This window comes from Streptomyces sp. NPDC058985 (assembly GCF_042740985.1).
Taxonomy (GTDB): Bacteria; Actinomycetota; Actinomycetes; order Streptomycetales; family Streptomycetaceae; genus Streptomyces.
The window spans coordinates 1-54,202 of record NZ_JBHYJX010000037.1 but is presented as its reverse complement, the minus strand read 5'-3'; the positions used below and the strand labels follow the sequence as shown (position 1 = coordinate 54,202).

63 protein-coding genes (1 of these 63 cut by a window edge) are annotated in these 54,202 nt (G+C 69.0%); 54 read left to right on the top strand and 9 right to left on the bottom strand.

What is annotated here, in order from left to right; genetic code table 11:
* The 40 genes from ACFW01_RS27675 to ACFW01_RS27480 form a co-directional block, all read left to right on the top strand.
* On the top strand, positions 1–60 hold the 3' end of the coding sequence (locus ACFW01_RS27675; protein ID WP_384507792.1) for a hypothetical protein. The gene continues 234 nt to the left of window position 1, outside the view; the window shows 60 of its 294 coding nt (coding positions 235–294); the start codon falls outside the window, past its left edge; it ends in the stop codon at positions 58–60.
* Entirely contained in the window at positions 57–263 is a 207-nt protein-coding gene (locus ACFW01_RS27670) for a hypothetical protein (protein ID WP_384507789.1), read from the top strand. The genes ACFW01_RS27675 and ACFW01_RS27670 overlap by 4 nt, the downstream gene beginning before the upstream one ends.
* Positions 263–652 carry a hypothetical protein gene (locus ACFW01_RS27665; RefSeq protein ID WP_384507786.1) on the top strand — a complete coding sequence of 130 codons (390 nt, stop codon included), beginning with the start codon at positions 263–265 and terminating at the stop codon, positions 650–652. The genes ACFW01_RS27670 and ACFW01_RS27665 overlap by 1 nt, the downstream gene beginning before the upstream one ends.
* A gap of 12 nt (positions 653–664) precedes the next feature.
* Positions 665–973, top strand: a complete 309-nt coding sequence (locus ACFW01_RS27660) for a hypothetical protein (protein WP_384507782.1) — start codon at positions 665–667, stop codon at positions 971–973.
* A 46-nt stretch (positions 974–1,019) separates the two neighbouring features.
* Positions 1,020–1,199 (top strand): hypothetical protein, encoded by a 180-nt coding sequence (locus ACFW01_RS27655; protein ID WP_384507779.1) that lies wholly within the window; start codon positions 1,020–1,022, stop codon positions 1,197–1,199.
* A gap of 149 nt (positions 1,200–1,348) precedes the next feature.
* Positions 1,349–1,714, top strand: a complete 366-nt coding sequence (locus ACFW01_RS27650) for a hypothetical protein (protein WP_384507776.1) — start codon at positions 1,349–1,351, stop codon at positions 1,712–1,714.
* Entirely contained in the window at positions 1,711–1,854 is a 144-nt protein-coding gene (locus tag ACFW01_RS27645) for a hypothetical protein (protein WP_384507773.1), read from the top strand. Before ACFW01_RS27650 ends, ACFW01_RS27645 begins: the two co-directional genes overlap by 4 nt.
* 27 nt (positions 1,855–1,881) lie before the next feature.
* A complete protein-coding gene (locus tag ACFW01_RS27640; protein ID WP_384507770.1) occupies positions 1,882–2,100 on the top strand; it encodes a hypothetical protein in 219 nt (72 codons plus the stop codon).
* Positions 2,101–2,255: 155 nt separating this feature from the next.
* A complete protein-coding gene (locus tag ACFW01_RS27635; protein WP_384507767.1) occupies positions 2,256–2,468 on the top strand; it encodes a hypothetical protein in 213 nt (70 codons plus the stop codon).
* A gap of 42 nt (positions 2,469–2,510) precedes the next feature.
* A complete protein-coding gene (locus ACFW01_RS27630; protein ID WP_384507764.1) occupies positions 2,511–4,163 on the top strand; it encodes a DUF2637 domain-containing protein in 1,653 nt (550 codons plus the stop codon).
* A 363-nt stretch (positions 4,164–4,526) separates the two neighbouring features.
* The gene (locus tag ACFW01_RS27625) at positions 4,527–6,500 is read left to right on the top strand and encodes a hypothetical protein (protein WP_384507762.1); all 1,974 of its coding nucleotides are present in this window, start codon (positions 4,527–4,529) and stop codon (positions 6,498–6,500) included.
* 27 nt (positions 6,501–6,527) lie between these two features.
* Positions 6,528–8,708, top strand: a complete 2,181-nt coding sequence (locus tag ACFW01_RS27620) for a hypothetical protein (RefSeq protein ID WP_384507759.1) — start codon at positions 6,528–6,530, stop codon at positions 8,706–8,708.
* Positions 8,709–8,913: 205 nt separating this feature from the next.
* A complete protein-coding gene (locus ACFW01_RS27615; protein ID WP_384507757.1) occupies positions 8,914–9,456 on the top strand; it encodes a hypothetical protein in 543 nt (180 codons plus the stop codon).
* A gap of 289 nt (positions 9,457–9,745) precedes the next feature.
* Positions 9,746–10,279: a sigma factor-like helix-turn-helix DNA-binding protein gene (locus ACFW01_RS27610; protein WP_384507754.1), complete on the top strand. Its 534-nt coding sequence runs from the start codon at positions 9,746–9,748 to the stop codon at positions 10,277–10,279.
* Positions 10,263–12,830 carry a terminase large subunit domain-containing protein gene (locus ACFW01_RS27605; RefSeq protein WP_384507751.1) on the top strand — a complete coding sequence of 856 codons (2,568 nt, stop codon included), beginning with the start codon at positions 10,263–10,265 and terminating at the stop codon, positions 12,828–12,830. Before ACFW01_RS27610 ends, ACFW01_RS27605 begins: the two co-directional genes overlap by 17 nt.
* Positions 12,831–13,435: 605 nt before the next feature.
* Complete coding sequence (locus ACFW01_RS27600) at positions 13,436–15,352, top strand: hypothetical protein (protein WP_384507748.1); 1,917 nt, start codon at positions 13,436–13,438, stop codon at positions 15,350–15,352.
* A 62-nt stretch (positions 15,353–15,414) separates the two neighbouring features.
* Entirely contained in the window at positions 15,415–16,176 is a 762-nt protein-coding gene (locus tag ACFW01_RS27595; RefSeq protein WP_384507745.1) for a hypothetical protein, read from the top strand.
* A 117-nt stretch (positions 16,177–16,293) separates the two neighbouring features.
* Positions 16,294–17,046: a hypothetical protein gene (locus ACFW01_RS27590; RefSeq protein WP_384507742.1), complete on the top strand. Its 753-nt coding sequence runs from the start codon at positions 16,294–16,296 to the stop codon at positions 17,044–17,046.
* A 15-nt stretch (positions 17,047–17,061) separates the two neighbouring features.
* Positions 17,062–18,111 carry a major capsid protein gene (locus ACFW01_RS27585; protein ID WP_384507739.1) on the top strand — a complete coding sequence of 350 codons (1,050 nt, stop codon included), beginning with the start codon at positions 17,062–17,064 and terminating at the stop codon, positions 18,109–18,111.
* Positions 18,112–18,116: 5 nt separating this feature from the next.
* A complete protein-coding gene (locus ACFW01_RS27580; RefSeq protein WP_384507736.1) occupies positions 18,117–18,428 on the top strand; it encodes a hypothetical protein in 312 nt (103 codons plus the stop codon).
* Positions 18,429–18,518: 90 nt separating this feature from the next.
* Entirely contained in the window at positions 18,519–18,848 is a 330-nt protein-coding gene (locus ACFW01_RS27575; protein WP_384507733.1) for a hypothetical protein, read from the top strand.
* Positions 18,845–19,687 (top strand): hypothetical protein, encoded by an 843-nt coding sequence (locus ACFW01_RS27570; protein WP_384507730.1) that lies wholly within the window; start codon positions 18,845–18,847, stop codon positions 19,685–19,687. The genes ACFW01_RS27575 and ACFW01_RS27570 overlap by 4 nt, the downstream gene beginning before the upstream one ends.
* Positions 19,684–20,076, top strand: coding sequence for a hypothetical protein (locus ACFW01_RS27565; RefSeq protein ID WP_384507727.1), 393 nt, complete (start codon positions 19,684–19,686; stop codon positions 20,074–20,076). The genes ACFW01_RS27570 and ACFW01_RS27565 overlap by 4 nt, the downstream gene beginning before the upstream one ends.
* Entirely contained in the window at positions 20,076–20,522 is a 447-nt protein-coding gene (locus ACFW01_RS27560; protein WP_384507724.1) for a DUF6093 family protein, read from the top strand. The genes ACFW01_RS27565 and ACFW01_RS27560 overlap by 1 nt, the downstream gene beginning before the upstream one ends.
* Positions 20,522–20,917, top strand: a complete 396-nt coding sequence (locus tag ACFW01_RS27555; RefSeq protein ID WP_384507720.1) for an HK97 gp10 family phage protein — start codon at positions 20,522–20,524, stop codon at positions 20,915–20,917. The genes ACFW01_RS27560 and ACFW01_RS27555 overlap by 1 nt, the downstream gene beginning before the upstream one ends.
* The gene (locus tag ACFW01_RS27550) at positions 20,917–21,384 is read left to right on the top strand and encodes a hypothetical protein (protein WP_384507717.1); all 468 of its coding nucleotides are present in this window, start codon (positions 20,917–20,919) and stop codon (positions 21,382–21,384) included. The genes ACFW01_RS27555 and ACFW01_RS27550 overlap by 1 nt, the downstream gene beginning before the upstream one ends.
* Positions 21,385–21,516: 132 nt before the next feature.
* On the top strand, positions 21,517–21,987 hold the full coding sequence (locus tag ACFW01_RS27545) for a hypothetical protein (RefSeq protein ID WP_384507714.1): 471 nt from the start codon (positions 21,517–21,519) through the stop codon (positions 21,985–21,987).
* 92 nt (positions 21,988–22,079) lie between these two features.
* Positions 22,080–22,619 carry a hypothetical protein gene (locus ACFW01_RS27540; protein WP_384507711.1) on the top strand — a complete coding sequence of 180 codons (540 nt, stop codon included), beginning with the start codon at positions 22,080–22,082 and terminating at the stop codon, positions 22,617–22,619.
* Between the two features lie 26 nt (positions 22,620–22,645).
* Positions 22,646–22,987 carry a hypothetical protein gene (locus ACFW01_RS27535; RefSeq protein WP_384507708.1) on the top strand — a complete coding sequence of 114 codons (342 nt, stop codon included), beginning with the start codon at positions 22,646–22,648 and terminating at the stop codon, positions 22,985–22,987.
* 15 nt (positions 22,988–23,002) lie between these two features.
* Positions 23,003–27,454: a hypothetical protein gene (locus tag ACFW01_RS27530; protein ID WP_384507706.1), complete on the top strand. Its 4,452-nt coding sequence runs from the start codon at positions 23,003–23,005 to the stop codon at positions 27,452–27,454.
* Positions 27,451–28,344: a phage distal tail protein gene (locus tag ACFW01_RS27525; protein WP_384507704.1), complete on the top strand. Its 894-nt coding sequence runs from the start codon at positions 27,451–27,453 to the stop codon at positions 28,342–28,344. Before ACFW01_RS27530 ends, ACFW01_RS27525 begins: the two co-directional genes overlap by 4 nt.
* A gap of 11 nt (positions 28,345–28,355) precedes the next feature.
* The gene (locus ACFW01_RS27520; protein WP_384507701.1) at positions 28,356–29,309 is read left to right on the top strand and encodes a hypothetical protein; all 954 of its coding nucleotides are present in this window, start codon (positions 28,356–28,358) and stop codon (positions 29,307–29,309) included.
* 41 nt (positions 29,310–29,350) lie between these two features.
* Positions 29,351–30,406 (top strand): hypothetical protein, encoded by a 1,056-nt coding sequence (locus tag ACFW01_RS27515; RefSeq protein ID WP_384507698.1) that lies wholly within the window; start codon positions 29,351–29,353, stop codon positions 30,404–30,406.
* Between the two features lie 2 nt (positions 30,407–30,408).
* A complete protein-coding gene (locus ACFW01_RS27510; RefSeq protein WP_384507695.1) occupies positions 30,409–32,865 on the top strand; it encodes a hypothetical protein in 2,457 nt (818 codons plus the stop codon).
* On the top strand, positions 32,862–33,254 hold the full coding sequence (locus tag ACFW01_RS27505; RefSeq protein WP_384507692.1) for a hypothetical protein: 393 nt from the start codon (positions 32,862–32,864) through the stop codon (positions 33,252–33,254). Before ACFW01_RS27510 ends, ACFW01_RS27505 begins: the two co-directional genes overlap by 4 nt.
* A gap of 159 nt (positions 33,255–33,413) precedes the next feature.
* Entirely contained in the window at positions 33,414–33,812 is a 399-nt protein-coding gene (locus ACFW01_RS27500; protein WP_384507689.1) for a hypothetical protein, read from the top strand.
* Positions 33,812–34,873, top strand: a complete 1,062-nt coding sequence (locus ACFW01_RS27495; RefSeq protein ID WP_384507686.1) for an N-acetylmuramoyl-L-alanine amidase — start codon at positions 33,812–33,814, stop codon at positions 34,871–34,873. The genes ACFW01_RS27500 and ACFW01_RS27495 overlap by 1 nt, the downstream gene beginning before the upstream one ends.
* An 11-nt stretch (positions 34,874–34,884) precedes the next feature.
* Positions 34,885–35,205 carry a hypothetical protein gene (locus ACFW01_RS27490; RefSeq protein ID WP_384507683.1) on the top strand — a complete coding sequence of 107 codons (321 nt, stop codon included), beginning with the start codon at positions 34,885–34,887 and terminating at the stop codon, positions 35,203–35,205.
* A gap of 75 nt (positions 35,206–35,280) precedes the next feature.
* Positions 35,281–35,616, top strand: coding sequence for a hypothetical protein (locus tag ACFW01_RS27485; RefSeq protein ID WP_384507680.1), 336 nt, complete (start codon positions 35,281–35,283; stop codon positions 35,614–35,616).
* A 207-nt stretch (positions 35,617–35,823) separates the two neighbouring features.
* Positions 35,824–36,168 carry a hypothetical protein gene (locus tag ACFW01_RS27480; RefSeq protein WP_384507678.1) on the top strand — a complete coding sequence of 115 codons (345 nt, stop codon included), beginning with the start codon at positions 35,824–35,826 and terminating at the stop codon, positions 36,166–36,168.
* An 18-nt stretch (positions 36,169–36,186) separates the two neighbouring features.
* Here the strand turns inward: ACFW01_RS27480 and thyX are convergent, their stop codons facing one another.
* A complete protein-coding gene (gene thyX, locus ACFW01_RS27475) occupies positions 36,187–36,915 on the bottom strand; it encodes an FAD-dependent thymidylate synthase (protein WP_384507675.1) in 729 nt (242 codons plus the stop codon).
* Positions 36,916–37,216: 301 nt separating this feature from the next.
* Here thyX and dcd point away from each other — a divergent pair, with 301 nt between their 5' ends.
* Positions 37,217–37,801 carry a dCTP deaminase gene (gene dcd, locus ACFW01_RS27470; RefSeq protein ID WP_384507672.1) on the top strand — a complete coding sequence of 195 codons (585 nt, stop codon included), beginning with the start codon at positions 37,217–37,219 and terminating at the stop codon, positions 37,799–37,801.
* A gap of 92 nt (positions 37,802–37,893) precedes the next feature.
* A complete protein-coding gene (locus ACFW01_RS27465; protein ID WP_384507669.1) occupies positions 37,894–38,307 on the top strand; it encodes a hypothetical protein in 414 nt (137 codons plus the stop codon).
* Between the two features lie 73 nt (positions 38,308–38,380).
* On the opposite strand, the gene ACFW01_RS27460 is transcribed toward ACFW01_RS27465, so the two are convergent.
* From ACFW01_RS27460 to ACFW01_RS27450, 3 genes are read right to left on the bottom strand one after another with little or no spacing between them, the layout of a single operon-like run.
* A complete protein-coding gene (locus ACFW01_RS27460) occupies positions 38,381–38,728 on the bottom strand; it encodes a hypothetical protein (protein WP_384507666.1) in 348 nt (115 codons plus the stop codon).
* Positions 38,729–38,739: 11 nt separating this feature from the next.
* Positions 38,740–38,943 carry a hypothetical protein gene (locus ACFW01_RS27455; protein ID WP_384507664.1) on the bottom strand — a complete coding sequence of 68 codons (204 nt, stop codon included), beginning with the start codon at positions 38,941–38,943 and terminating at the stop codon, positions 38,740–38,742.
* Between the two features lie 7 nt (positions 38,944–38,950).
* On the bottom strand, positions 38,951–39,514 hold the full coding sequence (locus ACFW01_RS27450) for a hypothetical protein (RefSeq protein ID WP_384507661.1): 564 nt from the start codon (positions 39,512–39,514) through the stop codon (positions 38,951–38,953).
* Positions 39,515–39,721: 207 nt separating this feature from the next.
* Here ACFW01_RS27450 and ACFW01_RS27445 point away from each other — a divergent pair, with 207 nt between their 5' ends.
* Together ACFW01_RS27445 and ACFW01_RS27440 are read left to right on the top strand one after the other, a co-directional pair.
* The gene (locus ACFW01_RS27445; RefSeq protein WP_384507658.1) at positions 39,722–40,426 is read left to right on the top strand and encodes a hypothetical protein; all 705 of its coding nucleotides are present in this window, start codon (positions 39,722–39,724) and stop codon (positions 40,424–40,426) included.
* 119 nt (positions 40,427–40,545) lie between these two features.
* Positions 40,546–41,376, top strand: a complete 831-nt coding sequence (locus tag ACFW01_RS27440) for a recombinase family protein (RefSeq protein WP_384507655.1) — start codon at positions 40,546–40,548, stop codon at positions 41,374–41,376.
* Here ACFW01_RS27440 and ACFW01_RS27435 read toward each other — a convergent pair whose 3' ends face one another.
* The 4 genes from ACFW01_RS27435 to ACFW01_RS27420 all read right to left on the bottom strand — a co-directional run bounded on the left by ACFW01_RS27435 (position 41,377) and on the right by ACFW01_RS27420 (position 44,391).
* Positions 41,377–42,264 carry a hypothetical protein gene (locus tag ACFW01_RS27435; RefSeq protein ID WP_384507652.1) on the bottom strand — a complete coding sequence of 296 codons (888 nt, stop codon included), beginning with the start codon at positions 42,262–42,264 and terminating at the stop codon, positions 41,377–41,379.
* 574 nt (positions 42,265–42,838) lie between these two features.
* Positions 42,839–43,360, bottom strand: a complete 522-nt coding sequence (locus tag ACFW01_RS27430; RefSeq protein ID WP_384507649.1) for a hypothetical protein — start codon at positions 43,358–43,360, stop codon at positions 42,839–42,841.
* Between the two features lie 137 nt (positions 43,361–43,497).
* Positions 43,498–43,932, bottom strand: coding sequence for a DNA translocase FtsK (locus ACFW01_RS27425; protein WP_384507646.1), 435 nt, complete (start codon positions 43,930–43,932; stop codon positions 43,498–43,500).
* Between the two features lie 9 nt (positions 43,933–43,941).
* Positions 43,942–44,391, bottom strand: a complete 450-nt coding sequence (locus ACFW01_RS27420) for a hypothetical protein (RefSeq protein ID WP_384507643.1) — start codon at positions 44,389–44,391, stop codon at positions 43,942–43,944.
* Between the two features lie 161 nt (positions 44,392–44,552).
* Here ACFW01_RS27420 and ACFW01_RS27415 point away from each other — a divergent pair, with 161 nt between their 5' ends.
* The 7 genes from ACFW01_RS27415 (at position 44,553) to ACFW01_RS27385 (ending at position 50,323) form a co-directional block, all read left to right on the top strand.
* Positions 44,553–45,149: a hypothetical protein gene (locus tag ACFW01_RS27415; protein WP_384507640.1), complete on the top strand. Its 597-nt coding sequence runs from the start codon at positions 44,553–44,555 to the stop codon at positions 45,147–45,149.
* A gap of 86 nt (positions 45,150–45,235) precedes the next feature.
* Complete coding sequence (locus ACFW01_RS27410; RefSeq protein ID WP_384507637.1) at positions 45,236–46,201, top strand: ATP-binding protein; 966 nt, start codon at positions 45,236–45,238, stop codon at positions 46,199–46,201.
* Complete coding sequence (locus ACFW01_RS27405; protein ID WP_384507634.1) at positions 46,201–47,547, top strand: DNA cytosine methyltransferase; 1,347 nt, start codon at positions 46,201–46,203, stop codon at positions 47,545–47,547. Before ACFW01_RS27410 ends, ACFW01_RS27405 begins: the two co-directional genes overlap by 1 nt.
* Positions 47,544–48,344, top strand: coding sequence for a hypothetical protein (locus ACFW01_RS27400; RefSeq protein ID WP_384507631.1), 801 nt, complete (start codon positions 47,544–47,546; stop codon positions 48,342–48,344). Before ACFW01_RS27405 ends, ACFW01_RS27400 begins: the two co-directional genes overlap by 4 nt.
* Before the next feature lie 111 nt (positions 48,345–48,455).
* Positions 48,456–48,707, top strand: a complete 252-nt coding sequence (locus ACFW01_RS27395) for a hypothetical protein (protein ID WP_384507628.1) — start codon at positions 48,456–48,458, stop codon at positions 48,705–48,707.
* Between the two features lie 339 nt (positions 48,708–49,046).
* Positions 49,047–49,886 (top strand): hypothetical protein, encoded by an 840-nt coding sequence (locus ACFW01_RS27390; RefSeq protein WP_384507625.1) that lies wholly within the window; start codon positions 49,047–49,049, stop codon positions 49,884–49,886.
* Complete coding sequence (locus tag ACFW01_RS27385) at positions 49,883–50,323, top strand: hypothetical protein (RefSeq protein WP_384507622.1); 441 nt, start codon at positions 49,883–49,885, stop codon at positions 50,321–50,323. Before ACFW01_RS27390 ends, ACFW01_RS27385 begins: the two co-directional genes overlap by 4 nt.
* A 71-nt stretch (positions 50,324–50,394) precedes the next feature.
* Here ACFW01_RS27385 and ACFW01_RS27380 read toward each other — a convergent pair whose 3' ends face one another.
* Positions 50,395–51,636, bottom strand: coding sequence for an RNA-guided endonuclease InsQ/TnpB family protein (locus ACFW01_RS27380; protein ID WP_384507619.1), 1,242 nt, complete (start codon positions 51,634–51,636; stop codon positions 50,395–50,397).
* 44 nt (positions 51,637–51,680) lie between these two features.
* Between ACFW01_RS27380 and ACFW01_RS27375 the strand changes: the two genes are divergently transcribed.
* The 3 genes from ACFW01_RS27375 to ACFW01_RS27365 all read left to right on the top strand — a co-directional run bounded on the left by ACFW01_RS27375 (position 51,681) and on the right by ACFW01_RS27365 (position 53,468).
* Entirely contained in the window at positions 51,681–51,875 is a 195-nt protein-coding gene (locus tag ACFW01_RS27375) for a type II toxin-antitoxin system prevent-host-death family antitoxin (RefSeq protein WP_384507616.1), read from the top strand.
* A 277-nt stretch (positions 51,876–52,152) separates the two neighbouring features.
* Positions 52,153–52,995, top strand: coding sequence for a DNA adenine methylase (locus tag ACFW01_RS27370; RefSeq protein WP_384507613.1), 843 nt, complete (start codon positions 52,153–52,155; stop codon positions 52,993–52,995).
* Positions 52,995–53,468: a DUF6221 family protein gene (locus ACFW01_RS27365; RefSeq protein ID WP_384507610.1), complete on the top strand. Its 474-nt coding sequence runs from the start codon at positions 52,995–52,997 to the stop codon at positions 53,466–53,468. Before ACFW01_RS27370 ends, ACFW01_RS27365 begins: the two co-directional genes overlap by 1 nt.
* Positions 53,469–54,202: the final 734 nt, after the last annotated feature.

The window sequence follows — 54,202 nt, the reverse complement described above, 5'->3', positions numbered from 1 at the left end:
AAGCACGCCCGCCTCACCGGCCGCCCGGCCCTGCGCCTGATCGGAGGTGGCGAGCGATGAACCACGAGCAGATCCCCTCAGGGGAGTTCTCCGCCGCCGCGGTTGCCCAGTGCTACCCCGACCTGTACGCCGACGTCACCGACCTGTTCCTCGTCATCGACCCGCAGGACTACCTGGCCGACGTCTTCTCCAGCCCGGACCCGCACGAGTCCATGAACGCCTACGAGCAGCTGGTCACCGGCGAGTGGGACGGGGAGCTGTGATGCACGTTCACACCGCCGACAACGCCGTCCCCGCCCTCGACCACGACCTCGCCGGCCTCCTGGAGGACCTGGCCACCGTCCAGGACGCGGGCATCGACCAGATCCTCGCCGGGATCCGACTCCTCGCCCTTTCCCGGCACACCGCCGACCGCACTCAAACCCTGATCGCCACGCTGGCCGGAGCCTCCGACGGCACCAACGTCATCTCCGCGATCGGCCTCCTCATCGCCCGCCTCGCCGACGCCGAGTCGAACCCCGGCCTCCGCGGACTGCCCCTCGACCGGCAGAAGGAAGCCCGCCTCGCCGGCGAACGCGCCTGCTACGCCCTCACCGACCCCAAGTTGCATCAGACCGCCTCCGACACCAGCGCAGCCATCGACGGCAGCTGAAAGGACCACACCATGGCCACCGCCACGATCACGATCGACAGCCTCATCTGCAAGCACGCCAGCAACATCGCCTACGTCGCCGAGATGACCACCCCCGCCACCGGCCTCGCCGAGTTCACCCGACACCTGACCTACGCCGCCGAGAACTTCAACATGGCCGAGGTCAACGGATCCGACGACCTCCACTCCGCGAGCACCCTCCTCGGCCAGGCCGCCGAGGTCAACGGCGCCGACAAGGAGCCGTTCCTGCTCCGCGCGGCTGCCCTCCTGCGGATCGTCCCCGAGATGACCGACGAGTACCGCGACATGGTCGGCGACTGACCAACACCAACCCCAACCCGATACTCACCCGAAAGGACCACCGCCCATGGGATCCGCTGACCGCTGGCCCAACCTGACCGGCAAGAGCTGGGCGAACAAGACCTCCACCCAGATGACCGACGACGAGGTCAACGACGCCCGCGCCACCTTCCAAGCCGTCGGCCGCAACGACTACGAGGGCGAATGGCTGCGCCGCCACGGCCTCCCCGAGAACTACGGCGACTGACCACCACGACCGGGGCCCGGTCCGAGCCGACACGGCCGGGCCCCACCCCTCTGGCCCTGCCGGAAGCCGATCGCCGACCACCCCCACGGCGATCGGCGCCCAGCACGACCAGCGACCACCCGACCCGCCCAGCACCGGAAGGACAGGACATGGACCAGCACACCGGCGAGCGCCACACCGCCCGCTGCTACGCCCTCTGGGCCGCCGCAACCAACTTCCGCCGCCACAACACCCCGGAAGTCGACAAGACCAGCCGCCGCACCAGGATCAAGACCAACGCCATCAAGACCCTCGCCAACATCACCTACTACGGCGGAACCCTCGGCGCCGGCGTCGGCCTCTACGAACTCCTCGGCCAGCCCACCGCCCTCGGCATCGTCGTCGTACTCGTCTTCACCCTCACCGTCGAAGGCATCCTCAGCACCCTCATCGGCGAGGCCGCCACCGCCCTCCTGCCCGCCGAGCAGGACACCGCGGCCGTCAAGGTCTCGCCGGCGAAGGAGGCCATCCGATGACCGGACCCGAGTTCGCCCAGGCCCACGGCAACGACAGCACCGACTGGACGGCCGCCGACTTCGAAACCGAGATCAACCTCGCCGAAATCGACGCCTACACCCCGCCCACCGACCCGTCCAACCTCACCACCGCCGCCTGACCCCGACCCGCAACCAGGAGAGCCCCGATGACCAACATCCCTGAAGCCGAATGGCTCAAGAAGGCGCTCCTCGCCCAAGAGATCGGCCAGCGCATAGCGGACCTCCTCAACGAACTCGCCCGCATCGACCGCAACGCTCAAGCCCAGGTGTACGCCACCGGCTTCTCGATCAACGGCATCGGGCCTGGATTCCACATCAACTCACTGATCACCCCCAACGACGTGCGCGCCTCCCTCAGCGACTGACCGTCACCCGCCCCCCCCGGCGACCCCCCAGCCCGCCCACGACCTCCTCGCCCGCCTCAAGACGCAGCGCACCAAGAACGACCACACCACCGCCGCCTGAACCGGAAGGACCCGACCCGATGCTCACCTTCCTCACCCGCCGAAAGGACACCCCGATGCCCGAGACCGCACCCGAGGGCGCGTCCGACATCCTCATGCGCTTTCAGACCCACGGCGGCGCCGAAGTCCACGTCCTCCGCGACCGCCTCGGCATCCTCTGCCAGGGCTGCGACTACAACCGCGCCTCCCATTCCGCGATCTCCTACGCCCGCGGCAACGCCAACGAGCACGCGGCCGCCTGCCGGGCCATGCCCAAGCCCACCGCCTGAACCGCCGTCGCCCCCACCGACACCCGGAAGGAACCCGATCCCATGACCACCGAGCAGCAGCAGAAAGGAGAGGCCATGAACACCAACCCCACCTGGTCCCGCGGCGAGAAGTGGCTGCTGCGCGCCGGCATCGCCTCAGGCATCGGAGTCGGCTCCCTCGGCCTCGCCTCCTCCTACCGCGCCCTCGAACAGAAAGCCGCCGCCCCCATCACCCGCGGCGGCTGGAATTGGGGCAGCCAAGCCTGGATGCTCCCCGTCGGAGTCGACCTCGGCATCCTCACCTTCTCCGTCGTCAACCTCCTCCTCGTCAAAGCCGAACGACCCCTCGCCTGGGTCAAGTGGGTCCCCCGCGTCCTCACCATCGTCACCATCGTCCTGAACTGGCAGACCGGAGCCACCCTCGAAGGCAAGCTCGGACACGCCGCGCTCGCCGCCCTCTGGGTCGTCCTCTCCGAAATCGCCGCCCACCTGTACGCCGCCCACATCGGCCGGCTCAAGGGACGCCGCGAAATGGACCGCATCCGCCTCGCACGCTGGATCCACCACCCCATCTCCTCCGCCCGCATCAACCGGCTCATGAAGACGTGGGAGATCCCCTCCTACACCGACGCCCTCGAACGCGACCGGCAGCGCATGGTCTACAGGTCCACCCTCCGCCAGGTTCACGGCCGGCTGTGGCGTTTCAAGTCCCCCGAAGAGAAGCTTCAGCCGCTGCGGCTCCTCGGCTACGGCATGACCCTTGAAGAGGCCCTCGGCGAGCCCGCCCGGCAGGAGACCGCGGACGAGCTTCGAGCCCAGCAGAGGGACCTTCAGCGCGCCGAGAACCGCCTTCAGAAGATTGAAGCGGAATCCAAGGTTCGTACCGCAGAGCTTCAGGCCGAAGCCGCGCAGGTACGTGCCGCCGGAGACCTCAAGGCAGCCAAGGCCGAAGCCGACGCCACCGCTTCAGTAGCCGTTCAGCAGGCCGAAGCAGGCCTTCAGGTCCGCCAAGCCGAAGCCGAAGCCGAGATCAAGCGCCTCGCCGCCGAAGCCGAAGCCCGCGTCAAGGAACTCGAAGCCGAGGAACAGGCACGCGAGGACGAGCGAGCCCGCCAGCGAGAGAAGGACCAGCTCACCTGGGTCGCCGAGAAGCAGCGACTGGAGCAGCAGCAGGCCGTTGAAGCCCGCGCCACCGCCATTGAAACCCGCCGCGAAGAGATTGAAGCCGCCGCCCGCCAGGCAGCCGACACCGCCGAGGAGCAGCGCCGCAAGCAGGAAGCCGAAGCAGCCGCAGCCAAGGCGTCCAGGGCCGCCGCTGAAGACCAGGCGAAGAAGGCCGAAGCCGACCTGAAGGCTACTGAAGCCCGCACGAAGAAGGTACAAGCGGAAGCCGACGCGAAGGCCCTGGAGAAGCAGGCCGCCCTCGCCGCCGCCGCCGCCGAAGCGGCTCGCCTGAAGGCCGCACAGGACCAGCTGAAGGCCGCCGAAGTCGAGGCTGAAGCCCGCTTGAGCCCGGTTGAAAGGGAGGCCCGGAAGGTCGCCGAAATGATCCGCGAGGAGGGCGTGGACGTCATCACCCTCGCCCGGATTGAGGAGGCCTTCGGAGTGTCCACCGCCACGGCATCCGGCCGTCGGAAGCGGGCCATGCAGATCCTCCGTGAGACCGGTGACGTTCCTGTCCAGCGCCTCAACGGCCACGACCTGAGCCACGCCTGAGGAGATTGACGTGCCGACGACTTGCCCCCGCGTGCAGCAGGCGGCCACCCCGCCCGCGGCCCCGGCCCGAACCAGCCGACCCGTTCAGACCGCCCCCGACGCCAGCGAAAGGAAGTGAAGGAGGTGAGCGCAGACACCACGTTCTCCCTCGATCCGACCCCTCCGAACCACACCAACGCCGCTACGCTCAGTGACGCCAGTGGCGGCGGGGCGGGGCGGGGCGGAAGCGGAAACACCAGCCAGGGCCCCCTCGTGGTCGTCCAGCAGCCCCGCAACCCTTCCCCGCCCCGCCCCGCCCCCCGAACAAACCAGAACAAGAACGACAACACGCTCCGAAATGGATACGCCGCGATCTCACACAGCGTGAGCGGCGAAACCGCGGCGATCGGCATCGGATTCCTCGTCGCCGGCCCCTTCGGAGCGGTCGTCGGAGGCACCGCACTGCCCGTCCTCATCGCCGCCTCCATGTGGCGGGCCCGCCGCCGCGAGCACGACGACAACACCAACGAAAGCGGGTCCGACAGCAACTCCAACGGCGGCAAGTCCGGCAAGGACCGCAGCGGATCAGGGGGCAGTGGCGGCGGCCGCGGGCGTGGCAACGGCTCCGGTGGTGGCCAGGGCGGCCGGCACAAGTCCCCCAGCAGCGGCGGGGGCGGCGCCGGCCGTCACAAGACCCCCCGCGGCCCCGGCCGCGGAAAGGGTCACGGCAACGGAGCAGGCGGCGGCACCGGCCTCGGTAACGGAGGGAAGAACCGCAAGCCCAAGGTCAAGGACCCCGTCGCCGACAAGCTGTCCAAGGCCGGCAAGAGCATCGCCGACAAGCTCAAGAACCGCAGCACCAAGGACAAGACGCCGAAGCCGGGCAAGGACCAGCACGGCACCGACCGCACCGGGAAGACGGCCAAGGACCAGAGGACGCCGAAGAACCGCAAGGACCACCGCAGGGACTACCCCGACGACCGGCGCTGGCGCGGACGCGGCCACAAGGACAAGACCCCCAAGACGAACACCGACCGCAAGGGGCGGCACCAGAAGAACCGTGGCGGCGACACCACCACGTCCACCGCCCGCGACGGACTTGCCCCCATCACCCCCAACACCGGCGGTCACACCGGAGAGGAGATCTTCGACGCCGAACTGGTCGACGACGACTTCCCCCCGAAGCCCGACCGGGCCCCGGACGACGTCATCGACGGCGAAGTCATCGACGAGGACCGCATCGCCCTCGTCAAAGCCAAGCGGGAGAAGAAGCGCCGCCAGCAGGCCATCGCAGCCGGCAAGCAGGCCGAACGAGACGCAGCCCGCGACGGCACCATGGGCGACCCCATCAAGGTCAAGGCCGAACGGATCCGCTACGAGAACCAGCGGATCGACTACGAACTCGGTCGGCAGGAACAGATGCTCGCGCTCGCGGCATCCACAGAGCAGCGAAGGAGCACCCCCGTGACCTACCCCGTCGCCACCACCCAGCCCGCAGGAACCACCACCACCGGCGCCGCAGTCGCACGCCAGATCGACGTACGAGGCGCCCTCTCCTACCGGCTCCTCGTCGCCATGGCCGAGCAGCTCGCGAACGGCCTCCACCACGACGCGGACGCCGACATGGCCGACCACGTCATCGAACTCGCCGGAATCCCCGACATGTGCCGCAACCTAGCCCTCGCCGTCCGCGAAGCCGCGAACGCCCTCCAGAAGACCGCCCCCCTCCACCCGTCCGTCATCAAGCATCTCAACGCCGCCGCCGTGTCCGCGATCACCGCCGCCCGCATGGCCGACACCATCCTCGTCGTCTTCGTCCAGGCCCACCGCGAGGACATCGCCCGCGTGATGGCGCCCCGCCTCGGCGAGGAGCGGTGGAACATCCGCAACGCCGCCGGCACCCTCGATGCCGCGAAGCTCCGCGCCGCCATCACCTCCTCTGGGCAGAAGCGTCTCGCCCTGCCCGCCGGCGCCAGCAGCAACGGCGGCGGGGGCAAGCTCGTCCCCGCGTCCGGCGCCTCCACCAAGAAGCTCGTCAACCTCATGAAGGGATTCGACCGCGGCCACATGGTCAACTGCCTGTCCGAGGTCGCCGGAGCCGCCCAGGGAGTCGAGGTCGTCGCCGACTCCGTCACCAAGCTGTACCGGCGGATGACCCGTTCCTGGCCCACCGAGACCGTCGTCGACGACACCGTCCTCGCGACCGCGGGCAAGGTGAAGAACATTTCCGCCGAACTCCGCAAGGCCATCAAGGCAGCCCAGCGGGCCCACGCCCGCGAACTCAAGCTCAACGCCAAGCCCCGAAAGGGAGCGCTCTCGGAGCGCAAATGGGACGTCAACACCGGCCACAACGGCTAAACCCTCACCCCCAGGAAGGAGAGACCCATGCCCAAGACCAGCACCGACACCCCCACCACCCTCGAAACGATCACCCCCGCAGAGAAGCGCTGGGACTTCAGCCGCGACGCCGTCACCCCCGGCCGCCTCACCTCCTGGGGCGCCGAACTCGCCTGCGCCAGCGCCCTCGTCGCCCCCCTCGCCGACATCCCCTGGCAGGCCGGAGCCGCCACCGGCGTCCTCTGCACCGGCGCAGCCGTCCTCTACGAGAAGGCCCGCGGCTCCTGGCGGCGCGTCCTCGTCGCCCGCGCCACGACCTGGCTGGCCACCACCGGCTGGCTGTCCTACGCCCTCGCTACCCAGCCCACCCTCACCACCATGGCAATCGGCACCACCATCTGGGGGACCGGCGCCGCCGTGAACATCGGCATGGACAAGTGGGGCGAAGAAACCCGCGAAGCCGAAGCCGAACTCGACCGGCGTCTCGCCGACGGCGAACAGATCGCCAAAGCGCAGCAGGGCTGGGCGCAGCTCCTCTACGACATCTGCGGCATCGAAAACGCCGTCGCAGACCCCATCGTCGACCGCTGGCCGTCCGGAGCCGGCGAAACCGTCAAGGTCACCCTCCCCGCCCACCTCAACATCGACGCCCTCCGCGGCTACGAAGCCGAACTCGCCGGCGCCCTCCACCTCCCCAAGGGCGGAGGCGTCTCCTTCTCCGCCGGCGGCCCCGAAATCCCCCGCAACGTCGTGTTCATCGCCATCACCCGCAAGAACATGATGGCCGGCGCCATCCCCTACCCCAGCCTCGCCCCCACCAGCATCAACAAGCCCGTCGGGTTCGGCGTCATCGGCACCGGTCAGGAAGCAGCCCTCAACCTCAAGGACGAAGGGTTCATCGCGATCGGCGCCCAGGGCTCCGGCAAAACCGCCCTCATGAAGACTCTCGGTCTCGGCCTGACCCGCTGCATCGACGCCCTCGTCTGGGACATGGACACCTCCGCGAAAATGTCCGCCGTCTTCATCAACCCCTACCTGCGGCACGGCATCGGCGTCCCCCTCATCGACTGGCCCGCCACCACCGAAGACGAATGCCGCCTCATGGTCCGCGCCGCCCGCCAGATCATCGCCGCCCGGAAGACCGAATACTCCGACCTCCTCGAAGACGAGGACATCGACAACCTGCCCGCCCGCCCCGAAATCCCCGCCATCCACATCCGCATCGACGAGACCAAGTCCATGCCCGACGACGTCCTCGACGGCATCGACTTCATCATCGAAGAAGGCCGCTCCGTCAACGTCCGCGTCTCCAACACCGGCCTGCGCGCCACCCGCGACTACATCACCGCCGCCATGGACGAACTCACCCCCGGCCGTATCGGGCTCCGCACCAACAACGCATCCGAGCTCGACATGCTGTTCCCCGGCTACGGCGCCCCCGACATGGCGATCTTCACCGACCCCGGCACCGTCGTCTACATGAGCGCCACCAAGGGCCCCTTCCAGCCCGCCCCCGCCAAGGCCTACGCCACCATGGCCGAAGCCTTCAACACGGACAGCAGCGACCACCAGCGCATGCAGACCCTGTTCATGGACGCCGCCCGCCAGCTGTCCAGCAGCCGCCCCACCCTCGACGAAGTCTCCGCCCGCGCCGCCGGCCTCGCCTACGGCCAGCGCTGGGCCCGCTGCATCCCCAACCTCCGCGGCGACGCCTACGGCAACGTCGGACCCGACCGCATGCACGAAGCCGTGTGGGAGCTCTACCAGTCCTGGCCCAAGCCCACACCGGTCGACGTCCTCCTCGGCAACGCAGTCGACGACGACGGCTACCCCGTCGAAGCCCGCGGCGCCGCCACCGAAATCCCCCGCCTCACCGAGGCCATGCTCGACGAAGAGGAACTCGAGCGGGTCGCCGCCCAGGACGCCGCGATCGAACTCGCCAAGACCCGCGTCACCCCCAAGACCCACGACCAGCTCGCCGTCGAACTGTTCACCTCCCTCGGGAAGCCCGCCAAGCCCTCCGAGGTGTACCCCCTCATGGTCAAGGCCGGCTACGACAAGTCCGACCGCACCTTCCGTGACCTCTGCGCCCGCCTGGGGCTGCAAGACAAGCTCGTGAAGGGCGATGATGGAACCTACGCGGCAACCAACAGCGGTGAGGTTCCCAATGGACGAGTTCCCGGATCTGAAGATGACGCCGATGGACGAGGCGATGGCCCACATGGCTGAGCTGATCACCAGCCTGCAAAAGGCCGGACTCAGCGAGAACGCAGCCGTGCGCTTCGCGGCGATCTACTTCGCCGAGAACCAGAAGAACGTCTCGGACACCGACGACGACTGAACCACCAGCGACCAGGAACGCCCCCGGGTCGTACCCGGGGGCGTTCTGCATCTCCACCCACGCCGCCCGCCGCCCCCAAAGGAACTCCACCCCATGAACGCCAGCCTTCCCGACCCGGATCAGATCCCCGCCCTCAAGACCGGGCAGCCCACCCCCACGCCGGCCGCCGTCGCCTTCCTCGCCGACATCGAGGACGCCCTCGCCGCTGCCAAACGCCCCGCGCTTCCCGCCCCCACCCGCTTCCGAGACGAGACGCCCGTGCCCGCCATCGGCAACGCGCTCCCCATCGCCCAGCCCGGCCGCACCCCCATGTCCCAGCGGGCCACCGACGCCAGCGCCCTCATCCTCTCCGCCGGCGTCGCCTCAATCCCCCTCGGCGGCGCCACCGCCCTCGTCATCTACGTCCTCGGCAACGCAGACCCCGTAGCCCTCGCCGTCGGAGCCTGCGCCCCCATCGGCCTCGCCGTCCCGATCTTCGCCCTGACCCGCCTCGTCCGCCGCGCCAAGGAAGCCGTCCAGGCCGCCCCGCCCGTCATCCACCAGCACTACAGCGGCACCGTCATCCAGGACCAGCGGACCGTGAACACCACCACCCGCGGCGTGTGGGCCCACACCCGCAACCAACTCCCCAGGTAGGCCCAGCGACCGAAGCGACCAGCCCCCGGACCCACCGCCGGGGGCTCACGCACACCAGGGGGGAAGGCAGCCTCAGACAAACCGCGAAATGTACGGCAGCATCAAAGGTGTCGGCCTGGACCGGTGTCCCCGCGCCCAACCAGGCCGACACGCACACCCCCGGCCCCACAGCCCACCCCCCGGCTGTGGGGCCCACCCACACCCAAGGGGCAACACCCGCCCCGAAATCCGCGATCATCCATACAAGGCGCGGGGCCGACAACCACACACGAGCGGGAGCCCCACCGCCATGCCACCCTCCAGAGCAAAACGAGCACTCGTCGCCCAACGGCGCAGCGAGATGCTCATCATGAAGATCCAGGGCCGTACCGCAGCCCAGATCGCCGAGCACTTCAACATCAGCCCCGCCACAGCACGGTCAGACCTCTCCCGCGGCATCAAGAAGGCCCGCGAGATGGAGGTAGAAGACGCCGAGCTGTACCGCTTCGTCCAGGGCGCCCGGCTCGAGCAGCTCCTGCGCGGCGTGTGGGACGACGCCAGCAACGGAGACCTCAAGGCCGGCGAGCAAGCCCGGAAGTACATCGCCGACATCACTGAACTGTTCGGCCTCAAGATCCCGGTCCGCACCGAGATCAGCGGACCCGACGGCGGAGCGATCCCGTTCTCCAGCGGTGAAGCAGCCGAAGTCATGGCCCTCATCGACATCTCCGACCGGGACAACGCCGAGATCCCCGCCATCGACCCCGACGCCGACCTCGACGAAGACGACGAAGACGAAGAGGAGGACCTGGACGACGAGGACGACGATGACGACAGCACCTGACCGTCAGGCCGCAGCAGAAGCCCGCTACCGCAGCCTCCCCGCGGACCAGCGGCGCCGCGTCATCGCCCGAGCCCGCCCAGAAACCCGCGCCAAGCTCGCCGGCATCGAACGCCAGATGGCCATGGACCGGTCCCCGGGCGCCCTGGCCGCGGTCCTCACGGAGCGCCGGGAGAAGCAGGCCGCTCACCTGGACATGATTGACAGCGCTTTCCGGCGCATCGCCGCAGGTGAACGCCTCCAGGTGATGCTGACCTGCCCGCCAAGGCACGGGAAGCAGGTCGCGGACTCAGAGCCGGTGCTGACCACCGAAGGATGGAAGCGTCACGGTGACCTCCAGGTCGGCGACTATGTGTATGCCCCCACCGGGAAGCCGGTAGCGGTCGAATGGGTCTCCGAGCCGTCCAACGAGAAGCTGCGCGTGACGTTCAGCGATGGCGAGTCCGTACTGGTCCACCCCAACCACGAATGGGTGGTGTACGACCGCGCTCCAAGAAGGTGGCGAACCGTTGAGACTCGGTACCTGGCGACGCAGAAACTGCACTCCGGGCCACAGGGCCGCCGCGGCGGCCGCTACCGGTTCCAGCTCCCGCCGATCGAGGCGCTCCAGAACCCCGACGCAGATCTCCCTGTAGACCCCTACACCCTCGGGGTATGGCTGGGTGACGGTACGACAGGGAAGACCTCGTACTGCGGCACGGCAGAGGACGTCGACCACATCGCGAGCCGCATCCCGTACACGCTGGGCGCCCGCTGGGTCCACCCCAACACCGGCGTCCACTACCAGTACATCAAGGGCCTGCGGGCCCCCCTAAGAACAGCCGGCGTACTCGACCACAAGCACATCCCGCAGGACTACCTCATTGCTTCCGAACAGCAGCGTCGTGCCCTGCTGGCCGGCCTCGTCGACACCGACGGGTCACTCGGGAGCGACGGCCGTATCCGGTTCGTGTCCGCATCCGAGGAACTCGCACACGGCGTCCGCGACCTTGCCCGCACCCTCGGCTACCGAGCCAACCTCACCTGGCGCGGCCCCGACGAACGCCAGCGGTCCATATGGGGCGGTCGCCCGTTGAACGGAGGCAGCTGCTGGGTTGTCGACTGGACCCCGCACGACGGGCTTCCGCAAGGAACCCTGCCACGCAAAGCGGTCAAGCACCCCGGGAAGATCAAGCGCCGTATCGGCTTCGCAAAGATCGAACCTGCCGATCCGGAACCGGGCCGATGCATACAGGTCGAAGGCAGCCTGTACCTCGTCGGCCGGTCCCTGATCCCCACCCACAACAGCCAGCGTGCTTCACGCTGGGGGCCGCTCTGGTACCTGCGGCGGCACCCCGAGCACCGGGTGATGATCGCCTCCTACGGCGCGGACCTCGCCGACGACCACGGCCGCTGGGTCCGCGACCAGCTCAAGGAGTACTCCTCCGTCCTGGGTATCAAGCTGCATCCCGCCTCGCATGCGGCGAACCGGTTCGACCTCGAGCAGAAGCGCGGCTCCAGCGTCCGTGGCGGCATGGTCACCGCAGGCGTCGGGGGTGGTTTGACCGGAAAAGGCTTTAATTTGGGTATTATCGACGACCCGTTCAAGGGCCACGATGACGCCGCCAGCCCGGCCCAACGCGACCGCGTCTGGGAGTGGTACCGGTCCGTGTTCTTCACCCGCCGTGCTCCCGGCGCCTCCCTGATTTTGATCAACACACGCTGGCACGAAGATGATCTATCCGGTCGGCTCCTCGCCCACGAACCCCACCGCTGGCTCCAGATCGACCTGCCCGCCCTCGCCGACAGCCCCAACGACCCCCTGCACCGCGACATCGGCGAACCCCTGTGGCCCGACCAGTACGACGCCGACGAACTCGCCGACATCCGCGAAAGCGTCGGCGAGCGCGTCTGGTACGCCCTCTACCAGCAAAAGCCCCGCCCCCTCGAAGGCGGCGTCTGGAAGTGGGCATGGATCACCGGCCATCGAATCAAGCGCGAAGCCTGGCCCGGGATCACCCCCACCCGCGTCGTCGTCGCCGTCGACCACGCCGGCGGCGACACCCTCCGCAACGACGAAGTCGGTCTCGTCTGCGCCGCCCGCGACCGCGACGGCGGCCTGTACGTCCTGGACGACCTGTCCCGCACCATGGGCGCCGAGACGTGGGGCGTGGAAGTCTGCAAACTCGCCATCGAGCGCCAGGCGGACGCCATCCTGGTCGAACGGAACTTCGGTGGCGACATGGCCCGGCAGATCGTCGTCCAGGGCTGGCAGGAACTCGCCCGGCAGGGCCAGACCAACGGCATGCTCATGCCGTCGATCATCGAAGTACACGCCAAGCAGGGCAAACGCCTCCGCGCCGAACCCATCGCCCAGCTGTACAAGCAGGGCAAGGTCCACCACGTTGGTGAGTTCACTGAACTGGAAGGCCAGATGGTCACCTGGCTGCCAGGCATGGACTCTCCAGACCGCATGGATGCTGCCGTGCATGCACTGACAGAGCTAGCCGACCCTGCTCAGGAGGGCCTCGGCGCGCGGCACTACGCCGACCAGCGGCTTCGCGGCCGCCGCTGACGGAGCTGGAGCCGGGAAAGGGTTCACGGATGGTGATCGTGACTCCTCATCTGCGTGGATCGATCCGTGTTCCCTGGGCAGGGAGTACGAGCAGTGGGTATGTTGGCCAGCATGACCAATGCATCTCCGTGTGCATTGCGTCAGACATAGAGCGGGCCGCCCCTGATATCCGGGGCGGCCCAGAGGCGGACGCCGGGCTACCAGTTGAGCCAGGTCACCAGCTGGACGGTCAGGTCCAAGCAGGCGACGTAGAAGGCCCACCGGGTGTAGTCCGGCGGTTCGTTTTCCAGCACTGTTCCTCCTTCCGGAACAGTCGTCCCGGAGGGCTGGATGCCCTCCGCGCCCGGCCGGGGCGCGCAGGCACTGGAAAAGCCGCTGACCGTCACTCTATAGAGAACGGTGGTCAACTCAGGGCCCCCCGACCAAACTTCATCCCCAGAGGTGTAATTTCCTACCCCTTGAGCTGCGCGTATGGCGGACCTCCGACTTTTCCCGGTCGAGGAGAAGAACAGCATTGGGGGGGGAACCCCCGCACGTTCCCGCCCGTACCCTGATCACAGGCGCGGGGCCCGTCCCAGGACGGGAACGTCTGTGGAGGAGCAGAGGTGGGCCTGCGCGAGGTCGTCATCCACGCCTGGAGTTACCTGAACTACAAGCCGGTCTACGCCGGCACCAGCCACGGCGAAACCCCCGGCATGCCCAACCGGCGGGCGTTCCCCGAGGCCAACCAGATGTGGGTCCCCGAAGAGGACCAGAAGCGCCTCGCCGCGTACAAGCTCCTCGCCGCCTACGACAACAACCAGGCCGCCGAACTCGCCGAAGCCGCCGGCGACCTCCACGCCCCCGACAAACGCGAGTTCGGCGACCCGGCGATGTTCATCGACACCGTCATGTCGCACGTCCTAGGCCGCGAGCAGACCATCACCGTCGCCGGCGCGGACACCGACAGCGACACCCCCACCCCCGACGAGACCACGGCCGCCAAGGTCCAGGAACTCCTGAGGGCGTGGGCGGAGACGGAACTGTTGCCGATGCGGGTCCAGCAGGCCGAACGCAAGGCCGTCACCCTCGGAGACGGCGTGTACCGGCTCGCCTGGGAACCCGGGAAGAACCGGCCCGTCCTCCGCGTCCACGACCCCGGCTTCTACTTCCCCGTCCTGCCCGAGGATGGCGACGCCGGCGACTACCCCACCCGCGTCCACTTCGCATGGGAACTCCCCGCCGACGAACGCCGCGGCATCAAGGCCCGCCTGCGGCGCATCACCTACGAACTCGACTGGATCCGGCCCGCGACCGCGTCCGGTGTCGACGAGACGGGCCGCGCCGTCCGCGCCCCCCTGCCCAACACCGGTCCGGACCCCGACCAGCCCGACGCCGAGGTTCCGCCGCCGCTTACCCAGGGCGACCTGTACTACCCGGAGACCGGGGCCATTGCCCGCCAGTACCCGTGGAACGACGAACCGTCGTACGTCACCTGCTACCTGACCGACGCCACCTGGATCCTCGAGGACATCAAGGGCACCCCCGACGTCGACTCCCTGTCCACGGAGACGGCGACGTTCGCGACCCGCGGCGACGGGGAGGTCCTCGACCACCTCGACCTGCTCATCGACTTCATCCCGGTGATCCACCTCCCGAACACCGTCCCGCCCGCGGAGGAGCACTGGGGTCAGTCGTCCCTGGCCAAGGTGTTGCAGATCTTCGACGAGCTGACCTCCGCCGACACCGACTCTGCGAAAGCCTCCGCGACCACCGGCGCCCCCGTCGTCGGAGTATGGGGCAAGGCCGCCGACTCCCGCCTCGAGGTCCACGCCATCCAGGCCGGCATGTTCCTGAAGCTGGGGGAAGGCGGCGGCATGCAGACCCTGGACACCAGCCGGAACCTCGCCGAACTCCGCAGCCACGTCCACGACCTGGAGGACCGGGCCGCGAAGGTCGCACGCCTCCCTGCGGTCGCCCTCGGCACCCTCGACCCCTCGCAGGCCCCGTCCGGGTACGCCATGGACGTCTCCCTCGGACCGTTGGACGCGCTCATCGCTTCCATGCGCCTGGCCCGCGACCACAAGTACGCGCTGCTCCTGAAGATGGTGCAACGCCTGTACATCGGCAGTCAGCACCCCGACTGGGCCGGCGTCACCGTGCAGCCTGCCCGGCTCGTGTTCGGCTCGTACAAGCCCACCGACAAGGCGTCCGTCCTCGAACTCGCCGCGACCGGCGTCAAGGACGGTGTCCTCTCCCTGGAGACCGCGGTGCAGATGCTCACCGAAGCCGGGTTCCCCATCGAGGACGCGCCGCGGGAGATCGAACGTATCCAGGCCCGCCAGTTCGAGCAGGCCCGCATGCTCGCCGACGCCACCGGCGACACCGGCCTGGTCGGCGAGTTCCTCGGCGTCACCGTCTCCGAACCCGACCCGTCCGCCGCCCCCGCACCGGTCCTTCCCCCGGCCGGCGAACCACCCGCCAACGAGGGAGAGGACGACGGCAGCCTGGAGGTAGCAGAGGCAGGGGGGAACACGCCGTGAGATCTGTGCTGAACTTGGATCTAGGCGCGGGGCCTGAACGTCCTATGGGAGGACTGTCTGCAATGCGTGCCCCCGCGCAGCACCACCGCCCCGGCCTCGCCGCCGCCCGCGGCTGGGCCCACCCCTACACGGGTCTGAGCGCGCTCGCCGTGTTCTACAACGACGGCGGCGACCCGCCCGCCGGGAGCGACCCGGCGCCCGCCCCGAAGCCGGGCCCGCCGCCCAACCAGCCGGCCAGCGGCCAGTTCACCCAGGACGACCTAGACCGCATCGCCGCCAAAGAGAAGGCCCAAGGGCAGCGGGCCGGCGCCCGCCAGGCCCTCGAGGACCTCGCCAAGGAACTCGGCTTCACCAACCCCGACGACGTCAAGACGTTCGTGGCCACCGCCCGCAAGGCACAGCAGGACGCCATGACCGAGGAAGAACGCCGCCGGCAGGAACTCGACACCCGCGAGCAGGAACTGACCTCCCGTGAGGCGGCCGCCGTCGCCCGGGAGCGGGCCGCGATCCGTACCAGCGTCCTCGCGCAGCTCGGCGCGACCGGCAGCGACCTCGAGGACGCCCTCGCTCTCCTCGAACGCGACCTCCGCGACACCCCCGACGCCGACGAGACCACGGTCCGCACCGCCGCCGAAGCCCTCAAGGACCGGCGCGCGGCCCTGTTCGGTGCCGCCCCCGCCACCGCCCCGGCCAGCAGCATGCCGCCCATCCCGGGCGGATCCCCCGCCGGCGGGCCCCCGCCCCGCCAGGCACCCCCCGCCAAGCCCGGAAGCCGCGGCCTCGAAATGGCCCGCATCCGCGGACACCGACGCGACGCCGCCTAGCACAAGCCTCCCCGACCCGCCCGGGTCAGGGCCTGGGACCACGCCCTTCTCCTCGTGGACGCACACCCCGCAGGGGTGCAGCAGTCACCGCACACCGCAGTTCACCAGGAGAAGGCAGTGAACGACTTCCAGCCGTACTCCTACACGGACAGCGTCACCGCCGACCGGCCGTGGCTCGCGTCCCTGGTAGGAGTCCAGGACACCAACACCATCACCCTCGACCTGACCAAGTTCAGCGAGGGCGCCCACTACGTGACCTCCGCGAACCCGATGCTCCAGGGCCGCAACGTCATGAAGTCCGGCATCCCCCTCGGCAAGGTCACCGCGTCCGGCCTGTACGCCCCCTACGCGGGGCCGCGCAGCGAGGTCCAGACCGTCACCATCACCGGCGGCCCGACCGGCGGCACCTACACGCTGACCTTCAGCGGGCAGACCACCGCCGGCATCCCCTACAACGCCACCGCCGCGCAGGTGAAGACGGCGCTGGAGGCCCTGTCCAACATCAACGTCGGTGACGTCGCCGTCTCCGGCGGCCCGCACCCCGGCACGGCCATGTCCGTGACGTTCGGCGGCCAGTACCTCAGCGACGACGTCGCCCAGATGACCGCCTCGGCGGCCAGCCTTACCGGCGGTACCAGCCCCGCCGTCAACATCGCCACGGCCACCGCCGGCGGCGGCGCCTCCGCCTCCGACGGTACCGAGGCCCTCGCCGGGTTCCTGGTCTCCCAGATCAGCTTCAACCCCGGGTCCACCAAGGCCGCCGGGGCGCTGCTGTGGCACGGCGAGGTCTTCGCCGACAAGTGCCCGATCCCGTTCGACCCGACCGACGTCGCCAGCACCGCGCCCGGCGTCAACATCCACTACCGGTAGAAGGAGGAGATCACCATGGAGGCTCTCGAGCTCCTCCTGCGGGACACGAACGACACCGACCTGACGGTGTTCGCCCGCCAGATGGACACGCCCGCGAACTACCGGCTGACCCGGGAGATCCTCCCGGAGAGGCAGATTCAGGGTGTCCGTTTCCGCACCACCAGTTCCAAGCGGCGCGTGAACGCGGCGAAGTTCCGCGCCTACGACGCCCCGACCGCGCTCGCGCAGCGGCAGGCGGAGAAGGTCGTCAACGAGGGCATGCTGCCCGCCCTCGGCCAGACCCTGCCCGTCTCCGAGATGGACCAGATCCTCCTGGACGTCGGCCACGGCTCCGACACCCAGGCCTACCTCGACCTGCTGTACAGCGACGTCGAACGGCACGTGGAGTCCATCCGCACCGCGCAGGAACTCGCCGTCGGTGAACTGCTGGCCACGGGATCTGTCACCCTGCCGGGGATCGGCGTGCCGGTCGACTGGAACGTCCCGGCGGAGAACATGCCGACCGCCGGCACCCTGTGGGACCAGCCGTCCGCGACGCCGCTGTCCGACGAACGCGCCTGGATCGACTACCTCATCGACTCCGGCGCCCCCGCCCCGCGGATGGTCCTCACCTCCCGCCGGGCCCGCTCCATGCTGGCCTCCAACGCCGAGTACCAGATGGCGTACTACGGGCAGAACTCCGCGAACAACCCGGGAACCACCCTCTCCCCGCCCGAGGTCGACGCCGTCCGCGCCCGCTTCGGACTCCCGCCGATCGTCATCTACGACGTCCAGGTCTGGAACGACAACGCCTACCAGCGGGTCATCCCGGACAACAAGTGGATCCTCGTCCCGGACGTCCCGGCGTCCGAGTGGGCGGAGACCCAGTACGGCGTCACCCGCGAGGCCGCGAAGTTCACGTCCGGCACCAACCCGGCCCTGACCCGCGAAGAGGCCCCCGGCATCGTCGTGGTCACCAAGGTCGAGGACGACCCGGTGCAGATCTACACCCGCGGCGCCGCCATCGGCATGCCCGTCCTGTACGTGCCGGACATCCACATCTCGGCGACCGTCCTCGGAGCCTGATCGCCATGGCCAAGCTCGTCCAGGCCGTGTTCGTGAAGGACCCGGAACGCAACCGCACCGTCATCCTGCGCCCGGGGGAGGAGCCGGAGCCGCGCCTTGCGGCCCTGGTCACCAACCCCGACGCGTGGGAGGACGGGAAGACGCCCGCCGTCGCCGGCGACTCCAGTACCGCGGCCAGCGGCACCGGCCAGTCCACCAACGACGACAGCACCGACAAGGCCGACCCTCCGGCCGCCAAGCCCGCTGCGCGTAAGCCTGCGGCGAAGAAGCCGGCCCGGGGCCGGGACGCCGCTGACGAGGGCACCAGCGGCGACTAGCGGAGAGCGGGCCCGCCCCCACGGTGGGGGCGCCACAGGGCGGGCCCGCTCCCGCACCACCCCTTCCCACATCACGCACTGGAGGACGCCATGGATACCGCCATACGGGCCTGGCTCCTTGGCCAGCTCGGCGCAGCCACCGACGTCAACGACCTCGAAAACCGCTACGACCGTCTCGGATCCGCGCGCGCGGTCGCCATCGAAGTCCTCAACGGTCGCCTCGCCGACCTCCTGGCCCAGCCCACCACCGTGAACGTGTCCGGCGTCGTGGCGGTTGGCTTCGGCGAGAACATCAAAGCCCTGGAACGGAAGATCGCAGCCCTCCAGGCCGGAGACATCCCCGCCCCCGACGACCCCGACGGACCGGACACGGGCAGCGGCATCGGCTGGATCGTCCTCCAGGCAAGGCCACGCCGATGACCACCCCCGTTCGGCGCCGTGGCCGCACTCTCCGCCAGCGTCTCCTCTCCCACATCACCGGCGCCGTCGACCGGCTCCGCAACGCCTGGTCCATCCTCACGATCGCCCAGACCCGCCTCCTCAACGCCCTCGCCCGTATCCGGCCCGGACGCACCTCCGGCGGCGGCCGCGCCCTCCGCGCCGCCATAGCCGCGTTCAACACCAGCCTGGGCGCGTTCGATCGCGCTGCGATGGCCTTCGCGGAACGCTGGGCGTCCACGGACCTGCCCCTCATCTACCGCGAGGGCGCCTGGCAGATCCTCGAGAACGCCGACCGCCCCACCAGCCGCTTCACCTGGACCGGACGGCACCAGGCTGCGGTCACGGCAGCGTCCGCGCAGTACTACTCCGACCTCACTTCTCGTATCGCAGAGGGGCTACGGAGGGCGCGGGCGTTCCTCCGGGCCGCTCAGGACGCCGCCCGCGGGCCCGCTGACCGGTTCGACGTCACCCGGCTCCGCGAGGACCACCCCCTGGACACGGTGATCTACGCCAACAACGCCCGGCACCCGGTGGACGCGTGGGCGCGGACAGCGGTCACCTGGCAGGCGGTGACCACCGCGAACACGGCGGCCGCCCGCACTGCCCTGGACGAGCTAGGCACCGAGTGGGTGGAGGTCCGGGATGGAAGCGGGTGTGGGTGGGAGTCCCATGATTCGCCGGACAAGGCGGATCGGACCCTGCGAACCGTGCAGGACGCCCTCGCTCACCCGACCAGCCACGCCCACTGTGTCCGCGAGTTCCTGCCCCGCCTCGACCTCATCGGTCGAACCGAAATCCGCACCGGAGCGCCCCTGTGACCCAACAGCCGACCGAGCCGCAGGCGCACGCCGTCCACATCGACGGGCAGCCCGGCCAGGCCACCATCCGAATCGCCGGGGAAGCCCTCCCGCCCGGCACCGTCACCGGCTACATCCTCCAGCACGACATCTCCGCGGCCCTGCCCACGCTGATCCTCCACACCCGGCAGCCCGACGGCGTTGCGTTCGACGGTCTCGCCCGCGTCGCCGTCGGCATCCCCAAGACTCCGAGCGACGTCATCGTCGCGTTCCTCGCCGAGATCGACCCCGAGCAGCTCGACCGGGAAGCCCTCAACCGCAGCGACTACGGCGGCGGACCCGCAGCGACCGCGCGCGCCATGCTGCAAACCCTCACCGAGTACGCCAAAAACCTCGACAGGACCAGCTGATGGCCATCGACCTCGTCAGCGTCCTCGCCAACGCCGCCGTCATCGTCGAAGGTGCGATTCTCCTCGACACGGTGCGCTTCTCCAGCCCAGCCGGCGGTCCGCCCGTCTTCAACGAGGACACCGGCCTCTACGAGACCCTCGAAGGGGACGTCCTGTACGAGGGGCCGGGCGCCGTGCAGTCCGGGAGCCTGCCCGAATCCGCATCCGCCGTCGTCGCGACGCAGCCGTGGGTGAACGAGACCACCAGCAAGTACAAGGTGTTCACGCCGCTCACCGCGCCGATCGCAGCCCGGGACACCATCGTCACCATCATCGCCGTCCACCAGGGTGGGGACCAGACGCTGATCGGCCGGCAATGGCGGGCCATGGACCCCTCCCAGGGCGGCACCCTCGGCGTCGTCCGCGTCACCAGCCTCGACCAGATCCAGCAGGCGGGAGGCATGTGATGGACCTGGACGACCTCCCCGACCGGCTCGAGCAGGCCGCCGACAGCGTCGGGCCCGAGGTGAACCGGGTGGTGCAGAAGCAGGCGCGTCTCCTGCGCGCGATGATCCGCTTCAACGCGTCAGGACGTCCCGGCCCGAACATCATCACCGGGGACTACTTCGACTCCTGGGGGCCCGCCCAGCCGTTCGCCGTACCGGACGGCGGGGGAGCAACGCTCGGCACCACCCAGCCGTACGGCCGCCGCCTCGAGTTCGGCTTCTGGGACATGACGGACAGCATTGGTCGGCATTTCTTCCAGCCGCCGTACGCCCACGTGGAGCCCGCGGTGTCGGAGCTGTCCGCGGAGTATGAGGATGCCTTCAAGGCGGCCCTCGACCGGATTTTCGGGAGCTGATGGTGATCCAGCGACGCCCCGTCACTCAGGGCCTCCAGGCGCTCCTGGCCTCGCTCACCGGCCGGCCCGTCGGCCTGCGGTCTGTTCCCCTGGACGGCCAGGGGCGGCCCGTGCCGCCGCCGTACACGCTGCTCTATCCCCTGGACCGCACCGACGACACGCAGAGCCTCGCCGACAACCAGCAAGCTGCCGTCTTCACCTACCAGGCGACGTTCGTGTCCGGGCCCACCCCTGGCGTCCCGGACAGCCGTGGTGGCGACGAACAGGCGCAGTGGCTCGCGGACCGCGGCTGGAAAGTCGTCGAACGCGCCGTCACCGGCTACACGGCCGCCCTGAACGTCGGCACCGGTGTGACCTGCTACCGGAGGGAGGCCCAAGAGGTGGGGGGAACGTCTGACGCAGGAGATGCCATCATCACATCAGTGATCCGTTACCGGCTCTTCCTCGAGGAGCAGCCGACCGGATAGCCCCCATCAGCGGGGGATGTGCGAACCGCACCGCGGCGGGACCCCACGCGGACGCCACCACCACAGGTGGCTGCCACACCAGACACGTGTAGCAGGGGTCTCGACCGGCCCCGCATCCGCAAGGGGCCCAGCATGCCGCGTTTCAACCGCAAGGGCGTCACGAAGATCCTCTTCACTGACACCATCACCGACACCGGATACCTCCCCACCGCCGCCGAGATCACCGGCGCCACCGACTACACCAAGGACATCGCCGCCGTCGAGGGGTTCTCCATCGAGAACCAGGAGATCGAAACCCCGGACATGGACTCCACGTTCGTGTCGAAGATCCCCGGCGACGACTCCGCGGCCGACTCCTCCCTGACCTTCTACGAGGACGATGTCGACGACACCCTCGAGCAGGACCTCGCCAAGGGCACGACCGGTTTCATCATCATCTGCCGCAAGGGCAAGGCGCCGTCCACCAAGGGCATGGACGTCTACCCGGTGCGTGTCGCCTCCAACTCCCCGGCGATCACCGCCGACAACGAGGCCGCGAAGCTGATGGTCCGGTTCTCCATCACCGACCGGCCGCTGCTGAACGCCACCGTCCCGTCGTCCTGATCCGGCCGCACCCCACCAGCCCCCGGCCGGGCCCGACGTACTTGGGAAGGGCGCCGCGCGCCCGGCCGGGCCTTCCCTCAGGAGAGCCCCGAATGACCAGCACCGCGTGGGACGCCATCCAGAAGCAGCTGGACGGCATGCCCAAGCCGACCCAGGTCCTCCGCCTGTGCGCGGACCCCGACGTCCGCGACCGTTACCAGGCGGCCAAGCAGAACGCCGACCGTGCGCAGGACTACGCGGACGCCGTCGGCAAGGACAAGAACGCGGACAAGGAGGCTCTGGCCCTGGTCCGCAAGCAGGCCCGCGACGAGCAGAACGCCCTCGCGGCCGCGCGCGAGGAGTACGAGAGGGCCACGGTCACCCTCACGTTCCGGGCCATCGAGCACGGCGAACTCCGAGAGCTACTCGCCAAGCACCCGCCGACCGAGGAAGACGAAGCGGAGAACAGTAGCGCCGAGTTCCATCACGACACGTTCGCACCCGCTCTCATCGCCGCCGCGAACACCGACGGCATGCCCCTCGAGTACGCGCAGCAGGCCATGACGACATGGCCGCTCGAGGACTGGCGAGCCCTGTGGGGGGCGGCCTGGTCCGTACAACAGCGCAAGCGGACCGACCTGGGAAAAGACTGATCGACGATGCCGACTTCCGTGCCGAGATGGAGCTCTGCCACCAGTGGGGCATGCCGCACTCGCGGTTCCGCGGTCACGGAGACGGCACCTGGTCTGACCTCGACCGGCGCAAAGCCCGCGCCTACCTGCACTACCTCAAGCAGGTCTGCCAGACCTGCGGCACCCGCCCCGACGAATGGGACGAGGCAGTGGGCGGCGACGAGGACGCCTACCGGGCCACCACCCACCGCTGCATCGGCTGCCAGATCCTCCAGGACCGGCAGAAAACCCTCCCCGACGGCGACGAGGCCCACGGCATGAAAGTCGCCCTCATCCCCACCAGCGTCGCCGCCGCCCTCGAACTCGAGAAGTCCCACCGCCGCCAGTAAGAGAGGAGCCCGCCCGTGTCCGAGTGGAATCTGTCGGTACGCCTGACAGGGCAGGGCTCTGACCTCAAGCAGACCCTGAGAGACTCCGCGTCGGAGGCCCGAAAGCTCAAGAACCGCATCAAGGAAGCCCGGGAAGAGCTTGCGCTCCTGCGCACGGCCGCCGCGAGCGACATCACGGTCCGCCTAGACATCGACGCCGCTCACCTCCGCTCCGACGTCACCGCAGCTCTCAGCGCGGCAGGGTCCGGACAGGGCCTCGCAGTCCGGCTCGACCTGGACGCCGACCACCTCCGCGGCGAGGTCACCTCCGCCCTCACAGCGGCCGGCGCCGGTCAGGGCCTGGCCGTCAACCTCCGCCTCGGCAACGCCATGCAGCTACGGCGCGAGGTCGAGGACGCGGTGCGGTGGGCGGCGTGGGGGCACCGCATCGAAATCCCCATCGGCCTCGCCGATCCGATGCAGCTACGCCGGGACGTGACCGCAGCGGTGCGGTGGGCGTCGATGAACCAGACCATCCGCGTACGGGTAGAGCCGGACACCAGCCGTCTGCGCCTGCCTCTCCCGTCCCCCGGCGGTGGAGGGGGCGGTGGCGGGGGAGCGGACTTCGGACTTGCCGGCCTGCTGCCCATCGCTACCGCGGCCATCCCTCTCATCGCCGGTGTCGCCGCCAACCTCGCACCGCTCGCCAGCATGTTCGCCGCGACCGGTGGCGCGGCGACCGCCTTCGGGATCGCGCTGGCCGGGCAGATCGAGCCGATGTCCGAGGTCGCCGACGCGGAGAAGAAGTACCAGGAAGCCGTCCGCGACAACGGCAAAGCCTCCAAGGAGGCGATGGAGGCGCAGCTCGCCTACCAGAAGGTCCTGGCCGACCTGCCGCCGGAGACGCAGAAGGCCGCGATCTCCCTCTCCAACCTGAAGGGCACGTTCTCCGACTGGTCCGACGACATGTCGAACTGGACGATGGAGCCCGTCGCGAAGGGCTTCACGGTCCTCGAGGAGCTCATCCCGCACATGAGCCGGGAGGTGCAGTCGTTCTCCGGGCAGATGGACCGCCTGATGAACGTCGCCGGCGGCGCCGTCTCCACGCCCGGCTTCGACGCGTTCTCCGACCGGGTTGCGGAACTCACCGACGCGAAGCTCGACGACTTCACCGACCAGCTCGTTCATCTCCTGCGGATGGTGTCCGAGGGCGACGCCGACGCGGGCGTGATCGGGAAGATCCTCGCCTACCTGCGGGAGAACGGGCCCGCAGCACGGGAAGCGTTGAATGCGCTCGGGGACGCGGTAGGCACCCTCGCCGAGGGTGCGGCGGAGGCCGGGCCGACGATGCTCACCCTCGTCACCGCCGCCGCCCGACTCGTGGCCGCGCTGCCCCCTGAACTCGTCGCGATCATCCTTCAGACAGCGACCGCCCTCAAGCTTCTCCAGCTCGCCGGGCTCGGCGCGGCCGCCATCGCGGGCGGTATCGGCGCGGTCCGTACGGCGATAGCCGGGCTGGCCGCGACCGCCGCAGCCGCAGGCGGTGGACTCGCCGGCCTGCGCGCCGCGTTCCTGTCCCTCGGCGTGGCCGCCAAGGCGTCCGTCGTCGTCGCCGGTATCGCCGCCGTCGCGGTCGTCTTCACCCAGCTGGCGGACATCGGGAAGTCCGCGCCGCCGGACGTCGACAAGCTCACCACCAGCCTCGGCAAACTCGGCCAGACCGGCGAAGTTGCAGGCGAAGCCGCCCGCGCGTTCGGCCAGGACCTTGGAGGGCTCGCCGACAGCCTCCGCACCCTCGCCCGCCCCTCCAACCTCGACAAGACCCAGCAGTTCCTCACCTCCCTCGTCGGCATGGACTCCACGCCGGTCAAGGAGGCCAAGGAGGACCTGGACGCGGTCGACGAGTCCCTCGCGAACCTGGTGAAGTCCGGGAAGGGCGATATTGCGGCGGCCGCGCTGGAGCGGATCGGCGAGGCCATGCGTAAGCAGGGCATGTCCCGCAAGGAGCTGGAGGCGCAGCTCGACGGCTACAAGTCGGCGCTCGCGGATCAGGCGTTCGAGGCGGAGCTGGCCGCGCAGTCGCAGGGCGTGTTCGGGAAGGCCGCGCAGGACACGGCAGCGAAGCTGTCTGCGCAGAAGGCGTCCGCGGACGGGCTGCGGCAGTCCCTGCAAGCCCTCAACGACGTCAACCGGGCCGGCGGCTCCGCGATGAGCGCGTTCGAGCAGTCCATCGACGACGTCACGGAGGCCGTGAAGGACAACGCCGGCGCGCTGAAGATGCGCGGCGGTGAGCTCGACCTCGGGTCGCAGAAGGCCCGCGACGCGGAGAAGGCCCTGTCCGATCTGGCGGCGAACACCGATGCGGCGGCGGCGGCCGCTCGGGAGCAGGGCAAGTCGTGGGAGTACGTCAACGGGATCTACACCGACGGCCGGGACACGTTCGTGCAGGCCGCCCGCGACATGGGCCTGACCGCGGAGCAGGCGGAGGTCCTCGCCAACCAGTACCTGAAGATCCCCGACAAAAAGTCCACGGTCCTGGAGATGCGCACCGAGGACGCCATCACGGGCCTGAACTCGGTGATCGCCGCGATCGAGAAGACCCCGAACGCGAAGTCCGTGACCGTGTCCGCGCTGACCACGGACGCGGTCGCCCTGCTGGAGGAAATGGGTTACAAGGTCAAGGAGCTGCCCGACGGGCGGTTCCAGGTGACCGCGGAAACCGGCAGCGCCAAGTCGGGCCTGGACCGGGTGAAAGCCGCCCGGGACGGTCTCACGGACAAGACCATCGCCTTGTCGGCGGAGACCCAGGACGCGATCGGCGACCTGGAAGCGGTCAAGGCGAAGGTCGCCTCCACCAACGGCAAGACGATCACGATGAAGGCGCCGACGGGGGAGGCGAGGAAGCAGCTCGAGGCCCTCGGCTTCAAGATCAAGGCGACGAAGGGCAAGAACGTCGTCATCAGCGTCCCCACCGGCAGCCAGCGTTCCAACGTCGCCGGCCTTGCCGGTGCCATCGCGAGCCTGAAGAACCGGTCGGTGACGGTCACCTACACCACCGTCTACAAGATCAAGGGCTCCCCGGGTGGGCCCCCGTCCGGCACCTACTACGGGTCCACCGCAGGACGCTCCGCCGACGGCAACATCTACGGGCCCGCCCGCGTGCAGCGCTTCGCTGAGGGCGGCATGCGGGAGAATCACGTCGCGCAGATCGCCCAGCCCACCTACCGCATGTGGGCCGAACCCGAAACCGGCGGCGAAGCCTACATCCCCTTCGCGCCGTCGAAGCGGCCCCGCTCGAGAGCCATCGCCGAGGAAACCGTCCGCCGGCTCGGCGGCGACCCCGCCTCCATCCAGTGGAACGCCAGTGGCGGCATCGACGGTTGGCAGTACGACCCCGTCAGCGGCTCCCTGTACTCTGCTTCTGATGCGGCGGCCGCGGGGAAGAAGACGAAGAAGGTCAAGGGCAAGACGGTCGAGTACTACGACCTGGCCGCGGTCGAGAAGAAGCTGTGGAAGATGGGCGAGGCCACGGCCGCCTGGAACCGGAACCTGGAGAAGGTCGCCGACCGGGCCGGCGGCGACGTGGCCCGCGCCCTGGCGGGGATGGGCGAGGACGGCCTGAAGATCGCCGCGAAGATGGCGACGGGCACGGACAAGTACGTCGCCCAGATGTCTATCGCTCTGCGGAACCTGGAGAAGGAAGCCCGCGCGCGGCTCTCGGACTTCACGTCGCAGCTGGACCACGACACCGCCACAAACCAGATCTTCCAGAACAACCTGGTGAAGCTCGCAGCGATGGGCTACGGCTCCCTCGCGTCCCAGCTGGCGTCGCAGGGCGACCAGGCCGCGATGGACCTTGCCGCAGAGGCTGCGGGCAGCAGCAGCAAGGCGAAGAAGGCCAACGACGAAGTGAAGCAGCGTCAGGCGCAGCTCACCTCTGAGCAGATGGGCGCCCTGATCCAGATCATTGCCGCGATCACCGCGAAGACAGTTGGGATCCACGACGTCGCCGGGAAGACCGGCCTCGGTGAGGACGTCATCATCGAGGTCGCGAACAAGGCCAAAGCGCAGATCAGCAAGAGCCTGGGGTCGAAGGCGGCGAAGTTCCTCGCCGACCTGACGAAGGCCAACAAGCACCAGGCGTACGCGGACGGCGGCATCCGGGCGGGCCTGTACGCCACGCAGGGCGGCATCATCCGGTTCGCGGAGCCGTCCACGCACGGTGAGGCGTACATCCCCCTCGGGCAGAACAAGCGCGGCTCGGCGACCCGGGTCCTCGGGGACGTCGCCACCCGCTTCGGTCTCGGCCTCACCGACGGGAACGCGGGCCGGGTCGTCATCATCCGCGAGCAGGGCCCCCTCGTGGGTGAATCCCACTTCCACATCGGCGAACGCCAGTCCGACCGCGACCTCGCCCGGCAGATCGAAACCCGGCAGGGATACCAGCTGCGGCGCCTAGCCCGCGGCGGAGTAGGGGCGCGCGGATGAGTACACCCGTGGAACTCGAAGACGGCCAGCACGAACTCGCCGGGATCCTCATCGGCCGCGGCACGCCGGTCGTCATCGCCGCGATCGAGGGTCTCGGTAGGGCGCCGCAGCGCACCGCCGATGTGGAGCCGCCGGGGGAGGACGGGCTGTGGCTGGGCCCGGACCTGTTCAACGGCCGCACCATCCGCATCGACGCCCGCATCAAGCTCCCGGGGGACCAGGAAGGCGCCCTCAACGTCCACGAGCAGCTTCAGAACGCAGCCGACGACGAATCCGTCCGTCTCGCAGGCGGGGCGACGACCGACCTGCGGCTGAAGTTCGTGGGACGGCCGGCGCGGACGGTCCGCGGCCGTATCCGCGCCCTGAACCCGGACCTCACCCAGGCCAAGCACGGCCTGATCCCCCTGGACATCGAGTTCACCGGGCAGGACCACCTGTTCTACGACGAGCAGCAGACCACGTCCATGCCCCTCGGATCCCTCACCCAGGGCGGGCTGACGTTCCCGCTGATGTTCCCGTTCACGATCGAGTACACGGCCGGGGCGGTCGGCCGGCCGGGGTTCATCGACGTCGGCGGCACCGCGGGCACGTGGCCGGTGCTGCGGATCACCGGGCCGTGCGCCAACCCCACGATCAAGCATGTGGGGTCGGGGCGGACGCTGACCGTTCAGGGCTCCATCGCCGACGGGGACTGGGTGGAGATCGACACCCGGCCCGGCTGGCGGACCGTCCTCCGCAGCAACGGCGGCGGGATGCCGCTGACCGCGCAGTCCCGCATCGACCTGTTCCGGCTGGATCCCGGGCTGAACGAGATCCACTGGAACGCGACCGACCCCACCCTGACCAGCTCCCTCGCCGTCACGTGGTGGCCGGCGTACAAGGCCCTCTGAGGAGATACCCGATGGCACTCGTACCTGTCCCGATCGCGACGCTGGGGGCGGAGCACAGCGCGCAGCAGTTCCGCATGATGATCAAAGATCTGGCGCGGGACAACCAGGGCGTCACCACCGGCAGCGACCTCAAGGTGACCGCCCTGTCCACGCCCGGGGCCGGGGTGCAGATCGGTGACGGCTCCGCGGTCATCGCGGGGAAGTACTCCCCGACGCAGGGCTACTACAACGCGTACAACATCGGCTCCGACACCGTGGACATCGCAGCGACCGGCGGCACTGGCCGGTCGGACATGCTGGTGCTGCGCGTGGAGGACCCCGAGTTCGAGGGCACCCGCGATCCCGAAGTGGATCCGATCGTGTTCTTCGAGGTCATCCCCAATGTGTCCTCGTCGGCGACCACCGTGCCCGCCGGATATTCCGCGGTGCCGCTGGCCCGGATCGACATACCGTCGTCCACGGCCACCATCACCAACGCCATGATCAAGGATCTGCGGCAGGTCGCCAACCCGCGCCGGGACCGGGTCCTGACCCCGTACTACCAGCCCGGCGGACCGGTCGTTGAGATCTCCGGAACGTCGTCCACGTGGAAGACCCATCCGAACGTCACGCTGGCGACGCTGGCGATCCCCTCCTGGGCGGCCACCGCAAAGGTCATCTTCTCGGTGAACGGGCTGCGGCTGTCCACTGGAGACGTCTTCGGCGCGTTCCGGTTCATGCTCGGCACGGTCGAAGCCTTCCAGGAAGTCTTCATCGACGACAACCAGGGCAACGTCGCCCGCCGCGTCAACGTGGAGATGGTTGAGACGATCGACCTGACCACTACCGCGGGTGCGGCGATGCGCGGCACGAACCAGCCGATCAAGTCCCGGATGCGGACCGACCCGCTGAACGACGGGATGATCGGTGTGGACTCCCGCTCCACCTTCAAGATCGACGTCGAGTTCCTTGAGGGACGGCTGTAGTGGGCCGGTGGCGGTTCTGGACGCAGCACGCCCTGACCGGTGTGCAACTCCACCCTGCCCTGCCCCTGTCGCAAGCCGAGTTCGGCAACGAGCTGAACGGGCCCGGGGAACTCCGCGGCACCCTCGCACCCCGGTTCGTGAAGGCCAACGTGGACGCCCTCATCCCCGGCAAGGCCGTCATCTACGCCGAGGCCGACGGCTACCTCCGCTGGGGCGGCCTCATCTGGGACCTGACCGCGCAGGACGGCGAGTACCAGATCGAAGCCGCCGGCTGGTCGTCCTACCTGACGAAACGCCACGACACCCACGGGGAACTCGCCGACCGCGGCCCGTACACGTACACCGACCCGTGCAAGGTGATCCGGGATGTGTGGGCGTACGCGCAGTCCCAGCCCGACGGCAACTTGGGCGTCGTCGTCGACTCCACCACCTCGCAGATCACGGTGGGTACGCCGGACGAGCCGTGGCATTCGAACTGGTACGAGAACCCGAATCTGGGCGACCACCTGGACGACCTGGTGTCCGAGGAAGGCGCACCCCAGTACACGAACGGCAGCCGCTACCTGACCAACGGCACCGTGGAGAAGCGTCTCCGCCTCGGGTATCCGCGGCTCGGTACCCGCCGCACCGATATCAGCTTCCGCACCGGCGTCAACATCATCGACGCGCCCCCCGTCACCTACAGTGGCGACGACTTCGCGAACGTCGTCATCGCCACCGGCTCCGGTGAAGGCACCGCCACCCGCCGGGCCGAAGCCCCCTCCCGGGACGGCGGGCTGCGGATGGAAGCCATCCTTGCTCTGCCCACCGTCAACGGCAACGACGTCCTCGGGAAGCGCGCGGCCGCGGAACTGAAACGCCGCAAGGTCATGGGTCAGGTCGAGACGATCACCGTCCGGCATCATCCGAACGCGCCGCTGGGATCCTGGCAGATCGGCGACGACGTCCAGGTCACCGTGAACAACCAGTGGACGTCCTGGACGGGGTGGGCGCGGATCATCTCGGACTCCTACCGGCCCACCGAATCCCCCGACCAGGCCGTCCTCACTCTGAAGCGCGCCGACTCCTACCACTACGGACCTGCGGAGGCCGCCTAGCCATGCCCCGAGACTTCGCTAAGGAACTCGCTCGCCTCGACCAGCGCATCAAGAACATCGAGAAGGGGCAGCGGTACGCGCACGGCGGCAGCATCGAGAACAACGCCCTCCAAGTCCGCGACGGCACCGGAAGCCTCCGCGCGATCCTCGGCGTGCAGGGCGACGGCACCACCGCCGTGAACATCGTCAACGGGCCCCCGCCTCCTACGCCGACGGCGCCGGTCCTCGGCTCGGTCCTCGGCGGGATCACCGTCTCCTGGAACGGCGGCTTCGCCGACGGTACGGTGCCGCCGCTGGACTGGCAGCGCGTCGAAGTCCACGCCTCCACCGAGGACGGCTTCACCGCCAGCCTGGAGACGCTGAAGACGACGTTCGAGACCCCGCAGGGTGGAACCGTCGTCGTCGCCTGCGGCGAGCCCGTCTACGTACGGCTCATCGCCCGGAACACCTCCGGGACGGCATCCGATCCGACCGCGCAGGCCGGGCCGCTCGGCCCCGCGCCGGTCGTCGCCACCGACATCCTCGACGGCATCGTCACCACAGCGAAACTCGCCGACGATGCGGTCACGCAGGCGAAGGTAGCCGCCGGCGCCATCGGCACCACCGAAATCACCGACAACGCGATCACCACCCCGAAGATCGTGGCCGCGGCTGTGCAAGCCCTCCAGATCGACACGGGCGCCGTCAACGCCGACAAGATCGCATCCGGTGCGGTCACCACCCTGAAACTCGATGCACTCGCCGTGACCAGCGACAAGATCGCCGCGAACGCCATCACTGCGGGCAAGATAGCCGCGGGCGCGGTCACCACCAACGCGCTCACCGTCGGCATCGCCCAGTCCATTGGGCAGAAACTCACCGACTCGATGGCCGACGCCAGCACCTGGCAGCAGGTAGCCGACAGCGGAACCTGGCAGGTCCTCACCGGTGTCACCGACGCAGGCACCGGCGGAACCGTCTTTGAGGTCAGCGGCCGCACCGCACTCGAAGGCCGACAGAACATCCCGTTCGACCCGGACGCCCTGTACAAGGTGACAGTCCGCCTGCGGACGACCGTCGCACCGACCACGGGCACCCCGACCGTCTACCTGGGCCTGGCGGGAATTGCCGCCGATGGCACCACCCGGGTCAACACCGCCGGCGATGACTCGGTGTCCCTCCAGCACTACGTGGCGGCCAGCAATCAGGCCATCACCGCGGGGACGGCCTGGTCAACCTTCACCGGCTACCTCAAGGGGGCCGCCGCGGCAGGCGTGAACGGTACGGGAACCCCCCGCCCTGACCCTAAGACGCCTGGTCTGGTGCACGCGGACGTCCGCTACCTGCGGCCGTTGATCCGGCTGCTGTACGGGGCGACAGCGGGCGGCGTGCAACAGATTGACCTGGTCACGGTGGAGACGGTGCCGACGGGCGTGGTGAACTCGGTGAACATCGCCGACGGGGCGATCACGGCCGTGAAGTTGGACGCCGCCGCCATCACCGGCAAGACCATCACCGGCGGCGAGATCAACGGCACCACCATCACCGGCGCGCTCATCCAGACCGCCTTGTCCGGTGAACGGATCACCCTCAACGAAGGCGACGCCAACAAGATCCTGGGCTACAACGCGGACAACGTCACCGTCAACGAACTCTCCGCGCGCGGCCTCCTCGTCAAGGGCGAGACCGGGGCCGTCATGTGGCTCAACCCGAACCTCGACTACCCGGCGATACAGCTGTACAACGCGTCCGGCACGAGCAACGCCACGGTCGCCGTCTCCGAACTGACCGCGGGCGACGCCAACATCGAAATGGTGTCCGGCCCGTTCCCCGCGAACGGGTACACGAAGATGCTGTGGCGGTCTGGCCTGTTCCGGGATGCCACAGTCATTGAGCGGGTCGCCGTGGACGCCACGCCGGCGCCGCGTGTGATCGGCGGCCGGATCTACATGGACGGCACCCTCGCAAACTTGTCGTACATCAACCAGGACAACACAGCACTGAACACCAGCTACATCGTGGAGCCGAACCTGGCCACGCTCGGCAACGGCCGCCTCGCCGTCGTCTCCCCGGCGTCCGCGTTCAGCGGCATCTACCTCGAGGCGGCGACCGCCCACACCGGGTTCCTGCTGCGGCTGCTGCGGGATGCCGCAAACCGGTTCACCGTCGACAAGGACGGCAACACCAACATCGCGGGCATGATGACCGCGGGGAACATCGTCACCGGCACCACCACGATCACCCCCTCGGCAGCGCACACCCCGACCAGCGCCTCCGTGTCCTTCACCGCGCTGAAGGGGACCACGTTCCGCGGCTACGCCACCGCCGCCACCACCGTCCCCGGAGTCCGCGCGCCCGTCGGAGCAGGCGGTGTTACCGGCGTCGGCGTCTCCTCCGTGACGTCAAGCAGCATGCTCGTCTGGGTCAACCGCGAGAACACGACAGCGACGATCGTAAACTGGATGGTGATTGGATCATGAGCGAAGAGACCACGCAGTCCGCGGAGACCGCAGGGCCCATCGAAGCCCCCGAGTCTGCCGAGTCCACACAGATGGATCCGATCCCTGTGGAGCCCCCGCCGCCGGCCCCGACCGAGCCACCGCCGGATGACGCTCCGCCGCCCACCCCGGACCCGGTCCCCGACCCTGACGTCATCGACTGGGAACCGCAGACCTGGTATTCGATCACCGCTGCGTGCGTGACGCCGGGATGCCCCCAGGAGAACGTCATCGTCGCGATCCCGATGTTCTACTCCAACAACGGGCAGCTGGCGTTCATCCGCGTGGTGTGCGGGTCGGACGGCTGCTGCGGCAATGACTGCCGGATCCTGACCGCCGAGAAGCTGGACCCGCAGCCCATCGAGGAATAGACCGCGCACGGCTGGCGAGGGGGAACGCTCCCTCCCGCCAGCCCGTAGCCTGACCACAGGGCGACCCTCCGCCCCACCTGCTCCACTGCCGAGGGACGACCGCACCACAGCGGCCAGCCACACATTCACCTGGGCGCGGGGAGTCTAGGAGTACGGGCCATGCCCGACCCCAAGCACGACGGCGAGCAGACGGCTGCCCGTACCAAGCCCGCCCCCGTCCCGGCCCGCCCCGACGCCGAACCGGCGCCCGTCGCCGAACCCGCCACGACCGTCGACAACGGCGACCAGCACGAGCCCTACCCCGGCCCGGACTTCTTCCACGGCGGCCGCTACAGCCCCGCCTTCGCCGCGGCCGGCGCCCGCCTCACCGCCGAGGGCCACAACCCGCACGGCAAGCGCCTCGGCCCGGACTGGACCAACGCCCACCGGGCCGCCTGGGCGTCGTTCCAGCAGTCGCTGCGTCCCAAGGGCGCCGGTGACGTGTCCGGGATCCCCGACGAAACCGCCTGGGACCGCCTGAAGGTTCCGCGCGTCACCCCTCTTCTCAAGGAGTCCTGATGGCTACGCCCCTGTCCGCCTCAGCGTTCCTGGCCGCACTGAAGGCCGAGGGCTGCAAGACGGTCGAGTACAAGTCGTGGCGCAGCCACAACCGCAACCACGTCGGCTCCTGGGGACCCGTCAACGGCGTCATGATCCACCACACGGTGTCCTCCGGCGAGGACTCCTCCGTCGCCCTCTGCTACAACGGCCACGCCAAACTTCCCGGACCGCTCTGCCACACCGTCGGCGGCAAGTCCGGGAAGCTGTACATGGTCTCCGCCGGCCGCGCCAACCACGCCGGTTCCGGCGACGACGACGTCCTCCGCGCGGTCGTCAACGAGACCGCGCTGCCCGCCGACAACGAAGCGAACACCGACGGCAACCGGCACTTCTACGGCCTGGAGATCGTCAACCTCGGCAACGGCAAGGACCAGTACCCGGCCGTCCAGTACGACGCCGCCGTCCGATGGGCTGCCGCGATCTGCCGCGCCCACGGGTGGGGCGCCGCCTCCGTCATCGGCCACAAGGAATGGCAGCCCGGAAAGATCGACCCCCACGGGCCGGTCGAAGGACGCGGCAGCTTCGACATGAACGCCTTCCGCCGGGACGTCGCCGAACGCCTCAAGCACCCCGCCTCATGGAGCACCGGCTCCACGAGCACCACCAAGCCGCCCGCCCAGCAGGAGGAGGACGACGTGCCGCACGCGATCGGCCGCTACGACACCACGGACCGCACCATCGTTCCCCGCAAGTGGACGACCCTGCCCATCGAAGGCGTCGACCTGCTCACCGGCGCCACCCACTACACCGCCACAGCCCACGTCCAGGCCACCCTGCCCGCCGGATCGACGTTCCAGGGACGCTTCTACCACTACCGTCCGGACGGCTCCCGCTGGACCGGGCCCATCTTCGAACGCATCGGCACCGACGGCAGCACCTTCGCCGACTTCCACAACGCCGGCTCGATCGTCGCCTCCGAGAAGCTCCGCTTCGAGGTCATCTACTACCCGGCGAAGTCGGACGACCAGAAGTCCGTCAAGCTCACGACCGCCTACCTGCGCGGTCTCTACTGGAAGTAGGAACCCCCGCTATGCAGCCCAATCTCGACAGCGCGTACTGGCTCGGCCTCGCGATCAGCGTTGTCCTCCCGGTCCTCGTCGGCCTCGTCACCACCCGCGTCACCCACGCTGGAACCAAGGCCGTGCTCCTCCTCGCCCTGACCGCCGCCAACGGCTTCCTCGTGGAACTCGCCAACGCCGGCGACGACTACCAGGTCGGCTCCGCCCTGGTCCTGTGGGCCGTGTCGTTCGCCACCGGCGTCCTTGCGCACTTCGGCCTGTGGAAGCCGACCGGCGTGTCCGGCAAGGCGCAGGACGTCGGCGCCAGCAGCTCCGTACGCAGCGCCGCCTGACCATGCCCACCCGGTACGCGCGGCGTCGACTGGCAGCGACGCCGGCGTACCCCACTACTGCAAGGAGCGGCAGCGGTGAATGACCTGTCGGCCGTCAACGTCCTTCTGCCGGGCGGGGCCGGGGCCATCGTCACCCTCATCGTGCTGCTCATCCTCCGGGGCAACCTGGTCCCGCGGTCCGTCCTCGAGGACGTCCGCAAGGACCGGGACGCCCGCGTCGCCGACGTCACATCCGAACGGGACACGTGGCAGGCCGCGCACCGAGAGAGCGAAGCCGCACGCATCGAAGCGCAACGACAGGTCGGTGAGCTGGTGGAACTCGCCAAGGTCGCCGACCATGTCCTCCGCGCAATACGAGGGGAGGTGCCCGGGGATGCGATGGATCAGTCGGTTGCTGCGCCGCCGTCCTGAGCCCGCCCCGCAGCGCCCGGAAAAGGCCACCAAGTCGGACGGGCAGCGGGCAGCCGAATCGGCATTGTCCCGCGCCCAAAAGGCCCGCCAGGCGCTGGAAGCGCACCGCCCGGTCGTTGCCCGCGTCGTCGCCGGACTGGCGACCCAGCGGGAGGAAAACCACTTCGCGGAACTCTTCCGCCAAGCCTTCGAGGGAGGCCCCCGCTAATGGACTGCGCGCAGCTCGCCAACCTTGCAGCCTCGAGTCTGGTCGCCCTGTGCAGCCTCGTGTTCGGGATTGTCTACCACCGGTTCGCACCGTGGCGGTCCACGGTGGTGGGCCGGCACATCATGACGTTCACGCTGGCGATCGGCGCGTTGGGCGCGTACACGGTCGCGATCAACGTGTGGGATTACGGGGCGCCTGCCATGGTGCTGCGTACGGTCCGGACTTTGCTGCTGCTGGTGATTGCCGGTCTGGTGGTGCAGCGGATCGTGATGGTGGTCCGGGCGCAGCACCGGCGTGTTCTGCATGATGCACTGCAGGATCCGACTGGGCCGCCTTCTGTCTGAACTGGTGTGCGAATCTGGTTAGGGGGCGATGCGTCCGTTGGCGTTGAACGCGGCGTAGGTGAGGGGCATCAGCTCCGCCCACGCCGCTTCCATCTGCTCGGCGACCATCGCAATCTCCCGCTGCGGGTAGGACTTGACCGCGGCGTCGGGATGGGTGGTGCGCAACCCGAGGAAGTGCATCAGCGACCGCGCGTTGCACGTCGCATAGGCCGACGAGAACAGCCCCACCGGCAGCACCGACCGGGCCACCTCCCGCGCGACACCCGCGGCAAGCATCCGCTGATACGCGGCGTACGCCTGCCGGTACGAGTCCTCCATGGCCGCGTTCACCAGCTTGTGCTGCTCGTCGGTGCCGGCGACGAACTGGTAGTGGCCGGGCTTGCCCTCCTGGACCAGCTTCCGGTCGGGGCCGGGGATGTAGAACACCGGGTCCAGCTCCCTGTAGCGGCCGGACTCCTCGTTGTACGACCAGCCGACGCGGTGACGCATGAACTCGCGGAAGACGAAGATCGGGGCGCTGACGAGGAAGGTCATAGAGTTGTGCTCGAATGGGCTGCCGTGCTTCGACCGCATCAGGTAGTTGATGAGGCCCTTCGACCGGTCGGGCTGCTTGTCCAGCTCTGCCAGGGACTGCTCGCCGATGGTGGAGACGCGGGCGGCGAACAGGACGTCGGAGTCGGTCGCGCTGTGCTTGACCAGCTGTGCGGTCACGTCGCTGCGGAAGACGGGCTCGAGAGTTTCGGGCATGGGAAGGGGCTCCGATCGCGGGGAAGGGCGGTACCCCTAGTTTCCCGGGGGTGGGGGTCCGGTGTTCCCCCCTGCCGGGTCGTACGATGCGCGCATGGACACCCTCGCGGACAGACCTGCTCCTCCTCAGCCCGTGTGCGCGCCGTCGCAGGTGGGGCCGTGTCGGGGCTGCCAGCATCCGACGCACCGGTATGGGCTGGGCGGGAACCCGCTGTGCGTGGTGTGCACGGCCTCGCTGGAGGCGTGGCGGGCCGGCCGGTAGGGGGGAAGGTGCTGGCCGTGTCGGCCGTAGGCTCGCGGCGTGCTCCTTTCCGACAGAGACCTTCAGGCCGCGATAGCCGCCGGCCAGCTCGGCGTCACCCCGTTCGATGAGGCGATGGTGCAGCCAGCGTCCATCGACGTCCGCTTGGACGACACGTTCCGCGTCTTCGAGGGCCACCGTCACGACTGCATCGACCCGGCGGTACGGCAGGAGGATCTGACGCGTGAGGTGCGGGTGCCGGCGGGGGAGCCGTTCGTGCTGCATCCGGGGGAGTTCGTGTTGGGGGCCACGTTGGAGCGGGTGTCGCTGCCGGACACGCTGGCGGCGCGGCTGGAGGGCAAGAGCTCTTTGGGGCGGCTGGGGCTGATCACGCATTCGACGGCGGGGTTCATCGACCCGGGCTTTGAGGGGCACGTCACGCTGGAGCTCAGCAACCTGGCGCCCCTCCCACTGAAGCTGTGGCCGGGCATGAAGGTGGGCCAGCTCGCCGTGTTCCAGCTCAGCTCGCCGGCGGAGTATCCGTACGGCAGCGAGGTCCGCGGGTCCCGGTATCAGGGGCAGCGCGGTCCGACCGCCTCCCGCTCCTGGCAGAACTTCCACCGCACAGATATCCCGGGCATCTAGTTCGCGTTGTCGGTGCTCGCGGGTAGCGTTGATCCATTCAGGTCGACCGTGGGCAACGGGCCCACTGGTGCCTGTAGAGGGCGGGGTAGCGCATGAGTAAAGAGCAGAACGAGACGGTTGATGACGTCTACCTGGGTACACTCGTGGACTTCCTGGACAAGCCGCAAGTCAAGGGATCTTCGCTGACTGTGACGCTTCTGATCGGCGGCACCCCGGTATGCGGGGAACTGATCGGTCGAGATCAGTGGCAGGAGGAACTCCAGGCTCTCCTCAAGTCGGTCGGGGGCAGTGGCGAGGATCTGGGCAAGCTCTTCAAGGCGGTCGAGGAGAGGAACCGACCGAACCTGGAGGGGGCACTGTCCGACTTCGTGCACCTGCGCAAGGCGCTGGTCATCACCAACTACCGGGGGACGCTTCAGGGGGACGTACCGCAGGGCATTGAGCATGCGTTGTGGCGGGGGCGGCTGTCAGAGGTTCAGGGCTGGTCCCTGGGCCGCCCGGCGTGAGTCTCGCCCAGTAGCCTGTACGACGACGCCCCCGGCCACTTTCCCTGGCCGGGGGCGTCGCTGGCGCTGTGGGTCAGAAGAACTCGTTGGCGCAGAATTCCACGCCTTCGGGGTCGACGTGGTAGCCGTCCCGCTCGCGACCGTGGACCCAGCGGTCCCTGCGCGGCCATCCGCCTGCGGTCTCCCGCTCGCGGATGGTGGCCTCCATCTCCTCGACGCTGTACTGGACGCCGTGCTCGGCGCGGATGACGGTCTGCGGCTGCCGCAGGAACGCCAGCCAGTCGGCGAGGGTGGTGAGGTTCTGCTCGGGGTGGGCACGCATGAGGAAGCGGTGCCCGTGGACGTACTGGCCGATGTGCAGTCCCTCTCCGTCCGGCTGGCCGCCGGGGAAAGGCCCGAACGCGTAGTAGTTGACGCTCATGGTCGGTGTCCTCACTTCTCGTCGTCGTGGGTGCAGATGGGCCGGAACGCCTGGGCGATGGTCGCGAACTGAGTCGCCCGCACCAGCGCGTCCTCGTTGTGCCGGCCGCCGATGGCAGTACCGAGCTGCGCTCGAACCTGCTCCAGGCAGTACTGGCGGATCTCCTCGTCTGTCTTCTCGGTGGGGAGGAACGGCGGGTTGATGAAGCGGCTCACGGTGTCCTCACGTCTCGGTGGCGCGGTCGGCGGGTTCCCGGTTGGCGCGCATGACCTCGTCCTGGCGAGCGAGCGCGTCGCGGAGAGGTGTCTCGTCAACAGGGCCGGGTCGGTTCGCCCGAATGGACTCCCGCATCTCGTGAATCTTGGCTGAGTGGGCGCGGGCGGCCGCTACACGCTCGGCTTCCAGGCGGACCACAAGTTCCTTCGTGTGGTCGTCGACCGGGTCGAGGCTGACGCCGACCGTGGTGTAGCCGTTGGCTGACATGTGCCACTGGACCTCGGTGACGGACCAGTGGGCCTCCGTCTCCTCTTCCGGCCCCAGTTCGACGTCTTGCACCAACGTCTCGCCTTTGCGGGGGAGGACGGGGAGGACGCGGGTGAGTTCGGCGTGCGGGAAGTACAGCGTTACTTCCACGCCCCCCGACGGCTTGACCGCGTCGACGGGTCCGATGACGGCGACGGTTCGGCCGTGCCGGGTGAGGTTGACGGTTCGGCCTGTGGCGCGGGTGTGGTCGGCGATGTCGCCGAGTTTGGCGCGGGCGGCTTCGATGCCATAGGACTTCTCCATGAAGAGACCTTAAGCCCTGTAAGGAACTGATCGCAAGGGGTCCCTCGGCTCAACATCACAGGGGAAAGCCGTTCCTGATGAGGGTTCAGCCCACGCCCCATGTACGGGTAAGGGGGAACTTGAACGCCTGGCTCGTTCTAAATGTTCCTTCCCTCGGGCGACGAGGCAGGGGGGAACGTTTCCGCTGATCCGTGGCACGGTGAGTCCATGCCCCAGCACCTCGATCCCGCGCGGGTCGCGCAGGCCCTCGCCGCCATCCCGAACCAGGCTCGCCAGTACAGGAACGCACGCAGCGTAGAAGCCAAGATGACCACCCGGAAGAATCTGCACCAGGCCGTGGCGCACGCTGTCGACGTCGGCGCCACGCAGACCCAGGCCGCGAAGGCGTCGGGACTCAGCAAGGCTCAGGTCTCTCGGCTCGTCAGAGGGGCGACCTCGGGACGGACATCGCTTCCGCCGGCTACATACCTCGTCGATACGCTTCCGGCTGCGGAGGTCTGCGTTCGCTACCGGGCGGGAGAGTCCACCGTGCAGATCGCCGAGGCGTACGGGTGCGGCGAGTCCACGATCATCACCGTCCTCAAGCGAAATGACGTTCCCCGCAGGGTTGGCCGGAAGATCGAGTTGCCAGTGTCCGACACGGAACTGGCCCGTCGGTACCTGGATGAGCGGGTTGAGCTCCAGCAGTTGGCGAGGGAACTGGGCGTGAAGCCGAACCTGGTGTCGCGTCGGGTGGCGGCCGCCGGCGTCAAGGTTCCGCTCGGACACCGCAGGATGGATCTGCCGGACGCGGAGATCGTACGGCGGTACAAGGCGGGCGAGTCGGCGAACCAGATCGCGAAGTCCTACGGCGTCTGCCATGTGACGGTGATGCGACGGGTTCGGGAGGATCAAGCCAGGGGACGCGCATAACGTGTGCTAAGCGTCCGGCAGGCCCCCAGAATGGTGCCCGTATAGCTCTGCATACCCATGCAACCGAGGTCGCGTAGTCACGTGTAACAACTATGTCCATAGTTGCGTACGCTCCAGGTATGACGGAGCCTCGCATCCCCACCCTGCGCCTGGTCTTGGTCCGCCGCGTCTCCACTGCCGGCCAAGCAGTGGACGGCTACGGCCTGGACGCCCAAGAATCCGACGGCCGCAAGTGGGCCAAGCTCCAGACCACCCCCCGCGTCCGCATCGTCCACGTCGTCACCGACGGAGACAGCAAGGCCGGCAAGTCCGGCACCACGCTCATCGACGAACGCCCCGGCCTCATGGACGCCCTGCAATGGATCGCCGACAACAAAGCAGACGGCATCCTCGCCCCCAACCTCGACCGACTCGCCCGCGAACTCACCGTCCAGGAAGCCGTCCTCTCCTACGTCTGGGCCATCGGCGGCCGCGTCTTCACCGCCGACCACGGCGAACACCTCGAAGACGACGCCTCCGACCCCATGCGCACCGCCATGCGCCAGATGCGCGGCGTCTTCCACCAACTCGACCGCGGCCTCATCATCAAGCGCCTCACCGAAGGACGCGCAGCGAAAGGCGCCAAGGGCGGATACGCCTACGGCTCACCCCGCTTCGGGCGGCGCGCCGTCGACAATGAGCTGACCGTCGACGAACGAGAGAACGCCATCGCAGAGCAGATGGAACGCTGGCGGGACGAGGAAGGCCTCGGCGTCCGCGCCATCGCCGCCCGGGCCAACGCCGAAGGCCTGCCCAGCAAACGAGGCGGCAAGTGGCACCCCACGACTGTCGCCCGCGTCCTTTCGCCGGCAGCGAGGGAGAAGGCGCGTCAGCAGTCCGCCAAGGCGCGCGCGGAACGCAAGGAACATCAGCGCCGAGAGCGTGCCGCACGCCTGCTCGCACAACGCTGACTAGCCCGCCGGCGGCGTGTCCCAGTACCCGGTGTGCGCGATGGTGTCCGCGGTGACGGGGGGCCGGGGCTCGCCGGTTTCCGGGTCGGGGCGGCGCACGGCAAGCAGGGGGTGGGTGGCGGTCATCTGCCCGACCAACTTGTTGACCCAGCGGGACTGGAACGGATGGCGGTCCTTGTTCAGCAGCAGCCGATGCTCGCCGGGGTCGGCGGGTTCGGGCCGTACCTTCAGGTATTCGGTGATGGCGGCGCCGGTGAGCGGTTCGAGGACGAACTGCTTGCCGACGTTCTCGTGGTCGTCGGGGGCGCGGAGTTGCCAGGTGGCGTCGGGCTGGGGGTAGAGGTGGCGTTTGTCGACGCGGACGACCTGGGCGGGGCGCAGGCCTTCGAGGAGGAGCCATACGGCGAGGCGGTCCCGCTGGTAGAAGCGGGAGCGGTCCGGGCCCCACATGCCGATGACGGCGAACAGGGTGGCCCGTTCCATGCGGTCCAGTTTGTTCTTCGCGCCGGCGGGTCTGATGAGTCCGGAGCGTAGGGCGGTGAGGTTCGGGGGGAGGGTGATGAGCTGCTGGCTGTGGGCGGCTTCGAAGTACTGGGTGAGGGCGGTGATGCGGCGGTCGTGGGAGCGGGCGGCTTCGGGGTGGTGCTGGGCGAGCCAGGCGAGGGCGTCGGGTCCGTCGAAGGGCCGGCCGTCCAGGTAGGGGGCGAGGTGGGTGTGGGCGGCCCAGGCGGCGATGTCTTTGGGGCGTGCCGTGATGGGGTCGACGGGCGGGGTCTGCTGGTCGCACCAGGTGAGGAAGAAGCCGATCTCGCGGGTGTATTCGGCGCGTGTGGAGGGGCGCAGCACGGAGCCGTTCAGCCAGGTGTGCAGCAGTTCCCATGCGTCCATACCGCACAGTGTGCCCACTCCAGTGATCGATTACAAAACTTCTGAGCTACCTCGTCCCAGGTGCTGGGGTGGTTGCGGTGTGCCCGGGAGTTCGGGGCGGGGTCGCGCGAGTGCGGTTAGAGGGTGGTGGCTTCTGAAGTTTTGTGACGTTGATCGGATGGGGGTAGGAGGGCGGTCCGGGCGGGGGCCGGCTGCTCGTAGGGGCACCGTATGACGGAAGCCGGGGCGGTGTTCCCCCTGCCCCGGGCGGCGTGTTGGCCTGCGGCACTTCTACCGAACGGCTCCCGCCGGGCGGCCGCGGGCCGGTACTGTTCCGGCAGGCCCTTTCTCAAGCTGATCCGCGCCGAACGGTCGGAACCCCCACAGGGTTCCGACCGAGGAGTAGGCACGGACATCGAGAAAGGAACCCCTCTTGGAGAAGTTGAAGAACCTGTTCACCTGGCGCAACGCCGGGCGGGCTGCGGTCAGGGTGGCCGGCGTCGTACTCGCCAAGGTCATCTGCTCCTGGCTGGGCCTGTAGAGGCGAGGAAGGGCTTACGGGGAACCACCCGGCAGTACGAGCCGGGCCCCGGCCTCAGCAGTCGCCGTCAAAGCCCCACACGTCGGGGGTGTCCCCGCAGCAGGCCGGGCACATGCACTTGCAGGACTCTTCCCGCCCCGTACAGGGTCCGGGGCGTCCGGGTTTCCCGTCCTCGTGCGCCTGCCAGCCCGGACACTCCGGACCGGGGTCGGTGCACTCACTGACCGCCTGCTGGTGCCGTTCACACCAGGTCTGCATCGCCGTCGCCAGGTGCACGTCGCCCCACGCTCCCCGGTACCGCTGAGGGGGATACAGCTCATCCCACGGGCACACCGCGGGGATACCGGGAAGGGGGCAGGCCGGCGGATCTGCGTAGTCGTCGCGGAAGTCCGTGTACCAGGTACGCCCGTCGGGGGCCGTCCAGTCGATCCACCGTCGCCTCTCGTACCGGGACTGGGCATTGAACCAGTGCTCCGCGCGGACACCGCACGCGCTGCACTGCCAGGTCCGTACGACGTCGTCCTGCCGGCTCAACTCCATCCTGTGCTGCCCGAAGAGGGCGGTTTGGTCGGTCACGGCATGTCCTTGTTCTGCGGGTTCTGCGGATTCTGTAGCCCAGCGAAGGGCTCGAAGGTTAGACTGGAGCCTGCGCGATCACCATGAATCGGCCACCACCCTCAGCACGGGATGGTGGCCTTCGTCGTGAACGGGGGTCAGGCGCCGGTCACCACGAGAGCGCAGGCGCTGATGGGAACCTCGGCTCCGCAGGTCTGGCACCAGTACTCGTCGACCTCGTCGCCGAGCGCGACCTTCCGGCCGTCCGTCCAGGCGGAGACCCGTGAACACTGGGGGCACTCGTAGAGGGTCCACCAGTCGGTGGTGCCCTCCTTGATGTAGTCGTCCAGCTTGGTCTGGACGTCCTGTCGGTCGATGAGGACCGGGTAGGAGAGCTTCTTCCGGTCGTAGGGGCCGACGATGCCGGCGCCGAAGAGGTCGGTGAGGAGGGCTTGGGCGGTCTCGAAGCCGATCTGGATGTTGTGGTCCTGGTTGAGGCGGCGCGTCAGCATGGACGGCGAGCCGTGTCGGGTTTCGGTGACGAGGTCGGCGGCGGTGCGGAGGAGGTTGAGGGTGTTGGGCGGGGTACCCATGGACGTCTCCTAGGCGGCGAGGTCGGTGTCGGACTGCTGGAGCTTGCGGCGGGGCTGGTAGTCGGCGTCGTCCTGATCGCGGGCCAGCTCGTAGAAGAACAGGGCCTGCGCGTCGTCGGCCGGCGCGGGCGGGGTGGGCTCGTAGGTTGTGTTGGCGGGGCGTTCCAGGACGTAGGCCATGCGGTGGACCGTGTAGCTGATGATCCCGGAAAGGTGGAACTCCCTTGCCTCCCGGCGGAGCCGGCACATGGCCATGACCTTGATGTCGCCGCCGCGGACTTCGCCGGCCTTGGTGATGCGGACGGCGGTGGTGCGGAGTTCGTGGATTTCGATGGTCCGCACGGTGGGCTCGGTCTCGCCGGGCTTGAGGTAAGTGATGGTCACCGCGAACTGGTGGTCGGCGGCGCGGTACAGGTCGGCGAGGGTCTTGCGGACGATCTGGGTGCGGGTGATGCGCATTGTGGTGTCCCCTCGCTGTGTGGTGATGGGTACACCGTAGCCAACATCTATTGCGTACGCAATACACATGCAGGTATTGTGGTGACCACCGAGGCGAACCCGTCCCGGACTACCCCCGCCATAGCCCATGGCGTACGCATGCATGAAGGAGGACACTGGCGGTGAAGACCACCCCCACGCGCCCGCCGAACCGGTTCCGGAACGGCGGACGCCCGCCGAGAGGACCCCGCACCGTGGCCCTGCGCCCCGAGGACAAGAAGCGCGTCGACCAGCTCACCGCCGCCGCCCAGCACCTGCGCGAGACCGGGAAGGACGAATGGGCCGGCGCGGTCGACTTCGTCATGACTCCGGAGGGCCGGCTGTTCGTGAACCGGCTGCGCGTGGACCGGCTGCGGACCGCAGAGGCGGCCGGCGAGTTCGGCCAGAACCTCGCCATCATGATGCCGTTGCGGGTCCGCGAGGAGATCAAGGCGGGCGTGGCGGCGGCAAAGGTGACCGCGTCGGCGGAGGCCGGGAAGGCTCTGGAGGCGTTCGTGGCCGGCGACTTCGTTCCGGAGCGTCCGCAGCGTGCGGCCCGGGGGACCGCGGAGAAGACGGGGAACCTGAACGTTCGGGTGGACCCGGAGCTGCGGCAGCGCGCGGAGGACTTCGGCGCTGACCATGCGGCGAAGTTCGGGTGGGCGCCGCGGGCGTCTCACATCATCGCGGCCTGGTTGAAGGGCCGGTTCACGGAGGCCGGCCGGGCTTCGGCCGAGTAGGCATCGTCCGGGCGGGGCCGGTCTGGACGCCGACAACCAGACCCGCCTCCCCGGTATCTCGTACAACCTCATAGGAGAGACCTCACATGGCTCACGCCAACCAGGCTGCCGCGAACGCGGGCGGCCGGACCTCGCACACCCGTTTCCAGTTCGCCCCCGCCACGAAGGAGCAGTCCAAGGCCCGTGTCGCCCTGGACGGCCCGTCCGGTTCCGGGAAGACGTACACGGCCCTGACGATCGCCACGGCCCTCGGATCGCGTATCGCGGTCATCGACACCGAGCGCGGGTCGGCCCGGAAGTACGCCAACGAGTTCGCGTTCGACGTGCTGGAGCTCGCCTACTTCTCCCCGGACGACCTGGTGGAGGCTCTGGCCGCTGCCGGAGCCGCCGGCTACGAGGTGGTCATCGTCGATTCCCTGTCGCACTTCTGGTCGGGGTCTGGCGGCATGCTGGAGCAGGTCGACAACGCGGCGAAGAAGGGCTTCGGCGGGAACAGCTTCGGCGGGTGGAAGGAGGCCCGCCCGATGGAGCGCCGCATGATCGAGGCGCTGGTCGCGTATCCGGGGCACGTCATCGTGACGATGCGGGCGAAGACGGACTACGTGCTGGAGACCAACGACCGCGGTAAGCAGGTCCCGAAGAAGGTCGGGATGAAGCCGGAGCAGCGTGAGGGCCTGGAGTACGAGTTCGACATCGTGGGCTCGATGGACTGGGAGAACACGCTGGTGGTGTCGAAGTCGCGTGCGCGGCCGTTGACGGGTGCGGTGGTGCGGCAGCCGGGTATCGAGTTCGGCCAGCAGATCAAGGAGTGGCTGGAGGACGGTACGGCGGTCGAGCCGGTGGAGGACCTGATCTCGGAGGCCAACCGGGCCGACGCCACGTTCGAGGACCTGGGCGTGTTGATGCGGAAGGTCCGTTCCCGCCGGCTGGAGGGTGCGCCGATGCTGACGGCGGAGGGTGCACCGACGACGTTGGGCGAGCACATTCAGGAGCGGGGCAAGCAGATGCGGAAGGCCGCGCAGGGCGGCGACCAGGACAGGAGCGCCGCCTGATGAGCCTGACCTTCACGGACATCTTCTGCGGCGCTGGCGGGTCGTCCACCGGCCTGGTCGCCGCCGGGTACGAGCTGAAGCTCGCGGCGAACCACTGGGCCCGAGCGATCGAGACCCACGCCGCAAACCACACCGGCGCCGACCACCTGTGCGCGGACATCAACAACTACGACATGCGGCGCCTGCCGAAGACGGACATCCTGTGGGCGTCGCCGATCTGCACGGAGATGAGCCCGGCCGGCGGCCGCCGCCGGACCCGGGGCCAGATGGCGCTCGAGCTCGAGGAGTTCGGCAGCGTTCCCGCCGCGGCGTGGGAACGGACCCGGGCCACCGCCTACGACGTCATCCGGGCAACCGAGGTCCACCGGTACACGGCGATCCTCTGCGAGAACGTCGTGGAGTTCGCCGTCGACTGGGAGCTGTTCGACTGGTGGCGCACCGGTATGGAGATGCTGGGCTACAACGCTCAGATCGTGTCGGCGTCGTCGGCGCACATCGGCGGCACGGACAACGACCCGGCGCCGCAGTGGCGGGACCGGATCTACATCGTGTTCACCCGCAAGGGGGTGCCGCTGCCGGATCTGAAGCCGTCTCCGCTCGCGTGGTGCGCGGACTGCGGTGAGGACGTGTCCGCGGTGCAGTCGTGGCGGAATGGGCGGCGGATCGGGAAGTACAAGCAGCAGTACGACTACCGGTGCCCCAACAGCCGGTGCCGGCACGCGATTGTGGAGCCGTACATCCGCCCCGCCTCGTCGGTCATCGACTGGTCGAACCTGGGGGTGCGGATCGGTGACCGCGCCCAGCACGGGTTGCGCCCGCTGGTTGCGAACACGCAGAAGCGGATCCAGGCCGGGCTGGACCGGCTGGGCGGTGAGAAGCCGATGGTGCTGACCGTGAATCACGGCGGGCACGACGGCCGGGCGTTCCCGTCGGATGGCCGGCCGCTTGCCGCCCGCACCGTGAAGATCGGCGATGCGGTTCTGACGCCGCCCGCGGCCCGGGACGCGTTCGTTGTCGAGTACCGGCGTAACGGTGGCGCTGAGCCGGTCACCCGGCCGCTGGCTACGGTGACGGCGAAGGGCAACCACCACGGTCTGGTCATGCCGTACATCGGTGACGTGGAGGGACGCCCGGGTGCGGTGCCGGAGCTCGAGGACTGCCACTACCGGATGATCCAGCCGCGGGAGCAGCTGTACGCGCAGCGCTTCCCGACGGACTACGTGGTCCTTGGTGGCCGCGCCGAGCAGACCATGCAGGCTGGGAACGCTGTCTCCTGCAACGTCGCCCAGTGGGTCGGCGGGAGGGTCCTCAAGGCCTTGGGCCGGACTGCGGCGGCTGCGGCATGAGCGGCGGCCGCCCGCACGGGAACGCGAAGTACCACCTGGAGTTCTGTCGCTGCCCGGTGTGCTGCCGGGCTGCGCGGGACTACGACAACAACCGGCGTCGTGCGATCGCCTACGGGCGGTGGCAGCCGTTCGTGGACGCCGAGCCGGTCCGTGCGCACGTGCGGGCACTCGGGGAGTTCGGGATCGGGTGGATGCGTGCTGCTCGTCTGGCGGGCGTGTCCACGGGCGGCGTGTCCAAGCTGCTGTACGGGGATCGTCCGCGGGGGCTCGCGCCGTCTCGGCGGGTCCGTCCGGAGACGGCGTTGAAGCTGCTCGCGGTGGAGCCGTCCCTGGAGAACCTGGGCGACCGTACTGCGGTGGACGGGGCGGGGACGCGGCGCCGGCTGCAAGCTCTGGTGTGTGCCGGGTGGACGCAGTCGGAGCTTGCGCGGCGTCTGGGGATGAACCGGGCGAACTTTGGCCGGACGATCGTGAGCGGCCTGGTCGAGGTTGCGACGCTGAAGGCGACCCGGACGGTCTACGACGAGCTGTGGAGGGTCGATCCGGTGTCGGCTGGCGTGCCGGAGTTCCGGGCTGCTGCTGCCCGCCGGATCGCCATGTCGAACAGCTGGGCTCCGGTCGGGGCCTGGGATGACGACACGATCGACGACCCGGCGACGTTCCCGGACTGGACGGGCTACTGCGGGAAGCCGCAGGGACGTCGGGAGCACTACCGGCTGAAGCTTCCGGTGTGCCCGCCCTGCCACGAAGCCGCCCGCGCAGCGGCTCGCCACGCATACGCCCGTAAGGCTGCTTGATCCGGGCCCGCCATTGTGCGGGCCCTTGGAGGCTGAGCCTCCCTGAAGTCCCCGTCTCGGGGCATCCGCATCATCCCTCCCTTCCCGGCTGTCGCCGAACGGAGTTCCGTCATGCCCGCTTCTGTGATCGTCCTGTTGGTCTTCCTGCTGGTTGTCCTGGCCGTGTCGGCGGTCGGGACGGTGCTGTATGTGCGCCGTGAGCGGCGCCGGCCGTCGTCGTACTGGTCGCGGTGGCAGATGGAGATGGCCGAGTGGCGGGCCCTGTCGCCGGACGCGCAGGCCGCTCACGACACGGCGGTCCTAGATGCGGCGGAGGCCGCGGAGGGGGCGGCTGCGCGGGCGAACGTCCTGTACCGGCCCTGACCCGGTTCCTGATCCCCTTCCTTCCCGTCTGGCACGTCTACATGAGGAGGTGAGCGCGTTGCCAGCACGCTCGATACCTGTGAGACCCCTGGTTGCCGTGTTCGCCGCCGTTGTGGTGGTGGGTGGGGTGGTGAGGGTGGTGCGGTTGCGGCGCGCTCTGTTGGCGGAGCGCGCCGCGCGTCGTTTGTCGGATGGCCGGCATCACCACGACATGCGGCTGCTGGTGGATCACGTCCACCGTCGTCTTGGCCCGGCGGTTCTTGCTGGGGCTGTTCTGTGCGAGGCCGACCAGGTCCTTGATTCCGTTCTCGCTGTTCCTGACCCGGAAGGGGGTTCCTCATGACGCCTGTACGTCTGAGCGCTGCGGTTGCCCTGGCCGCGTTGACTGATCATCCGCATTACCGGTACCGCGGGTGTGCCCCGGACCCGGACAACCCGCGTGTGGCGGCCGGCGACAACGCCGTGTCGGTGGATGCGTGGCAGGCTCCGGACCGGGATGGGGGTGAGTCGCGGGAGGAGCGGGAGGCCCGGGAGGCGGCGGCGGTCGACGTGTGCGTGGGCTGTCCGGTGATGGTGCAGTGCCTCGCCTACGGGTCGTCGTTGACGCCGGAGGGCCGGTTGCCGGAGCCGTTCGCGATCCTGGGCGGGTTGACGGCGTTGGAGCGGACGAAGCGGCTGGTGCGGGAGCGTCAGGCCGTGCCGGTGCCTGTGCCGCCTGTGGAGCCGGCGCCGGTGGAGCAGTTGCGGACCGTGCAGAAGCTTGCGGTGTTGCGGGCGTTGGCGCGGTTTGCGGAGGCAGACCAGATTGCCGTGGCGGCAAGGATGGACGTCAGGACCGCGAAGTGGCAGTTGGCGCGGTTGACGACGCAGCTGGGGCTGCCGAAGACGGCGTCGCGCACCGAGCTCCTTGAGGCGGCGGTGGGGCGGGGTCTGCTGGACCGGTCCGAGATCGCGGCTGCCGTGACCGCCGAGAGCGCTGCTGCTGCCGGGGCGCCCTCTGGGGCTGCCGCTTCGCTGCCTGCGGGGGTGTCGCCGCTCCGGGGACGCCGGCGGGCTGGACGGCGCCCGCGCCGGGTCGTGTCGGTCCCCGGGCAGCTCGCGTTCGACTTCGACGACCAGGCCGCCGAAGCGGCCAGCATCACCACCCTGTACTCGACGAGCCTGGAGGCTGCGGCATGAGCGTTCCGACCACCACCCCGTCCCCTGCCGATGACGCTGCCGACGGCGGCCAGCAGGTCCTCGAGGAGGCGGCGTTCGAGACGATGCGTACGGACGCGGTGCTCGCGGGGCGGGCGATGTCGTCGGGGCAGTTCCTGGCGGGGCTGATCGCGAACGCCGAGTTGGAGACGGTGGGCCGTCCGGATCGGTTGGCGCGGGATTTGTGGCCGGATGTGGATCCGGCGGTGGTGCAGGCGATTTGGGACCGGGCTCTGGCGGTGGGGTTGCATGCGGGGCGTCGGTCGGCGTCGCCTGGGCTGTTCCGGGATGAGTTGGCGCGGGTGCAGGGGGCCTTGTCGGAGGCGGGGTTTCATGCGATGGCGGGGTTGGTGTCGCGGTCGCGTCGGCTGGTGGCTCCGGTGCATCCGGCGGATGGCGAGGCGGGGCGCGGGCACTGACGGGCCGTCATGGGTGGTGTGACCAGTAGTACGAGAGACACGGGGGAAGGAAGGTGGGACAGGCGATGGGCTCAACCGTTGACTTCCTGCCAAGCATGATCGCTTGGCATTCCTGCCACGGTCGACTGACCGTCTGGGCGGGTTCCTGCTTCGTCGCGCGGTGCCGGAACGAGTCCCGGTCTTACCTGCGCTCCACAGGCTGTCACCGCCAGTCCGGCGGCCTTGGCGACGTTGACCGCCGCGTTGATGTCCCGGTCGAGGACGGTCCCGCATTCCGCGCACGTCCAGGTGCGGACGTTGAGGGGCTTGGGGCCGTCCTTGACGCCGCACACGGAGCACACCTGGGAGGTCGGCTCGAACCGGCCGATGCGCACGAAGGTGCGGCCATACCGGGCGGCCTTGTACTCCAGCATGTTCACGAACGCGGACCATCCGGCGTCGTGCACGGACTTGGCCAAGCGCGTGCGGGCAAGTCCCTTGACCGCCAGGTCTTCCACTGCGATCGCTTGGTTGTCGCGGATCAGCTTGGTGGAGAGCTGGTGGTGGAACTCGCGGCGCGCGTCGGCGACCCGCGCGTGAGCGCGAGCGACCTTCACCCTGGCCTTGCCCCGGTTCGCAGAGCCCTTCTGTTTGCGGGACAGCTCCCGCTGTGCCTTCTTGAGCTTCTTCTCGGCCCGACGCAGAAAGCGCGGGCTGTCGACCTTTGTGCCGTTGGAGAGGATCGCGAAGTGTGACAGGCCGAGGTCGATACCCACGGACCTGCCTGTTTCGGGGAGCGGGGTCTCATCGCCGACCTCGACGACGAAGCTCGCGAAGTACCGTCCCGCCGCGTCCTTGATGACGGTCACGGACGACGGCGTCGAGGGCAGGGTGCGGGACCACTTCACCCGCACGTCCCCGACCTTCGGCAGCCGCAGCTTCCCGCCCGGAGTGATCCGCCAGTTCGCGTTGGCGGTGAATCGGATCGCCTGCCGGTTGTCCTTGCGGGACTTGCACCGTGGCGGCCCCATCTTGGGGCGCTTGCCCTTCAGGCCGTCGAAGAAGTTCCGGTACGCGGTGTCCAGATCCCGGAGGGACTGCTGAAGCACCACCGAAGAAACCTCGCCGAGCCACGCCCGTTCCGGGGTCTTCTTCGACGCGGTGAGCCGCTTCGACAGCGCCCCAGAGGGGACGAACGGAAGCCCCGCTGTGCGGGCCTCCTCGCGGACGCGCAATGCGTCGTTGAAGACGACCCGCGCACACCCGAACGCCCTCGCCAACGCTGCGCGCTGACCAGCGCTCGGGTACAGGCGGAAGCTGTACCGAAGCTGCATGTACATCAGTGTACATGAGTGCATGTTTGGGTACCATGGAGTACATGAATGAAGAGTCGATTGAGATGTCCGCCGCCGACACCCGACGCCACCTGGCCGAGGTTCTGAATGCCGCGTCAGCTCGGGGACGGATCACCTACATCACCAGTCGCGGCCGGCGAGTTGCAGCAGTCGTACCCCTGGCAGTGGCTGAAGCGGCCGAAGTTGCTGGGAAGGATGGGAAGGATGCACCACGTTGACGTCTTCAACCGGTAGCATGTGGTACACGTCAGACGGCCGGTCAGTTTCGGTCGCTGGCCACAAGACCATAAGGAACGGCCCCGCAGTTATCCCGGTGTTGCGAGCACCAGGTACGGGGCCGGGCCGACACTCCACAGCAGCGAAGGTGCCGACGATGGCCAAGAGTACCCGGGGTCCGAACCCCCTAGACAGGGCAGTCCGAAGTTTCTGCGATTCCGGCGTGAAGATCACACCGCCGACGCAGCCGGGCCCTGTCCCTTCTACCCGCACAGTCGCATGACCGCCCTGCGGCCGCCCTTCCCCTACTACGGGGCGAAGGGGCGGCTGGCCGGTCAGATTGTCGACTTGATGCCTCGGCACCGTGTGTACGTGGAGCCGTTTGCCGGGTCCGCCGCGGTCCTGTTCGCCAAGCCGTCCTCCCCGGTGGAGGTCGTCAACGACCTGGACCGCAACGTCACCACGTTCTTCCGCGTCCTCCGCGACACCCCTGACGAGCTGATCCGCGCTCTGCGGTACACGCCGTACGCCCGGGACGAGTTCGCGGCCGCGGACCTCACCGAGGACGGACTCACGGACCTGGAGCGTGCCCGCCGGTTCTTCGTCCGCACCACGCAGGGCCACAACGCCGCCGGGTCCGGCGGCCGCGCCGGCTGGTCCAACGGCATAAGGGCCCGCCACACCGACGCCACCGCTACCCGGAACCTGGTCGAGCGCCTGGACCAGGTCGCAGACCGGCTCCGCACGGTCGTGGTCGACAACCGGGATGCCGCCGAGGTCGTCGCCGCGCATGACGCCGACGACACGGTGTTCTACCTGGACCCGCCGTACCTGTCGGGGACGCGGACCTGCGGCCGCGACTACGCGCACGAGGCGGACGGCGACGACTTCCACGAAGGCCTCGCTAAGGCGCTGCACGGTGTGCAGGGGACGGTGCTGCTGTCCGGGTATCCGTCGGCGCTGTACGACGAGCTGTATGCGGGCTGGGACCGGATCGAGGTCACTGTCCACCGCGCAGCCACCAACTCCCGCGGGCGTACGGACGTGCCGCGGGGCATAGAGGTCGTCTGGTCAAACCGGCCGTTGAGTCGGCAGGTCTCCCTGTTCGAGGGGGCTTCCTGATGGAGAACGACATCCTCTCCTGGCTGGACTGGGTCATCAGCGAGCGCGAAGACGCCGCCACTGCTGCGGCCGTTCCGCACGGCCAGCACTGGGTGCAGGGTTTCCCGGAGCAGCACAAGGACCCGGACCTGAGGTACGGCTGGGATGCCGACATGGTGCATCTGTCGCAGACAGACCCCCACATCGCCTATCAGTGCCTCAGTGACGAGATCGCCGCCCTGACCGTGCTGCACGACCCAGAGGCGGTGCTGCGTCGCTGCGCCGCAGACCGGAAGCTGCTGGAGCTCCACCAGGCCGTGGACTGTGGCGCGTTCGGCTGCGACTGCGGCTTGAAGTGTCGAACCTGCGACTGGACGGCGAGCCAGGAGACCGGCATAGATGCCGGGTGGGGCGAAGTCGACCAGCACATTTACCCGTGCCCCACAGTCCGCGCGATCGCAGAGGGCTACGGCTGGACGGAGGGCGAGCGATGAGCGCGCGGATCCTTCCGGACCTCCCTGACAGCGAGCTGTGCTCCTCCACCTACCCCCGCCTCGGACCTGACTTCGGCTCGATGTGCAACGAGGTCGACGCGCACGACGGAAACCACTGGGCACTAGCCGTCGTTGCAGGGGCGTATCGGCGCTACGTCGTCTGGACGCAGGCCGGTGAAGTACTGCCCGACGAAGAGACTTCCCTGGCGTCCGCGCAGGGGCAGACCCCACCCATTGAGGGAGATCAAGTGACGTAGCGAGTAGCTGCGGCGGGAGGTCCTGCCGCTCCCTTGCCGGGGAGCGCTTCCTCTACCGCCTGGGCCGTACCGGTTGGTGTTTGCCGACACCGTCCCGGACCTCACGGCCCTCGTACCACTGCCCGGCCTGCCAGCCGAGCTAAGGCCCATCGGGTGCCACCCCGGTGAGCGAACTACAGGTTCTCCACGAACCAGACCACCGAAGCCGGGGCCCTTTTATGCCTCCCGGCGCAACCGGAAGCAGGTACATAGTGCCTCAGCGCACCCCCTCTTGTCAGCTTGGCGTCTCCACGCCGGGCGATTCGCGGCTTATCTCCCCCCGCACGGACGACACCCAGTGCCCCCCACACCCCCTCGTCCACGGCACCGCGAGCCAGCACATCGACCACACCGCATCCCGCAGGACCGGGCCCCGCAAGTGGCTCAAGGCCGTCCAGTGGCTCATCGGCGCCGGACTCCACCCCAAAGCCAACGCCA

What these genes read in the sequence shown, in the direction of transcription:
- ACFW01_RS27670 (WP_384507789.1), top strand. Translation starts at nt 57, where the DNA reads ATGAACCACGAGCAGATCCCCTCAGGGGAGTTCTCCGCCGCCGCGGTT.
- ACFW01_RS27665 (WP_384507786.1), top strand. Translation starts at nt 263, where the DNA reads ATGCACGTTCACACCGCCGACAACGCCGTCCCCGCCCTCGACCACGAC.
- ACFW01_RS27660 (WP_384507782.1), top strand. Translation starts at nt 665, where the DNA reads ATGGCCACCGCCACGATCACGATCGACAGCCTCATCTGCAAGCACGCC.
- ACFW01_RS27655 (WP_384507779.1), top strand. Translation starts at nt 1,020, where the DNA reads ATGGGATCCGCTGACCGCTGGCCCAACCTGACCGGCAAGAGCTGGGCG.
- ACFW01_RS27650 (WP_384507776.1), top strand. Translation starts at nt 1,349, where the DNA reads ATGGACCAGCACACCGGCGAGCGCCACACCGCCCGCTGCTACGCCCTC.
- ACFW01_RS27645 (WP_384507773.1), top strand. Translation starts at nt 1,711, where the DNA reads ATGACCGGACCCGAGTTCGCCCAGGCCCACGGCAACGACAGCACCGAC.
- ACFW01_RS27640 (WP_384507770.1), top strand. Translation starts at nt 1,882, where the DNA reads ATGACCAACATCCCTGAAGCCGAATGGCTCAAGAAGGCGCTCCTCGCC.
- ACFW01_RS27635 (WP_384507767.1), top strand. Translation starts at nt 2,256, where the DNA reads ATGCCCGAGACCGCACCCGAGGGCGCGTCCGACATCCTCATGCGCTTT.
- ACFW01_RS27630 (WP_384507764.1), top strand. Translation starts at nt 2,511, where the DNA reads ATGACCACCGAGCAGCAGCAGAAAGGAGAGGCCATGAACACCAACCCC.
- ACFW01_RS27620 (WP_384507759.1), top strand. Translation starts at nt 6,528, where the DNA reads ATGCCCAAGACCAGCACCGACACCCCCACCACCCTCGAAACGATCACC.
- ACFW01_RS27615 (WP_384507757.1), top strand. Translation starts at nt 8,914, where the DNA reads ATGAACGCCAGCCTTCCCGACCCGGATCAGATCCCCGCCCTCAAGACC.
- ACFW01_RS27610 (WP_384507754.1), top strand. Translation starts at nt 9,746, where the DNA reads ATGCCACCCTCCAGAGCAAAACGAGCACTCGTCGCCCAACGGCGCAGC.
- ACFW01_RS27605 (WP_384507751.1), top strand. Translation starts at nt 10,263, where the DNA reads ATGACGACAGCACCTGACCGTCAGGCCGCAGCAGAAGCCCGCTACCGC.
- ACFW01_RS27595 (WP_384507745.1), top strand. Translation starts at nt 15,415, where the DNA reads ATGCGTGCCCCCGCGCAGCACCACCGCCCCGGCCTCGCCGCCGCCCGC.
- ACFW01_RS27585 (WP_384507739.1), top strand. Translation starts at nt 17,062, where the DNA reads ATGGAGGCTCTCGAGCTCCTCCTGCGGGACACGAACGACACCGACCTG.
- ACFW01_RS27580 (WP_384507736.1), top strand. Translation starts at nt 18,117, where the DNA reads ATGGCCAAGCTCGTCCAGGCCGTGTTCGTGAAGGACCCGGAACGCAAC.
- ACFW01_RS27575 (WP_384507733.1), top strand. Translation starts at nt 18,519, where the DNA reads ATGGATACCGCCATACGGGCCTGGCTCCTTGGCCAGCTCGGCGCAGCC.
- ACFW01_RS27570 (WP_384507730.1), top strand. Translation starts at nt 18,845, where the DNA reads ATGACCACCCCCGTTCGGCGCCGTGGCCGCACTCTCCGCCAGCGTCTC.
- ACFW01_RS27560 (WP_384507724.1), top strand. Translation starts at nt 20,076, where the DNA reads ATGGCCATCGACCTCGTCAGCGTCCTCGCCAACGCCGCCGTCATCGTC.
- ACFW01_RS27555 (WP_384507720.1), top strand. Translation starts at nt 20,522, where the DNA reads ATGGACCTGGACGACCTCCCCGACCGGCTCGAGCAGGCCGCCGACAGC.
- ACFW01_RS27550 (WP_384507717.1), top strand. Translation starts at nt 20,917, where the DNA reads ATGGTGATCCAGCGACGCCCCGTCACTCAGGGCCTCCAGGCGCTCCTG.
- ACFW01_RS27545 (WP_384507714.1), top strand. Translation starts at nt 21,517, where the DNA reads ATGCCGCGTTTCAACCGCAAGGGCGTCACGAAGATCCTCTTCACTGAC.
- ACFW01_RS27540 (WP_384507711.1), top strand. Translation starts at nt 22,080, where the DNA reads ATGACCAGCACCGCGTGGGACGCCATCCAGAAGCAGCTGGACGGCATG.
- ACFW01_RS27535 (WP_384507708.1), top strand. Translation starts at nt 22,646, where the DNA reads ATGGAGCTCTGCCACCAGTGGGGCATGCCGCACTCGCGGTTCCGCGGT.
- ACFW01_RS27525 (WP_384507704.1), top strand. Translation starts at nt 27,451, where the DNA reads ATGAGTACACCCGTGGAACTCGAAGACGGCCAGCACGAACTCGCCGGG.
- ACFW01_RS27520 (WP_384507701.1), top strand. Translation starts at nt 28,356, where the DNA reads ATGGCACTCGTACCTGTCCCGATCGCGACGCTGGGGGCGGAGCACAGC.
- ACFW01_RS27510 (WP_384507695.1), top strand. Translation starts at nt 30,409, where the DNA reads ATGCCCCGAGACTTCGCTAAGGAACTCGCTCGCCTCGACCAGCGCATC.
- ACFW01_RS27505 (WP_384507692.1), top strand. Translation starts at nt 32,862, where the DNA reads ATGAGCGAAGAGACCACGCAGTCCGCGGAGACCGCAGGGCCCATCGAA.
- ACFW01_RS27500 (WP_384507689.1), top strand. Translation starts at nt 33,414, where the DNA reads ATGCCCGACCCCAAGCACGACGGCGAGCAGACGGCTGCCCGTACCAAG.
- ACFW01_RS27495 (WP_384507686.1), top strand. Translation starts at nt 33,812, where the DNA reads ATGGCTACGCCCCTGTCCGCCTCAGCGTTCCTGGCCGCACTGAAGGCC.
- ACFW01_RS27490 (WP_384507683.1), top strand. Translation starts at nt 34,885, where the DNA reads ATGCAGCCCAATCTCGACAGCGCGTACTGGCTCGGCCTCGCGATCAGC.
- ACFW01_RS27480 (WP_384507678.1), top strand. Translation starts at nt 35,824, where the DNA reads ATGGACTGCGCGCAGCTCGCCAACCTTGCAGCCTCGAGTCTGGTCGCC.
- thyX (WP_384507675.1), bottom strand. Translation starts at nt 36,915, where the DNA reads ATGCCCGAAACTCTCGAGCCCGTCTTCCGCAGCGACGTGACCGCACAG.
- ACFW01_RS27465 (WP_384507669.1), top strand. Translation starts at nt 37,894, where the DNA reads ATGAGTAAAGAGCAGAACGAGACGGTTGATGACGTCTACCTGGGTACA.
- ACFW01_RS27460 (WP_384507666.1), bottom strand. Translation starts at nt 38,728, where the DNA reads ATGAGCGTCAACTACTACGCGTTCGGGCCTTTCCCCGGCGGCCAGCCG.
- ACFW01_RS27450 (WP_384507661.1), bottom strand. Translation starts at nt 39,514, where the DNA reads ATGGAGAAGTCCTATGGCATCGAAGCCGCCCGCGCCAAACTCGGCGAC.
- ACFW01_RS27445 (WP_384507658.1), top strand. Translation starts at nt 39,722, where the DNA reads ATGCCCCAGCACCTCGATCCCGCGCGGGTCGCGCAGGCCCTCGCCGCC.
- ACFW01_RS27440 (WP_384507655.1), top strand. Translation starts at nt 40,546, where the DNA reads ATGACGGAGCCTCGCATCCCCACCCTGCGCCTGGTCTTGGTCCGCCGC.
- ACFW01_RS27435 (WP_384507652.1), bottom strand. Translation starts at nt 42,264, where the DNA reads ATGGACGCATGGGAACTGCTGCACACCTGGCTGAACGGCTCCGTGCTG.
- ACFW01_RS27425 (WP_384507646.1), bottom strand. Translation starts at nt 43,932, where the DNA reads ATGGGTACCCCGCCCAACACCCTCAACCTCCTCCGCACCGCCGCCGAC.
- ACFW01_RS27420 (WP_384507643.1), bottom strand. Translation starts at nt 44,391, where the DNA reads ATGCGCATCACCCGCACCCAGATCGTCCGCAAGACCCTCGCCGACCTG.
- ACFW01_RS27410 (WP_384507637.1), top strand. Translation starts at nt 45,236, where the DNA reads ATGGCTCACGCCAACCAGGCTGCCGCGAACGCGGGCGGCCGGACCTCG.
- ACFW01_RS27405 (WP_384507634.1), top strand. Translation starts at nt 46,201, where the DNA reads ATGAGCCTGACCTTCACGGACATCTTCTGCGGCGCTGGCGGGTCGTCC.
- ACFW01_RS27400 (WP_384507631.1), top strand. Translation starts at nt 47,544, where the DNA reads ATGAGCGGCGGCCGCCCGCACGGGAACGCGAAGTACCACCTGGAGTTC.
- ACFW01_RS27395 (WP_384507628.1), top strand. Translation starts at nt 48,456, where the DNA reads ATGCCCGCTTCTGTGATCGTCCTGTTGGTCTTCCTGCTGGTTGTCCTG.
- ACFW01_RS27390 (WP_384507625.1), top strand. Translation starts at nt 49,047, where the DNA reads ATGACGCCTGTACGTCTGAGCGCTGCGGTTGCCCTGGCCGCGTTGACT.
- ACFW01_RS27385 (WP_384507622.1), top strand. Translation starts at nt 49,883, where the DNA reads ATGAGCGTTCCGACCACCACCCCGTCCCCTGCCGATGACGCTGCCGAC.
- ACFW01_RS27380 (WP_384507619.1), bottom strand. Translation starts at nt 51,636, where the DNA reads ATGCAGCTTCGGTACAGCTTCCGCCTGTACCCGAGCGCTGGTCAGCGC.
- ACFW01_RS27375 (WP_384507616.1), top strand. Translation starts at nt 51,681, where the DNA reads ATGAATGAAGAGTCGATTGAGATGTCCGCCGCCGACACCCGACGCCAC.
- ACFW01_RS27370 (WP_384507613.1), top strand. Translation starts at nt 52,153, where the DNA reads ATGACCGCCCTGCGGCCGCCCTTCCCCTACTACGGGGCGAAGGGGCGG.
- ACFW01_RS27365 (WP_384507610.1), top strand. Translation starts at nt 52,995, where the DNA reads ATGGAGAACGACATCCTCTCCTGGCTGGACTGGGTCATCAGCGAGCGC.